At 58.9% G+C, this 57671-nt stretch carries 52 protein-coding genes (2 of these 52 cut by a window edge); 16 read left to right on the plus strand and 36 right to left on the minus strand.

All coding sequences use genetic code 11. From position 1 onward, the window contains the following. Positions 1-601, minus strand: the beginning of a protein-coding gene (locus BMX75_RS00270) for a UDP-glucose dehydrogenase family protein (RefSeq protein ID WP_092824171.1). Its footprint begins 716 nt before the window's first position; the window shows 601 of its 1317 coding nt (coding positions 1-601); the start codon lies at positions 599-601; the stop codon falls past the left edge of the window. A gap of 204 nt (positions 602-805) precedes the next feature. Here BMX75_RS00270 and BMX75_RS00275 point away from each other — a divergent pair, with 204 nt between their 5' ends. Further along, positions 806-1111 carry a hypothetical protein gene (locus BMX75_RS00275; RefSeq protein ID WP_092824173.1) on the plus strand — a complete coding sequence of 102 codons (306 nt, stop codon included), beginning with the start codon at positions 806-808 and terminating at the stop codon, positions 1109-1111. Positions 1112-1404: 293 nt separating this feature from the next. Then, complete coding sequence (locus BMX75_RS00280; protein WP_245748305.1) at positions 1405-2418, plus strand: serine hydrolase domain-containing protein; 1014 nt, start codon at positions 1405-1407, stop codon at positions 2416-2418. 5 nt (positions 2419-2423) lie between these two features. Here BMX75_RS00280 and BMX75_RS00285 read toward each other — a convergent pair whose 3' ends face one another. From BMX75_RS00285 to BMX75_RS00360, 16 genes are all read right to left on the minus strand, one after another. Further along, positions 2424-2981 carry a YqhA family protein gene (locus tag BMX75_RS00285; RefSeq protein WP_092824180.1) on the minus strand — a complete coding sequence of 186 codons (558 nt, stop codon included), beginning with the start codon at positions 2979-2981 and terminating at the stop codon, positions 2424-2426. A 28-nt stretch (positions 2982-3009) separates the two neighbouring features. Continuing rightward, positions 3010-3573, minus strand: a complete 564-nt coding sequence (locus BMX75_RS00290; RefSeq protein ID WP_245748306.1) for an exopolysaccharide biosynthesis protein — start codon at positions 3571-3573, stop codon at positions 3010-3012. A gap of 22 nt (positions 3574-3595) precedes the next feature. Then, positions 3596-4060, minus strand: a complete 465-nt coding sequence (locus tag BMX75_RS00295) for a tellurite resistance TerB family protein (RefSeq protein ID WP_092824186.1) — start codon at positions 4058-4060, stop codon at positions 3596-3598. 36 nt (positions 4061-4096) lie between these two features. After that, a complete protein-coding gene (locus BMX75_RS00300) occupies positions 4097-5101 on the minus strand; it encodes a nucleoid-associated protein (protein WP_092824189.1) in 1005 nt (334 codons plus the stop codon). A gap of 34 nt (positions 5102-5135) precedes the next feature. Beyond that, a complete protein-coding gene (locus tag BMX75_RS00305) occupies positions 5136-5897 on the minus strand; it encodes an ABC transporter permease (RefSeq protein WP_092824191.1) in 762 nt (253 codons plus the stop codon). Beyond that, positions 5894-6829 (minus strand): ABC transporter ATP-binding protein, encoded by a 936-nt coding sequence (locus BMX75_RS00310; RefSeq protein ID WP_092824194.1) that lies wholly within the window; start codon positions 6827-6829, stop codon positions 5894-5896. The genes BMX75_RS00305 and BMX75_RS00310 overlap by 4 nt, the downstream gene beginning before the upstream one ends. 89 nt (positions 6830-6918) lie before the next feature. Beyond that, positions 6919-8016: a serine hydrolase gene (locus BMX75_RS00315; protein ID WP_245748307.1), complete on the minus strand. Its 1098-nt coding sequence runs from the start codon at positions 8014-8016 to the stop codon at positions 6919-6921. Between the two features lie 27 nt (positions 8017-8043). Then, entirely contained in the window at positions 8044-9159 is a 1116-nt protein-coding gene (locus BMX75_RS00320) for an acyltransferase family protein (protein ID WP_092824199.1), read from the minus strand. Positions 9160-9371: 212 nt separating this feature from the next. Next, positions 9372-9653: a hypothetical protein gene (locus BMX75_RS00325; RefSeq protein ID WP_092824202.1), complete on the minus strand. Its 282-nt coding sequence runs from the start codon at positions 9651-9653 to the stop codon at positions 9372-9374. Between the two features lie 350 nt (positions 9654-10003). Further along, a complete protein-coding gene (locus BMX75_RS00330) occupies positions 10004-10351 on the minus strand; it encodes a hypothetical protein (protein ID WP_092824205.1) in 348 nt (115 codons plus the stop codon). A 264-nt stretch (positions 10352-10615) separates the two neighbouring features. Next, positions 10616-11386 (minus strand): SDR family NAD(P)-dependent oxidoreductase, encoded by a 771-nt coding sequence (locus BMX75_RS00335; RefSeq protein ID WP_092824209.1) that lies wholly within the window; start codon positions 11384-11386, stop codon positions 10616-10618. A 50-nt stretch (positions 11387-11436) separates the two neighbouring features. Further along, the gene (locus tag BMX75_RS00340) at positions 11437-12600 is read right to left on the minus strand and encodes a Gfo/Idh/MocA family protein (protein ID WP_092824212.1); all 1164 of its coding nucleotides are present in this window, start codon (positions 12598-12600) and stop codon (positions 11437-11439) included. Between the two features lie 21 nt (positions 12601-12621). Next, positions 12622-13677: a sugar phosphate isomerase/epimerase family protein gene (locus BMX75_RS00345; protein WP_092824215.1), complete on the minus strand. Its 1056-nt coding sequence runs from the start codon at positions 13675-13677 to the stop codon at positions 12622-12624. A 114-nt stretch (positions 13678-13791) separates the two neighbouring features. Continuing rightward, positions 13792-14757: an ABC transporter substrate-binding protein gene (locus tag BMX75_RS00350; RefSeq protein WP_092824218.1), complete on the minus strand. Its 966-nt coding sequence runs from the start codon at positions 14755-14757 to the stop codon at positions 13792-13794. Between the two features lie 76 nt (positions 14758-14833). Next, the gene (locus BMX75_RS00355; protein ID WP_245748308.1) at positions 14834-15871 is read right to left on the minus strand and encodes an ABC transporter permease; all 1038 of its coding nucleotides are present in this window, start codon (positions 15869-15871) and stop codon (positions 14834-14836) included. After that, a complete protein-coding gene (locus BMX75_RS00360; RefSeq protein WP_092824224.1) occupies positions 15864-17375 on the minus strand; it encodes a sugar ABC transporter ATP-binding protein in 1512 nt (503 codons plus the stop codon). The genes BMX75_RS00355 and BMX75_RS00360 overlap by 8 nt, the downstream gene beginning before the upstream one ends. Before the next feature lie 200 nt (positions 17376-17575). Here BMX75_RS00360 and BMX75_RS00365 point away from each other — a divergent pair, with 200 nt between their 5' ends. Next, positions 17576-18802 carry an ROK family transcriptional regulator gene (locus BMX75_RS00365; protein ID WP_092824228.1) on the plus strand — a complete coding sequence of 409 codons (1227 nt, stop codon included), beginning with the start codon at positions 17576-17578 and terminating at the stop codon, positions 18800-18802. Positions 18803-18814: 12 nt separating this feature from the next. On the opposite strand, the gene BMX75_RS00370 is transcribed toward BMX75_RS00365, so the two are convergent. The 5 genes from BMX75_RS00370 to BMX75_RS00390 form a co-directional block, all read right to left on the minus strand. Beyond that, complete coding sequence (locus BMX75_RS00370; RefSeq protein ID WP_092824231.1) at positions 18815-20560, minus strand: IlvD/Edd family dehydratase; 1746 nt, start codon at positions 20558-20560, stop codon at positions 18815-18817. Between the two features lie 64 nt (positions 20561-20624). Beyond that, a complete protein-coding gene (gene araH / locus BMX75_RS00375; protein ID WP_092824235.1) occupies positions 20625-21635 on the minus strand; it encodes an L-arabinose ABC transporter permease AraH in 1011 nt (336 codons plus the stop codon). A gap of 82 nt (positions 21636-21717) precedes the next feature. Beyond that, entirely contained in the window at positions 21718-23211 is a 1494-nt protein-coding gene (gene araG / locus BMX75_RS00380; RefSeq protein ID WP_092824238.1) for an L-arabinose ABC transporter ATP-binding protein AraG, read from the minus strand. A gap of 26 nt (positions 23212-23237) precedes the next feature. Beyond that, a complete protein-coding gene (locus BMX75_RS00385; protein WP_092824240.1) occupies positions 23238-24245 on the minus strand; it encodes an arabinose ABC transporter substrate-binding protein in 1008 nt (335 codons plus the stop codon). A gap of 89 nt (positions 24246-24334) precedes the next feature. After that, on the minus strand, positions 24335-25561 hold the full coding sequence (locus tag BMX75_RS00390) for an aldose epimerase family protein (RefSeq protein WP_245748309.1): 1227 nt from the start codon (positions 25559-25561) through the stop codon (positions 24335-24337). 150 nt (positions 25562-25711) lie between these two features. On the opposite strand from BMX75_RS00390, the gene BMX75_RS00395 reads away from it, so the two are divergent. The 3 genes from BMX75_RS00395 (at position 25712) to BMX75_RS00405 (ending at position 29400) form a co-directional block, all read left to right on the plus strand. Beyond that, positions 25712-26653, plus strand: coding sequence for a LysR substrate-binding domain-containing protein (locus tag BMX75_RS00395; RefSeq protein WP_092824242.1), 942 nt, complete (start codon positions 25712-25714; stop codon positions 26651-26653). Positions 26654-26807: 154 nt separating this feature from the next. Then, a complete protein-coding gene (araD1, locus tag BMX75_RS00400) occupies positions 26808-27794 on the plus strand; it encodes an AraD1 family protein (RefSeq protein WP_092824244.1) in 987 nt (328 codons plus the stop codon). Between the two features lie 31 nt (positions 27795-27825). Next, a complete protein-coding gene (locus BMX75_RS00405; protein WP_092824246.1) occupies positions 27826-29400 on the plus strand; it encodes an aldehyde dehydrogenase (NADP(+)) in 1575 nt (524 codons plus the stop codon). A gap of 19 nt (positions 29401-29419) precedes the next feature. Here BMX75_RS00405 and BMX75_RS00410 read toward each other — a convergent pair whose 3' ends face one another. The 4 genes from BMX75_RS00410 to BMX75_RS00425 are packed head-to-tail and all read right to left on the minus strand — an operon-like array spanning position 29420 to position 33987. After that, entirely contained in the window at positions 29420-30346 is a 927-nt protein-coding gene (locus tag BMX75_RS00410) for a Gfo/Idh/MocA family protein (RefSeq protein WP_092824248.1), read from the minus strand. 48 nt (positions 30347-30394) lie between these two features. Beyond that, complete coding sequence (locus BMX75_RS00415) at positions 30395-31165, minus strand: FadR/GntR family transcriptional regulator (RefSeq protein ID WP_092824250.1); 771 nt, start codon at positions 31163-31165, stop codon at positions 30395-30397. 31 nt (positions 31166-31196) lie between these two features. Further along, positions 31197-32138 (minus strand): DMT family transporter, encoded by a 942-nt coding sequence (locus BMX75_RS00420; RefSeq protein ID WP_092824252.1) that lies wholly within the window; start codon positions 32136-32138, stop codon positions 31197-31199. A gap of 46 nt (positions 32139-32184) precedes the next feature. Next, a complete protein-coding gene (locus BMX75_RS00425; RefSeq protein ID WP_092824254.1) occupies positions 32185-33987 on the minus strand; it encodes an IlvD/Edd family dehydratase in 1803 nt (600 codons plus the stop codon). A 248-nt stretch (positions 33988-34235) separates the two neighbouring features. Between BMX75_RS00425 and BMX75_RS00430 the strand changes: the two genes are divergently transcribed. From BMX75_RS00430 to BMX75_RS00450, 5 genes are all read left to right on the plus strand, one after another. Then, positions 34236-35312 (plus strand): TRAP transporter substrate-binding protein, encoded by a 1077-nt coding sequence (locus BMX75_RS00430; RefSeq protein WP_092824256.1) that lies wholly within the window; start codon positions 34236-34238, stop codon positions 35310-35312. An 83-nt stretch (positions 35313-35395) separates the two neighbouring features. Beyond that, the gene (locus tag BMX75_RS00435; protein WP_092824258.1) at positions 35396-35989 is read left to right on the plus strand and encodes a TRAP transporter small permease; all 594 of its coding nucleotides are present in this window, start codon (positions 35396-35398) and stop codon (positions 35987-35989) included. A gap of 3 nt (positions 35990-35992) precedes the next feature. After that, positions 35993-37276: a TRAP transporter large permease gene (locus tag BMX75_RS00440; protein ID WP_092824260.1), complete on the plus strand. Its 1284-nt coding sequence runs from the start codon at positions 35993-35995 to the stop codon at positions 37274-37276. Between the two features lie 26 nt (positions 37277-37302). After that, positions 37303-38463, plus strand: a complete 1161-nt coding sequence (locus tag BMX75_RS00445) for a fumarylacetoacetate hydrolase family protein (protein ID WP_092824262.1) — start codon at positions 37303-37305, stop codon at positions 38461-38463. 26 nt (positions 38464-38489) lie between these two features. After that, entirely contained in the window at positions 38490-39917 is a 1428-nt protein-coding gene (locus BMX75_RS00450) for an FAD-binding oxidoreductase (protein ID WP_422822040.1), read from the plus strand. Positions 39918-39950: 33 nt separating this feature from the next. Here the strand turns inward: BMX75_RS00450 and hpaI are convergent, their stop codons facing one another. The 7 genes from hpaI to speB form a co-directional block, all read right to left on the minus strand. Then, positions 39951-40718 carry a 4-hydroxy-2-oxoheptanedioate aldolase gene (hpaI, locus tag BMX75_RS00455; protein ID WP_092824264.1) on the minus strand — a complete coding sequence of 256 codons (768 nt, stop codon included), beginning with the start codon at positions 40716-40718 and terminating at the stop codon, positions 39951-39953. A 96-nt stretch (positions 40719-40814) separates the two neighbouring features. After that, positions 40815-42308, minus strand: coding sequence for an aldehyde dehydrogenase family protein (locus tag BMX75_RS00460; protein WP_245748310.1), 1494 nt, complete (start codon positions 42306-42308; stop codon positions 40815-40817). 13 nt (positions 42309-42321) lie between these two features. Further along, on the minus strand, positions 42322-43056 hold the full coding sequence (locus tag BMX75_RS00465) for an MBL fold metallo-hydrolase (protein ID WP_092824268.1): 735 nt from the start codon (positions 43054-43056) through the stop codon (positions 42322-42324). Further along, positions 43053-44363: a purine-cytosine permease family protein gene (locus tag BMX75_RS00470; protein WP_092824270.1), complete on the minus strand. Its 1311-nt coding sequence runs from the start codon at positions 44361-44363 to the stop codon at positions 43053-43055. Before BMX75_RS00470 ends, BMX75_RS00465 begins: the two co-directional genes overlap by 4 nt. After that, positions 44353-46023: a 5-guanidino-2-oxopentanoate decarboxylase gene (locus tag BMX75_RS00475; RefSeq protein WP_092824272.1), complete on the minus strand. Its 1671-nt coding sequence runs from the start codon at positions 46021-46023 to the stop codon at positions 44353-44355. The genes BMX75_RS00470 and BMX75_RS00475 overlap by 11 nt, the downstream gene beginning before the upstream one ends. Before the next feature lie 10 nt (positions 46024-46033). Further along, on the minus strand, positions 46034-47413 hold the full coding sequence (locus tag BMX75_RS00480; RefSeq protein WP_092824274.1) for a YjiH family protein: 1380 nt from the start codon (positions 47411-47413) through the stop codon (positions 46034-46036). A 132-nt stretch (positions 47414-47545) separates the two neighbouring features. Further along, on the minus strand, positions 47546-48496 hold the full coding sequence (gene speB, locus BMX75_RS00485; RefSeq protein WP_092824276.1) for an agmatinase: 951 nt from the start codon (positions 48494-48496) through the stop codon (positions 47546-47548). A 224-nt stretch (positions 48497-48720) separates the two neighbouring features. Here speB and BMX75_RS00490 point away from each other — a divergent pair, with 224 nt between their 5' ends. The 5 genes from BMX75_RS00490 to BMX75_RS00510 all read left to right on the plus strand — a co-directional run bounded on the left by BMX75_RS00490 (position 48721) and on the right by BMX75_RS00510 (position 54493). Next, positions 48721-50139, plus strand: a complete 1419-nt coding sequence (locus tag BMX75_RS00490; RefSeq protein ID WP_092824278.1) for a sigma-54 interaction domain-containing protein — start codon at positions 48721-48723, stop codon at positions 50137-50139. A gap of 100 nt (positions 50140-50239) precedes the next feature. After that, positions 50240-51397: an ABC transporter ATP-binding protein gene (locus BMX75_RS00495; RefSeq protein WP_092824280.1), complete on the plus strand. Its 1158-nt coding sequence runs from the start codon at positions 50240-50242 to the stop codon at positions 51395-51397. A 10-nt stretch (positions 51398-51407) separates the two neighbouring features. Continuing rightward, entirely contained in the window at positions 51408-52691 is a 1284-nt protein-coding gene (locus tag BMX75_RS00500; protein ID WP_092824282.1) for an ABC transporter substrate-binding protein, read from the plus strand. A 78-nt stretch (positions 52692-52769) separates the two neighbouring features. Further along, entirely contained in the window at positions 52770-53654 is an 885-nt protein-coding gene (locus tag BMX75_RS00505) for a carbohydrate ABC transporter permease (RefSeq protein ID WP_092824284.1), read from the plus strand. Next, on the plus strand, positions 53651-54493 hold the full coding sequence (locus BMX75_RS00510) for a carbohydrate ABC transporter permease (RefSeq protein WP_092824286.1): 843 nt from the start codon (positions 53651-53653) through the stop codon (positions 54491-54493). The genes BMX75_RS00505 and BMX75_RS00510 overlap by 4 nt, the downstream gene beginning before the upstream one ends. A 100-nt stretch (positions 54494-54593) precedes the next feature. Here the strand turns inward: BMX75_RS00510 and BMX75_RS00515 are convergent, their stop codons facing one another. The 3 genes in view from BMX75_RS00515 to BMX75_RS00525 are tightly spaced (each overlapping or abutting the next) and all read right to left on the minus strand, a layout consistent with a single transcriptional unit that may run on beyond the window. Continuing rightward, positions 54594-56018, minus strand: a complete 1425-nt coding sequence (locus tag BMX75_RS00515) for a glycosyltransferase family 2 protein (protein WP_092824288.1) — start codon at positions 56016-56018, stop codon at positions 54594-54596. Beyond that, positions 56018-57151, minus strand: a complete 1134-nt coding sequence (locus BMX75_RS00520) for a HEAT repeat domain-containing protein (protein WP_092824290.1) — start codon at positions 57149-57151, stop codon at positions 56018-56020. Before BMX75_RS00520 ends, BMX75_RS00515 begins: the two co-directional genes overlap by 1 nt. After that, a protein-coding gene (locus BMX75_RS00525) for a YaiO family outer membrane beta-barrel protein (RefSeq protein WP_092824292.1) crosses the window boundary here: on the minus strand, positions 57141-57671 show its 3' portion. Its footprint extends 270 nt past the window's final position; the window shows 531 of its 801 coding nt (coding positions 271-801); the start codon falls outside the window, past its right edge; its stop codon occupies positions 57141-57143. Before BMX75_RS00525 ends, BMX75_RS00520 begins: the two co-directional genes overlap by 11 nt.

Below are 57671 nucleotides of genomic sequence, written 5' to 3' on the forward strand. Positions count from 1 at the left end.
TGAACATCAGTTTTTCGTGGTTACGGTTATAGGGCGCGTAGCATTCGTGCATGCGCTCTTTTACCCGCTCACTTTCAGTGCCGACAATAATCCGCGCGCCGCGAGTGAAGTCCTCGATCGCCGCGCCTTCTTTCATGAATTCAGGGTTGGAGCATACATCAAAGGGCAGATCGGCTCCGCGGGCGGCGAGGGTTTGGCTGATTGCCGCCTGCACCTTTTCAGCGGTCCCCACCGGCACGGTGGATTTGTCGATCACCAGCTTGTAATCGTCCATGTGCTGACCAATGGTGCGCGCGACATCCAGCACGTAGCGGAGATCGGCGCTACCGTCTTCATCCGGCGGGGTGCCTACGGCGATGAATATGAGCTCGCCATCGCGCACGGCTCGTTCGGCGCTGGTGGTGAAGATGAGTCGCCCGGCGTCGACATTATGCGCCACGATATTGCTGAGGCCCGGCTCGAAGATGGGCACTTCACCGGCATTCAACTGGGCGATCCGCTCGGCGTTGACGTCCATGCAGGTGACTTGATGGCCGACATCCGCCAGACAGGCGCCTGCGACTAATCCTACGTAACCGGTTCCAAAAACACTGATATGCATGCCGTGTTAACTCACTCATCAATACGGGTGACGGAATTTATGGCGAGCTTATCACGTCGCCTGGACTTTGATGACGGGGCGCGGCAGGAAAAACATGAACTAGACGTTGGTCTAATATCGACTTTCGTTTATAATGCACTGCAATACACGTCCCCACTCACTTTCCCACCATGCAGTTGCCGCCATGCGGCTTAGGAGAAGGGAATGCAAAGCGACATGTCCACTGAGCGTCATATTCAGCGCAGCTTACGTCAGTGTTTGGCCGTCGTGGCCGAGCTGCTTTACGACAACGGGCATGTGCTGGAAACCATCACCCTGGCCCAGCGCGGCCTTAGCAACAAAGAATTGCAGTTGCTCAGCCAGAACGCGCCTGGCTGGACCACCTGCCAGAAGGTGTTGGAAACCAGCCAGGCAGCGACCCGCAACGAACAAGGACGGCTTGTACTAACCCCCATGGGGCGCGAATTGATGTTTGATATGTTCGGGGAAGGCGCAGCGGACTGCGCCTGAACGAGCCCTGAAACTAAAAGCGATTGATTAGCGGATACCGAGAAAAGACAGGATAAACAGCACGACCACCACCAGTCCGATGATGTAGATAATATTTCTCATAAATGCACTCCTTGCGAATTGCGTGGTTAAAAAGCAATCTGTTGCTGGCCTGTTCAGACTAGCAGGCCTTCCCGGGTTTTGCGTATTCAGGCGGTTGGCTACCCCTTATTTAGCTGGTAGGACGGGAACCCTTGTATAACAGCGGGTTCAAACAGAAACCTGATTGCCGAGGTTTCGCCATGCGCTTGTTGATGTCCGCCGTTTTTTTCGCTGCCACGTTTTTACCCTCCGCCCTTAATGCCCAACCAACGTCTCCCCAACCGCCCAGCGCCGATGCGCTCAGCAGCCTGAGCGAAAACGCCCGTGGTTATTCACGCTTGCACAGCATTGTGGTAGCCCACCAGGGCGAGATCATTCACGAGCACCACCAGGGCGGCCCTGGCGTTGATGCGCCCGCGAACATCAAGTCACTCTCGAAAACCGTGCTGGCGGCGCTGACGGGGGCTGCTATCGAGGAAGGTATTGTCGAATCCACCGATCAGTCGCTGGTGTCGCTGCTCGACCATCGCGTGCCTGATGCGGCGGCCCCGGAAGTTGCTGATATCACCGTGAGCCATTTGTTGTCGTTGCAGGCGGGGCTTGAGCGCACGTCTGGTCAGAATTACGCCGCCTGGGTAGCCAGCCCCAACTGGGTGGCAGATGCACTGACACGACCGTTCGTCGACCGGCCCGGCGGGCGCATGCTGTATTCCACTGGCTCCAGTCATCTGTTGTCTGCCGCGCTGACGTACTCAAGCGGCGAGTCAACCTACGCATTGGCCCAACGGTTGCTGGCGGAGCCGCTGAATATTGTCGTTCCCCCCTGGCTGCGGGACCCCCAGGGGATCTACTTCGGCGGTAACGATATGCAGCTCTCGCCCCGGGCGCTGGTAGCAATCGGTGAGCTGTATCGCAACGGCGGTGCCGTCGTTGATGGCAACGGCAACGAACAGCGTGTACTGCCGGAAGGCTGGGTCGAGCGCTCGTGGACGCCGCGGGGCACCTCGCGCTGGACGGGCGACGGTTACGGCTATGGCTGGTTTATCACCCAGTTGGGCGGCGAAGACGTCTATTACGGCCGCGGCTTCGGCGGTCAGGCGCTGTTTGTGGTCCCCGAGCGGGCGTTAACCATCGTCATGACCGCTGATCCAACGCCACCCTCGCCAGGCGGGCAGTTTCAGGAACGCCTGAATGCCATGGTGGCGGATCTATTAACGCACGGGTAAGCCGACTATTCCTTTTTATGGCCCAGGCTCATCAGGTAGAGCGCAGCGGCCAGGGCGAGTACTGAAAGCGCCAGGTAGATCGCCTCCAGCGGGGTGGCGAAGCGGATATCCACCACCGCACGGAAGAATTCGATAATCACCGCCAGCACAACGACCCGGGCGATTTTATCCTTTAGCTGGTCAAGCGAGGCGACGTTAAAGGGGTGCTGGGGAGAGTGCTCTTCGGCCTGATCAATACGCGAGACAAAAAGCCGGTAAATGCCCAACCCGAATATCATCAGCACGATGGCAATGAGGTAGATATCCACGGCGATAATGATATCGGGCACCAGGCCCTCATGAATATCGACGCTGCTGTCCACAAAATAATAGTGCAGCGTGCGCATCACGACCTTGAAGATATCGACTGTGCCCACCGCAAACAGCATGACCGCACCGATCAGGCTGGGTACCACGGCCAGCATGACCAGAAACCGTGAATTCCATAGTGCGGTTTCGATTCGTCGCTCCCAGCGGCCTTGCTGTTCAGGCGGCTTGGGGGGCGTCGGTGGCGTATCGGTCATGGTCGATTCCTTGTTGTTAGCGCAGAAATTAAAGCAGGCCTACGAGAATAAGTGTGCAGGTGAGACCAAACAGCGTAAATCCCAGCACCAATGCAGCCCCATCCCGCGCGACTAACCCGAGGCCCAGCAAGGACAGCGCCAGCCCGGCGCCGTTGGCAGAAAAGGGGATGAATTCCATAGGCGGCATGGCCAGGGCAATCATCAGGCACACAACGGCGGTCACGCGGATGCCAATATAGCCGGTTAACCACGGCAGGCGAACCCGCAGCAGCCCATCGATCCAGCGGGCAGGCTTCTTCAGGTGGTAAATGCCTTTATCGAACTTATTCCGTGAAATAGAGCGTTTGAGCATCCAGCCGGGCAACCAGAAGGTTTCCCGCCCGACCAGGAGCTGTACGGAGACCATCAGCACCAGCAGCGCCATCAAGGTGGGCATACCGGGAATATCGCCAATGATCGGTGCCAGCGTGATCAGCCCCGTCACCAATAACAGGGGACCAAAGGAGCGCCGCCCAACGGCATGCACCACATCGTCAACGCTGACTCGCTGAGCGTCCTGCTCCATGCGCTCCAACGACGCAATTAGATCCATTAAAGTCGAGCCCTTGCGGGGATCATCCATTCTGGTTAATACGCTCTTCGGTTAATAGCTTGGTGCGAATAAAATCGCTGTGGCTGACGTGGAGCAGATCCGCCAGGCGACGAATACGGTGTTCTTCCAGGGCATCCACACTGCCGTCGGCCCAGGCCAGCTGCCACATCAGGGCCACCAGCTCGCAGCGCTGGTCATAGCCGTAGTGATCCTTGATCAGGCTGACAAACTGGTAGTGGTCGACCGCGTCTTCCACTTCGTCCCGCGCCATTGCCATCAGCTCGTCAACATCGGCTTCACTGAGTTGGTAGCGCTGAAGCAGCATTTCCCGCAGTGCTGTTAGCTCGGCGTCGCTTGTATCGTAGTCGGCCCGGGCGATTTCAAACAGCAACGCGGCCGAGGCCAGTTCGAGCGTGAGGGTCTGGTTATCGCGCTGCTCGGGTTGCGCAAGCGTGCGCTGAAAAAACGCTTGGATAGTGTCCAGCATGGGGTTCTCCTCCGCCCGCAAGACGCTGCGGGCGCCTTACGACTGCTTGGTCAGTTGCTCTTTTAACTGTTTGGGCACCTGCTTGATGATCAGCCGGTCCTGGGTGGCATCGTATTCAATGCTTGAGCCGAGCAGGTGCGAGTCAAAACTGATCGAGACGCCGCCCGCACGCCCGGTAAAGCGCCGGAATTGATTGATCGTGCGCTTGTCCGGGGGAATTTCCGGCGACAGGCCGTAATCGGCATTGCGAATATGCTCGTAGAAGGCCTTGGGCTGTTTTTCATCGACCAGCGCTGAGAGTTCGTCGAGCGTCATGGGTTCCCCACGGCTCATCTGATCGTTGGCGTAATCCACCAGGGTGTCGGTTTTTTCCCGGCTGGCCTCATCGTCTAAATCCTCCTTCTCGACGTAGTCGCTGAAGGCTTTGAGCAGTGTGCGGGTCTCTGCAGGCGCGTCTATGCCTTCCTCCATCCCCAGCAACGCCGCCATCCCCTCGCCCAGCTTCTTGCCGCCGCGGTCTTTCAAGAAGGACACATACTGGGCATCCGGCGAATCGCTCTGCCATTGGCTGAGGTTGATCCTGGCGGCCAGCGTCAGTTGACGGGTGTTCAACTGGGCGGCGGGCACCGCCTGGTGCGAATCATCGATGCCAATGCCCTCACGCTGGTGGGCAAGCCCCATGAAAAGCGTCTCGGTGTCGCCCTGGCGCTGGTGACTGATCACTAAGTAACCACTTACTGACAGCTGCTCTTGAAGCTTACTGACGAGCCGCTCAGCAAGCGCAGTGGCAAGCTCGGTAAAGGGCTGCTCACCGGCAAGGTAGTCTTTCAGCCACACCGATAACGGCCCGGCGTGCTCGCCCTCTTCAGCAAACCGCCCCCAGCCTTTGGGCTTGGTGTTGTAGGTGTCGTTGAGCGCGCTGACCAGGCTTTCCATGACCGGCTCGGCGCTGTCGGCCTCAACCGGGGCGGCGGTCAGCGTCAGGCGCTCGCCGTCAAGCGTCGGGTCCAGGCGGTGAACGATACTGTGCAGAAGTGGCATAAGACGTGTGATGCTCCCTTGCTAGGGTTTAAGGCTAGGGTTTAAGACGGTAGCCGGTGCGGAAAATCCAGCCGATGGTGGCCAAGCAGGCCGCCAGGAACAGGCAGATCATTATCACGCTGGCCGCCAGGCTGACATCGCTGATGCCGTAAAAGCTCCAGCGAAAGCCACTGACCAGATACACCACCGGGTTGAGCAGCGTGACGCCCTGCCAGAACGGCGGCAACATGTCGATGGAATAGAAACTGCCGCCCAGGAAGGTCAGCGGGGTAATCACCAGCAGCGGCACCAGCTGCAGCCGGTCAAAGCCTTCGGCCCAGATGCCGATGATAAAGCCCAGCAGGCTGAAGGTAACCGCGGTCAGCACCAGAAAGGTCAGCATCCAGAAGGGATGCGCGACTTGCAGGGGTACAAAAAACCCGGAGGTGGCAAGAATGATCAGCCCCAACAGAATCGATTTGGACGCCGCCGCCCCCACGTAGCCCATGACAATCTCCAGGTACGAGATGGGTGCCGAGAGCAGCTCGTAAATGCTGCCGGAAAACTTGGGAAAGAAGATCCCGAACGAGGCATTCGATACGCTCTGGGTCAGCAGCATCAGCATGATCAGGCCCGGCACGATAAAGGCGCCGTAGCTGATGCCATCAATCTCGCTGATGCGCGAGCCAATCGCCGCCCCAAAGACGACGAAGTAGAGCGATGTCGAAATCACCGGCGAGACAATACTTTGCAGCAGGGTGCGCCGGGTACGCGCCATTTCGGCCATGTAGATGGCGCGAACAGGATAGAGATTCATGCGCGCTCCTTAACCAGATCAACGAAAATATCTTCCAGCGAGCTTTGCCGGGTGTGCAGGTCCTTGAAGGTGATGCCTTCGCGTTCAAGGTCGGTGAGCAGCGCGGGAATACCGTGGCCATCCTCTTCCTGGTGGCCGTCGTAGGTATACACCAGCTCATGGCCTTCGGCCGACAGGCTGAGTTCGGGGCGATCAAGGGCGGATGGCAGGATTTCCAGCGGCTCGTTGAGGTAAAGCGTCAGCTGCTTGCTGCCCAGCTTGCTCATCAGGGCGTGCTTGTCCTCGACCAGCACGATTTCGCCATTGTTGATCACGCCGATGCGGTCGGCCATTTCCTCGGCTTCTTCGATGTAATGGGTGGTCAGAATGATGGTCACGCCGTTATCGCGCAGCTCGCGCACCACCTGCCACATTTCGCGGCGCAACTCGACGTCGACACCGGCTGTCGGCTCGTCGAGGAACAGGATGCGCGGCTCATGGGACAGCGCCTTGGCGATCAGCACGCGGCGTTTCATGCCGCCGGACAGCGTGATCAGACGGTTGTTGCGCTTGTCCCACAACGCCAGCGATTTGAGCACGCTTTCTATATGCGCCGGGTTAGGCGCCTTGCCGAACAGGCCACGGCTGAAGCTGACCGTGTTCCAGACGGTTTCAAACGCCTCGTTGGTGAGCTCCTGGGGGACCAGGCCAATGCGCTCCCGGGCCTGGCGGTAGTCGGCAACGTTGTCGAAGCCGTCCACCAGTACCTGGCCTTCGCTGGGGTTGACCAGACCGCACACCACACTGATCAGCGTGGTTTTGCCCGCCCCATTGGGCCCCAGCAGGGCAAAGATTTCACCGCGCTGAATCTGTAAATCGACACGGCTGAGCGCTTGAAAGCCGCCCCGGTAGGTTTTATTCAGACCTCGGATTTCGATAATGGCATCGTTCAAGGCAGGCTCCTGACAAAGCGGCCGATGTGGGCCGCTGATGGCGAATGGCGCGGGCGCTAGTTTAGCACGGGCAGTAAACGAACGGCTGGCTACCAGGGTGTTCCCAATGCGCCGCTGTGTCGCAGGGCTAATCCGACGCCTGCCAGCGCACGCTCGTGTTCACTGACCGCGTCTGGCCCCTGGGTGCAGGCAACCACGGCCCAGGCGGCATGGGGCATATCGTCACGCTCTACCACCCCGGCATCGCAGCTGCGCCGGTCCTGGGTCCCTGTCTTGTGGGCAAAGCTCACCGCCTCACCCAACCCTTGTTTTAACCGTTCTTCCCCGGAGCTGGTATTGGCCATCAGGGCAAGCACCTCATCGCGAGGCGTGCCCTCGAGGTCGGGCATGGCGCCAAGGTAGAGTGTTGCCAGTATGTCGCCAAAGGCGCGCAAGGTGCCGACGTTTTCGCCGCTGGCGTGGTAGGCGTCAAAGGCATGATGGTAGTCAGGCTGTTTGAGGGCCTGAGGCTCTACGCCAAGTCGCTGCGCCAGGGCGCGAGGGCGCTGACTCACGGGTGACTGACGGAGGCTTATAAAATCCATGCCACCCAGCTTACGCGCCCCGGGATGGAGTTCACCGTAGACGCCCTGGCGCACCTCCACCAGCTTGGAGATCGGCCCAAGCGCCGCGGGGTCGCCACCGTTGGCCGCCACCATGGCCTGGGCACGCTGGTTGACATTATCCAGACCAACGCGGTCTATCAGCATATCCGTGGCGGTGTTATCGCTCACGGTAATCATCTGCTCCAGCAAGTAGCCCACCGAGATGGGCGTGCCAGGGTCGTGCCAGTTGGTGGGCCCTGCGCCATCGACAAAATCACTTTGTTCAAGCGTCAACCGCTCGCTGGTCGATATCCGCTCACCCAAGACTTCCGCCGCGACCGGCACCTTGATCAGCGACGCGAGGTACCAGGGCTGATCAGCCTGCCAGCTGTAGGCCTCACCGCTGTAAAGGTCTTGCACATAGAGGCCGATATCACCGGCGAAGCGTTCCTCTATCGCGCTCATTCGCGCGTCGAGGTCGCTTTGCCAGGCGCTGCGTTTGTCCACCTCATGGTACCAATGCGCGTCGTACGCTTCCGTTTGTACGGGCAGTGCAAACAGCAGCGCTACCGCCACCAGTCCTTGCTGTATCCAGTGTTGCAAACCATTAACTCCCGGTTTTCTTCGCATTTAACGATGCCGGGCCATCCAGCGGGTCGACCAAATCCACGCCGCCGCGCCAAGAATCAACAGCCCGCCGACACCAAGCGCCTGTGGATAGCTGTAGTCGCCCTTGCCTTCCAGCAGGAAGCGCAGCACCAGAAAAATCATCACGATATGGAAAATAAATGCCTTGAGCGCATCTGAGCCGACCAGGGTAAGCGGCTTAAGCGCCCTGGCCGCCTTGTCACCGCCCGCCAGGGCCAGCGCGAATATCACCAGTGCACCGCCCAGGCTAAACAGCATAAAGGCTACGCCAGGGGGATGTTTACCCTCGTTATTGGCGACCGCCAACATGGCAGCGTAAACGTCACCACCGGCCAGCGCCAGGCCATAAAACCCGGCGATCATGAGCGCCCCCAGACCCAGCGAGATGAGCGTGAGGCGACGTTTCAGCAATGGATCGCCCGAACAGCGCAGTAGCGCTTCGCCCAATAGCAGTCCTAGCAGAATCAGCGGCGCCCGACTGATCTGGCCCCAGGCATAGTGATCGTCATGGTCCACCAGCAGTGCCTTGAGGATCTCATTGCCACCGAACGAAACCCCTTGCAGCCAGGCGGCCAGGGAAGTGAGTAGCGCGATGACGGCCAGGCGACCCCACAGCGGTGCGCGTGCCCACAGCGGCAGGATCAACGGCACCCAGAGCAGGGCGATGGCATAGAAACCGAGAATTTCCACCCAGATACCAAAGCGTCCGTAAAGCAGCGCATCAACGATCTCGCTTGGCGTGTTGAACGGCAGCATTTCAATGATCAACAGCGCCTTGTACCAGAACCAGACCTCCACCGCGCGCAGCCAAAGCTTGAGGCGGCGTTTGGGCCAGTCCTCGCGGTTAACATGGGAAAGAAACGCCACGGCCAGGGCAACGCCAAACACCAGGATGAACAGCGATGAGGAAAACTTGGTGAGGAAGTGAATCGGCACCATGCCCCAGTCGGGCACGTTGCGGATGCCTACCAACCCGCTGACGGAATGGCTGACAATCATCAACCCGATCGCAATACCGCGGGCTAAGTCAATCGCCTCAATGCGGCTTTCCGCTTTGGGCAGATGGGGCGTTTCGTTCCAGGCAATCGCCATCGGCATGTCCCTATTTCCTGTGCTGATCCTGTTCAGTCAATAAGTTAATACCGCATTTAGAATCGATTATGAACCCAGTGCTTGCTTGCAGGTTCAACGCTCTCGATGGCAGTGCACTCAGGGCAACGACTCACCGCACACGCGAAATGCCCCACCAGGGGCGGGGCACTTGAAACTAAACATTGAATTTGAGGCGTTAGACAACTGGCGTAAAGGGATTACCAGTCGGCATCTTCTTCAGCATCGTCTTCTTCCGTTGTTTCCCAATCTTCCTGCTCTTCTTCCTCTTCCTCATAAGTGGTAGTGCCTTGACCTTCCGTTTCAGAATCGAAGGAGTTCATTGAGCCTTTGTCTTCCTCCTGGATCGCTTCTTCCTGCTCCTGCGTTCCGATGTTTGGTTCGTCCTCTTCATGCATGTCTGCAAAAGCTAACGGGCTGGCCATCAGACCGAAAGAAACGCCGAGGATGCCTAGCTTCTTGAGAGATTCCGTTTTCATCATGATACTGCCTCCTATTTGGCTTCACTTTCTGATAAGAACGTCAAGCCTTCCTGCCTGTCCGTTCTTACTCAGGTATCTGCAGCCAACATGCCAGAACCTCAAGTTAAAAAAATAACACATAAAAATCAAAAAGATGTAAAATAATCCATCATGCCAATAGCGGCCGATTCCACGTCTGAAACGGCTTGATGGCTGTTTAACGCTGGCACATGCGCCCGACGGTCTCGGCCGTCATGACCGACAAAAGGATTAAAGCTTAGTGCATGAAGCAAAATGCCCCGCATAAGCGGGGCATTTGAGTCTTGGATGAGCAATTAAACGTCATCAAGACATTACATCCATTGTCTAGATTAATCTTCGTCTAGATCAGACTGCTCTTGAGTACCCACATTTGGATCATCAAGATCGTGTCCATCATCAACTTCTGGCGAACTCATTGAGTCGCTTTCCTCATCAAGGTCAGACTGTTGCGTAGTACCGACTTTGGGTTCGTCATTATCAAGAATATCAGTCGCATTCTGGTCTTCAGCTACAGCAGCGTCCATGGAATCTTGGCTGCCATCTAGATCAGCCTGTTCCTGAGTTCCCGTGTTTGGCTCATCTTCTTCATGCATATCTGCAAAAGCAAGAGGGCTAGACATCAACGCGAATGATACACCAAGAATACCTAACTTTTTGAAGCATTCCTTCTTCATCATGAGACCATCTCCTATCTGGCTTTAACTTTTCGTCAAGGGCATGCTGCACCCCTTAACTCTACAAAACTTATACCAGTACCTGTAAAAATATCAGTCAAGTAACGTTTATCCATGTACGATGTTTCTTTAAAACTGTACAAGTCGAAATAGTTCTACCGAGGATGTATAGCAAACCACAAGGTAGTCGCTCAAAAGAGACTATCCATGCCTTTCTTAACGGAGATGGCGCATACGCCAGACCTTTTGACGCCATCGACGACCTCTTTAAGCCCATCCGGCATCTACTGTCAGCTCCTGACCAGTGATGGCGTCGCTTTCAGCGCTGGCTAAAAACAGCGCGGTGGGCGCAATATGCTGGGGTTCAAGCCGTAGTTTGAGGCACTGGCGGGCTTGAAGAGCGGCTTCGTCATCGGGGCCAATCCATTTCTCTAGCTGCCTTTCAGTCATCACCGCGCCTGGCACCAGCGTATTGACGCGGATATTATGCTCCCCCAGATCCCGAGCCAGGCTGCGTGTCAAGCCGTGAACCGCTGCTTTGGCAGTAACGTAAAGAGGCAGACCACCGAGCGCCATCTGCACACTCACCGAGCCGAAGTTAATGATCGAACCGCCACCGATTTGCATCATCTGCTCCGCAGCCGCCTGGGCGGCAAAGAACATTGGTCGCAGGTTTAGCGACATGCGCTCATCCCAGTAGGCAACATCGACTTCCTGCCAGGAATGGCGATCGTCGTTGGCTGCATTGTTTACCAGTGTATGGATCGGCCCTACCTTTTGGCCGGTCTCGTTGATCACCTGCTTGAGGCTTGCCACATCGCGGATATCGCAGTGGTGGTAGCGCGGTGCCGCGCCAGTCTCAAGGCGGAGTTCATCAACCAGCGCCTCGCTGGCGGCGTCGTCGATGTCGACAAACACCACCTGCGCACCCTGATGATGAAACGCGCGGGTAAGCGAAGCCCCGATACCGCTGCCGCCCCCGGTAATAAAGACCACCCGCTGCTCCAGGCTCGCATAACGCGCTGATTGTTGGTTCATATCGATTCCTACGCCGCTTTATTGTTTTTCAAGAGCCCCATCTGCCTCGACTAAACATCCACCCACTGCCCGCCAGCAGCGGACGAGGCCAGCGCGCGGGTGATAAACCTCAGGCCGTCAACGCCGTCGGCCACACCCGGCGTGGGCGCGGCCAGCGCATCAAGGTTTCCACCATTTTGGCGGGCACGAATTTGCACGGCGAAATCGCTGTAGAGCTGGGCAAAGGCTTCGAGATAGCCTTCCGGATGCCCCGGTGGGATGCGTGCCGCCGCCTGGGCAGCTTCACACAAGCCTGGGCCGTTGCGGGTCAATATCCGCGGAGGCTCTCCCAACGGCGAATGCACGAGCTGATTGGGATTTTCCTGGCGCCACTCCAGGCCACCCTGACTGCCGTAAACGCGCAGCTGCAGGCCATTTTCATTCCCCGCCGCAACTTGGCTCGACCACAACATGCCCCGTGCGCCGCCCTTGAAACGCAACAGCATATGCACGTTGTCATCCAGCGCTCGGCCGTCCACAAAAGTGTGCATATCGGCGGCGAGTGACTGAAGCGCCAGCCCGGTCACATAGCGCGCCAGGTGGTAGGCGTGGGTGCCGATATCGCCCAAGCAGCCCGCCGGGCCGCTGCGCTTGGGGTCGGTGCGCCACTCGGCCTGCTTCACACCACTCTCTTCCAGTCGGGTGGAAAGCCAGTCCTGCGGGTACTCCACCTGGACGACGCGAAGGTCACCCAGCTCGCCGTTAGCCACCATTTCTCGCGCCTGGCGCACAAGCGAGTAGCCGGAGTAGTTATGGGTCAAGCCGAAAAACAGCCCGGAGCGTTCCACCAACTCGGCGAGGGTTTGCGCCTCTTCCAGGGTGATCGTCATCGGCTTGTCGCAGATCACGTGAAACCCCGCTTCAAGAAAGGTGCGCGCCACGTCGAAGTGCATGTGGTTGGGGGTCACGATGGCGACCACGTCGATGGCATCCGACCGCTTGCGCTCCGCCTCAGCCATGGTTTGGTAGTCGGGGTAAGCGCGATCTTCGGCGACGTGTAATTCCGCCGCGGCGGCCCGGCTGCGCTCAGGGTCAGAAGCAAAGGCCCCGGCCACCAGCTCGTAATGGTCATCCAGCCGGGCGGCAATGCGGTGCACCCCGCCGATAAAGGCCCCCTGGCCACCGCCGACCATGCCCAGGCGCAGCCGACGTGTCGTGTCGTGTTGATCGCTCATGTCGTATTGCCTCCCTTTTAGTTAATTGAGACCCAAAATGCGGCGATTGGCAGCCTCGTCGGAGCCACCGTCAGCAAAGTCATCGAATGCTCGCTCGGTGACCTCGATAATGTGGTCGCGAATAAAGGTCGCGCCTTCCCGGGCGCCGACTTCCGGGTGCTTCAGGCAGCACTCCCACTCCAGCACCGCCCAGCCGTGGTAGTCGTTGGCCGCCATCCACGAGAAGATCGACTTGAAATCGATTTGGCCATCACCCAGGGAGCGGAAGCGGCCCGCGCGCTCAGTCCACGACTGATAGCCGGAATAAACGCCCTGTTTGGGGCTGGGGTTAAACTCGGCGTCCTTAACGTGAAACATCTGAATATGGTCGCGATACACATCCAGAAAGCCGCGGTAGTCGAGCTGCTGCAGGATCAGGTGGCTGGGGTCGTAGAGGATATGGCAGCGGGGGTGGTGGCCGACCCGCTCAAGAAACATCTCGAAGGTGATACCATCGTGGAGATCCTCGCCAGGGTGAATTTCGTAGCAGAGATTGACCCCGGCTTCGTCAAAGGCGTCCAGAATGGGACGCCAGCGTTTGGCCAATTCGTCAAACGCGGTTTCGACGAGCCCCGCCGGGCGCTGAGGCCAGGGGTAGATAAACGGCCATGCCAGAGACCCGGAAAAGGTGCCATGGTCGGTGAGCCCGAGGTTTTGCGAGGCCTTGGCAGCCAGCTTGAGCTGATCCACCGCCCATTCCTGCCGTGCCTTGGGGTTACCGCGTACCTCGGGCACCGCAAAGCCATCGAACATCTCATCGTAAACCGGGTGCACGGCCACCAGCTGGCCCTGCAAGTGGGTAGAGAGCTCGGTGAGCACCAGGCCGTGTTCAGCCAGGGTGCCCTTGATCTCGTCGCAATAGGTGCGGCTCTCGGCGGCGCGTTTCAAATCGATCATGCGTGCATCCCAACTGGGAATCTGCACGCCCTTATAACCTAATCCCGCCGCCCAGGCGGCAATGCTATCGAGGCTGTTAAATGGGGCTTCGTCACCGGCGAACTGGGCGAGAAAGAGCGCTGGCCCTTTGATTGTTTTCATAGGACTCTCTCACTATCGTTTCGATTAAGTGCGTGGGTAGGCGCGGGCTGGAGTGGTGCTTTTTATCCGCGCCTATCTATCAGTACGCGTTATCAGTACGCGATCAGACCGTGTTTAGAACGGAGAGTCAGGGAAGTAGTACTGCTCGGCGTTCTCCTGGGTGATCAGCGGGGAGCCAAGAATATATTCGCCCACCACCGGGCCATTGGAGACAAAGTGCTGCACGGTCAGATCCATTGCCGTGGCGATCATACCGGGCGGATAAAGCACATCGACGGGCACTAATTCATCGCCGTCCATGACACGCTTGATAATGTCCTTCATGCCCGCGCCGCCAACAATAAACAGCTCGTCTTCACGATCCGCCTGGCGCACCGCTTCGATGACGCCGAGGGCGATATCGTCATCCTGGGCCCAGACGGCGTCGATATTGTCGAAACGCGACAGGTAGTCCTGCATGACCTCGAAGCCATCGTCGCGGTTCCAGTTAGCGTGCTGCATATCGAGAATATTGACCTCGGAGCCTTCGATGGCCTCTTGGAAACCCTGAACCCGCTCATCGTCAATCACTGTGGGAATACCGCGCAGCACCACAATGTCGCCTTCGCCATCCAGGCGTTCACGGATATACTCGCCAGAAACGCGGCCTAACTCATGGTTGTTGCCCGCCACGTAGAGATCTTCGATACCCTCTTCGGTCAAGCCACGATCCACCACCGTCACGAAAACCCCCGACTCTTTAACACGCCGCACCGGATCAGTCAGCGGGCCAGATTCAAACGGCAGCACCACCAGCGCGTCGATATTGCGCAGCGATACCAGGTCTTCCAGATCATTGGCCTGCTCGCCTGCCGTGCCCGCGGTGGAGATGGTGATCTCAATATCGGGATAGAGTGCCTCAAGGCGTTTTTTGGCCTCTTCAGCATGGTAATTGACCCCGCCCGTCCAGCCGTGGGTGGCGGCGGGAATGGATACACCGATGGTGACTTCCTGGGCAACGGCGGCGCCGGAAAACCCTATTGTTGTAGTGAGTGCTGCTGTAGCGACGCAGGCCGCCACGGCTGTTTTGATGGTTCGCATAGTGATGCTCCTTTCGTGTTTGTACTTGTTAGGCTGCGAGCTGCTATGGGTTTATGTTGCGCTGGCTTTGAGCGCCTTACGGTGCTGCCTTCCTCCACGAGGCACGCTGCAGATAGACCGCCACAATGATGATGATCCCCTGCACCGTACCGTTGAGATAGTTGGAAATGGCGTCGGTCAAGTTGAGAATATTGCCGATCATGGTGAGCATGATGGCGCCTACCACCGTGCCCCAGATGCGCCCGTGGCCGCCCTTGAGCATGGTGCCACCGATGATCACAGCGGCAATTGCCTCTAACTCCCAGAGCACCCCGGTAGCCCCTGATGCAGAGCCCAGCCGAGGCACATAAATAATCGTCGCCAAGGCCACGCACACGCCTTGCAGCATGTAGGTCATGGTTTTGATGCGATCCACGTGGATGGCGCTGTATTCGGCAACTTTTTCATTGGAGCCGATGGCAAAGCAGTAGCGCCCGAAGCGGGTGTAGTTGAGCAGGATGTAACCAATAATCGCGACCGCCAGAAATACCCAGACCGGAATGGTGATGCCCAGAAAGCTGCCGTAATAGACCGGGCGGTAGATATCGCGCACTGCCCAATCCAGGGTCAGGGTGCCGCCATCGGCGAGGTAAGTGACCAGCGAGCGGTAAATCCCCATGGTGCCAAGGGTGACGATAAAGGCTTCGATTTTGCCTTTGGTGGTCACCATGCCGTTGATAAAACCAGCGCACAGCCCGAGTAGCAGTGAGGCACCCACGCCCAGCAGCACGGTGGTGACACCGGCACCGAACTGCTCGACCAGACTGTTCATCAGAATGATCATTACCCCGGCAATAAAGGCGGCCATCGCCCCGACCGAGAGATCCAGTCCGCCCGCGGTAATCACAAAGGTGGCGCCGATGGCGATAATGCCGATAAAGGCGCTGCGGGTGAGCATGTTCGAGAGATTATCCAGTCCCAGAAAAGCAGGATTAATCAGCACCCCCAGCAGCGCCAGGGCGAGCAGCGCGACGAAAGGCCCCCAGGTTTTAAGGTCTATTTTAAGGGCTATGGAGAAGCCCTTTTTCTGAGTGGTTGGGTTAGCTGCTTTATTCGTTGATTTGTTATTAGCCATAACGCTGCTCATCGACCCCTACTCCCTTAATACCGGATGCGTACTGCATGATTTCGTGCTCATTAATCTGCTCGCCTTCAAGCACCCCGGTGAGCACGCCTGCGCACATCACCGCCACTCGGTGGGAAAGCCCGATCAACTCGCCCATCTCTGAGGAGATCAGGATGACCGAGCAGCCCGCTTCAGTGAGCTCGCGAATGAAGTGATAGATCTGGTGCTTGGTGCCCACATCGATGCCCCGGGTCGGTTCGTTGATAATCACGATTTCAGGGTCGATGGACATCACCTTGGCGAGCAGCAACTTCTGCTGATTGCCACCAGAAAGCTCGGCGGCGGTGCGCGTCGCCGTGCGCAAGCGAATATCGAAACGCTGGATGGCTTGCTGGAAGGCTTGCTCTTCAAGGCGGCGGTCAATCAGCGGGTGACAGTGAGCACGTAGATTGAGCAGCGTAACGTTGGAGCGCAGATCCATATTGAGCACCAGGCCTTTGCCTTTGCGGTCCTCCGTCAGATAGGCAATCCGCTGGTGCACCGCATCGCGCAAATTTTTCAACACGACCGGCTGGCCGTTGCGCAACACTTGGCCAGCACTTTTACCGCGCAGGCCCAGCACCGCTTCGAGCAGCGCGGTGCGACCGGCGCCCACCACACCCCCGAAACCAAGCACCTCGCCACGCCGCAGCGTAAAGCTGGCCTGTTTAACCGCGCCGGGCACCACCATATCCCGCGCTTCCAGCACCACCGGCGCATCAGTCGGAATATCCGTACGCGGCGGATACATCTCCGTTATTTCCCGACCCACCATCAGCCGTGCCAGCTCTTCCTTGCGGCGCCCGGCCATCGGCCCACTATCCACCAGGTGACCATCTCGCAGCACCGTCACATGGTCGGCGATCTGCTCGATTTCACGCAGCTTGTGGGAGATATACAGAACCGCCACGCCCCGCTGGCGCAAGCGGCCGATGAGGGCGAATAGCACCGACACTTCGTTTTCGGTCAGGGTGGCGGTGGGCTCATCCATGATCAGCACGCGTACATCGCGGGTGATGGCCTTGGCGATTTCCACCATTTGCTGATCAGAGGTGCTTAAGTCTTTCACTCGCGCGCGTGGATCAACGTCAGTTTCAAGTTCGGCCAGCACCTCTTTACTGCGCTCTCGCATGGTGCGGCGATCCAGCAGCAACCCACGCCGCAATTCGCGCCCCAAAAAGATGTTCTCCTCAACGCTGAGCTGTTCCGCCAGCGCCAGTTCCTGGTGGATCATTACTATTCCGTCGGCCTCAGCCTCGCCGCTTGAGCGGTAATGCTGGTGTTGGCCATCGACTGACACCTCGCCCGAGGTAGGACGAAGATAACCGGCCAGGATTTTGACCAGCGTCGACTTACCGGCACCGTTCTCGCCCAGCAGGGCGTGCACTTCCCCCGCCTGTAGGTCGAGGTCAATGTCGAATAACACCTGGTTTTCGCCGAAAGAGCGACAGATTTGCCGCGCCGATAAGAGCATGAGCCACCTGTTTATTGCTGTTGTTGTTATGCGTGCAGGTATCGCCAATATTGATTTTTATAGCGTGCTGCCCTATTTACTTTAGGTACTAAAATAAATAACTGCATATGCAACTTAGGTCGCATTTTGGCCATCAGGCGAACACGCCAGGATGAGAACGTGAACCGACCTTCCCGTCCTGCTTAACAATGGCGATATTTATGGCCCTACCGTCCACTGATACAAGCCGCCACGATAATACCCTGGCGGTGATTCGAACCTTGCGCGACCGAGGGCCAGCCGCGCGTGTCGACCTGGGCACACTGAACGGGATTAGCTCCGCTACCGTGACCTCGATCAGTGCCGAGCTGCTCCAGCAAGGCTTGATTACGGAAAGACCGCCCGAAGCACCCCGCCCCAACGGCCGTGGACGGCCAAAGACCCTGATAGAACTCGCCCCCAATGCCGCCTGCGTGGTGTGCGTCAAGTTATCGATCAATGAAATCCAGTTGGTAGTGGGTGACTTTGCGGGTCAGGTCCGCCACAGCGAGCACCATACGGTGTCAACCTTGACGCTTAACGCCGACGATCTGGAAGCACTGCTGGAAGACAAGATCAGCGCTCTTTGCACTCGACAGTTGACGGGGTTTCAGCGCTTGGCGGGGATCTGTTTGGCAGTACAGGGGGTGGTGTCGTCGCAAAGCGGTACGATCATCTGGTCACCCGCTTTAAGCTTTCGTAACGCCCCGATATCGGCGCGATTGGCGAAGCGTTTTCACTGCAGCGTGCTGCTCGAGAATGATGCCAACTGTATCGCCAGCTTGCTGGCGGCCCAGCCCGCCTATGCCGACTGCCCCAACCTGGTGGTGATTATGCTGGGCTACGGTATCGGCATGTCGGTGTTGATTAGCGGCGTGCCCTTTCTGGGTGCCAATGGCTCCGCGGCCGAATTTGGGCATAGCAAATACCAGCCCGACGGCGCACTGTGCGCCTGCGGGCGACGCGGCTGTATCGAAGCCTACGCCAGCGACTACGCGCTCTACCGCGCCGCCGCTGACCCTTTAGAATTACCCGTCGGCGACAGCGCGCACCCTTCCGAGCAGCAGATGCAGGCACTGACCCAACTGGCATTACACGGTAACCCGGTCGCCAAGCGCATCTATGCAGAAGCAGGCCGTGCGCTGGGGGTCGGTATCGCCAATGTGCTGGCGCTGTTCAACCCCGACCTGGTACTGATTACCGGTTCCGGCGTGCGCGGCTTTGACGCCATGCAAACCGCCATGCATGGCGCCATTGATAACGCCCTGGTGGCCGAACTGAGGGGCACCACACGCATCGAAAGCTGCGCCTGGGATCGCGACATGACCTGCATGGGCGGCATCGCCATAGCGCTGAACGCTACCGATAGCCAGACGCTGCTTGACAGCCAAACCGCCCGTGAAGCCTAAGCGGTTTGGCAATCAGTGCGAATGACGCGGCACATCAGAGCCTCGGCAGCCGACCAGAAAGTCGAAATCACAGCCTTCGTCCGCTTGCAGCACACGCTCGATGTACAGCTGGCGGTAGCCTCCCTGGCTGGCAATCAGTGTCGAGGCGGCGGTGGGGTCGCTCTCGGCCAGGCGTGAGGCCAGCGCTTCGTCGCTGATATCCAGGTGCAGTCGGCCGCTTGCGCAGTCGAGCTCGATCCAGTCGCCGTTGCGTACCGCGGCCAGCGGGCCGCCCGCGGCGGCTTCCGGGGCCACGTGCAACACCACGGTGCCGTAGGCGGTGCCGCTCATGCGCGCATCGGAGATACGCACCATGTCGGTAATCCCCTGGGCGAGGATCTTGGGCGGCAGGCCCATATTGCCCACCTCGGCCATGCCGTGATAACCGCGGGGACCGCAGTGCTTCATGACTAGAATGTCGTTGGCTTCCACGTCCAGGTCCGGGTCGTTGATGCGCGCCTTGTAGTCGTCAAAGTCCTCGAAGACCACCGCGCGGCCGCGGTGCTGCATGAGTTCGGCTTTCGCCGCCGAGGGTTTGAGCACCGCGCCGTTGGGAGCCAGGTTGCCGCGCACCACGCAGATACCGCCATCCGCGGTGAGCGGGTTGTCCAGCGGGCGGATCACCTCGTCGTTGTAGTGCGGCGCGTCTTTGACGTTCTCCCAAAGGGTCTTGCCGTTAACGGTGAGCGCGTCCTTGAAGGGTAGCCGGTCGGCCTCGCCCAGGCGTCTAAGCACCGCAGGCAGGCCACCGGCGTAGTAGAACTCTTCCATCAGAAAACGCCCGGAGGGCTGCAGATCGACCACCGTGGGCGTGCCGCGCCCGACCCGGCTCCAGTCGTCCAGGGTGAGATCCACACCGATGCGCCCGGCAATCGCCTTGAGGTGAATCACCGCGTTGGTGGAGCCGCCGATGGCCGCATTGGTGCGGATGGCGTTATCGAAGGCTTCCTTGGTGAGGATTTTGGAGAGCTTGAGGTCTTCATTGACCATCTCGACAATCCGGTTGCCGGAGAGGTGCGCGAGTACATAGCGGCGGGAATCGACTGCCGGAATCGCCGCGTTATGCGGCAACGAGGTACCCAATGACTCCGCCATGCAGGCCATGGTGGAGGCAGTCCCCATGGTGTTGCAGGTCCCCGCCGAGCGGGACATGCCCGCCTCCGCGGCCATGAAGTCGTGCATCGATATCTCACCCGCCTTGACCTGCTCGGAGAGCTGCCAGACTACGGTGCCGGAGCCGATATCCTTCCCCTTGTGCTTGCCGTTGAGCATCGGCCCGCCGGTGACCACAATGGTGGGGATATCGCAGCTTGCCGCCCCCATCAAAAGCGCCGGGGTGGTCTTGTCGCAACCCACCAGCAGCACGACGGCATCGATGGGGTTGCCGCGAATGGCTTCTTCCACGTCCATGCTGGCCAGGTTGCGGGTGAACATGGCCGTAGGGCGCAGGTTGGACTCACCGTTGGAGAACACCGGAAACTCCACCGGGTAGCCGCCCGCTTCCAGAACCCCCTGCTTGACGTGGTCCGCCAGCTTGCGGAAATGCGCGTTGCAGGGCGTCAGCTCCGACCAGGTATTGCAGATCCCGATAACCGGTTTGCCCTGGAACTCATGGTCAGGAATGCCCTGGTTTTTCATCCAACTGCGGTACATGAAGCCGTTCTTGTCGGCGGTGCCGAACCACTGGGCAGAGCGTAGGGGCGGCTTGCGATCAGACATGGGAGACTCTCCGTAAAAATCGGGGAAGAAGGTTGTATAGCAAAGAGGAATAGGAAAGTTAGCGTCAGGCCCGCTGACGACGCGTCTGTTTCCAACGGTCGAACATCACCGCCAGCAGCAGAATCGCACCGCGCACCAGGTACTGGTAGAAGGTCGGCACGTTGAGCAGTCCCATGGCGTTCTGCACGCAACCCATGATCAGCACCCCGACTAGCACGCCGGTGATCGTCGCGACACCACCGGATAGCGCCACGCCGCCCAGCACACAGGCAGAAATCACCGCCAGTTCCAGCCCCATGGAGGTATTCGGATCGCCAAGCCCCATGCGTGACGCCAGCAACACACCCACCACGCCGGCAACCACGCCCTGCAAACCGAAGACAATAATCTTCAGACGGCGAACGTTGACCCCAGCCAGCGCGGCGGCTTCAGCGTTACCGCCGGTGGCCAGCACGTTGCGCCCGAAGGCCGTCAAGTTGAGTATCACGCCAAAGATCACAAAGCAGGCCAGCATGGTCCATACCGGCAGGGTCAGGCCCAGGAACGAGGCGCTGCCCAGGTCAAAGAAGCTCGGCACGGTAATCATCACGGCATCGCCCCCGGAGGTGATGTAGGCCAGGCCCCGCACAAACTCCATCGCCGCCAGAGTGGCAATCAGTGAGTTAATGCCGAACTTGGCGATCACCAGCCCGTTGAAGGCCCCTACCGCACCACCGGCGACAATGCCGCCCATCACGCCGATAAATACGCTACCGGTGTTGGTCGTCACCACCGCTGCCACCACCCCGGCAAAGGCCACCGTGGAAGCCACCGAAAGGTCCACCTCGCCCAGCGCCAATACCAGCATCATGGTGGTGGCCAAACTGCCGATCAGGGTGATCGAAAGCAGCAGCCCGACCATGTTGCGGCCGGTGAGAAAATCGGGAATAAGAACGGCTAGTGCTATGAACAGCAGCAAGAAAATGGCAATCAGCCCGGAAGTGTCCAGCAGCGTGCGTAGCGGCTTGATAAGCCCCTGGCGCCCCGCCGGACGGGCAGGTGCATTCTCACCTTGGGTTACGTTGTCGGTTGTCATGGTGTTTGTCCTGAGCTTGTGTTTTGAAGCGCTTGAGTCCTGAAAAACATCTGCTCTGAAATGTGTGGTCTAAAAATAGACGTCAGGCAGGCAGTGCCAGACCCAGAAGCCGTTCGGGGGTGGCTGATTCGCGTGGCACCACTTCCACCAGCTCGCCGTCACGCATCACGGCAATGCGGTCACAAATGGAGCTGACTTCCGCCAGGTCACTGGAAATCACCACCACGCTTTTGCCCTCCTCGGCCAGGTCGTAAAGCAGCGAATAAATGTCTCGGCGAGCGCCCACATCAATACCCCGCGTCGGCTCGTCCATCACAAACAGGTCGATCTCTTCGGCCAGCCAGCGAGCCAGAATCACCTTCTGCTGATTGCCCCCCGACAGTTTGCCGATAGGCGAACGCGGGCCCGGGGTCTTGACGCTGAGCTGCTGGATATACGACTCGGCGTTGCGCCGCTCACGCCCGGGGTGGCGGAAGAGCCCCCAGCGTTTGAAAAAACGCCGACAGCTGATATTGAGGTTGTCGGCAACGCTTGCCACCGGGAAGATGCCCTGTGATTTGCGATCTTCCGGGCACATGGCAATGCCAGCACGAATCGCCTCGCCAGGGCTCTTGAAACGCCGCGACTCGCCGTTAAAGGTGACACTACCGGCCTTGGGGGATTCAACGCCGCACACCAGACGCAGCAGCTCGCTGCGACCGGCGCCCACCAGGCCAAACAGCCCGAATACTTCACCGCGCTTGACGGAAAAGCTTACCGGCGCCCTGAGACCGCGCCCTTCGATACCCTCGACGCTCAAGATCACGTCACCCTGTTCCCGGGGGCGATAGCCATACACGTCATCGATATCGCGTCCCACCATTTCACTCACCAGCAGATCGTGATTGAGCGTCGACATATCCTCATGGGTCCGAATATGCTGACCGTCGCGGAAGATGGTGACCGCATCGCACATCTCGAACACCTCCTCCATGCGATGAGTCACGTAGAGCACGACGCGCCCTTCGTCGCGCAGTCGTTGGACGATGCGCTTGAGTTGGCGGGTTTCCTGGATAGAGAGACTGCTGGTCGGCTCATCAAAGGCGATCACCTTGGCGTCGCGCAGCAACGCACGACCAATCTCGATCATTTGCTGCTGGCCGATGGAAAGCTCGCGTACCTTGGTCGAGGGATGAATCTCCCCTTCGCCCAGGTCGGCCAGGATCGCCATGGCTTTTTCCTTCAACTGACGGCGGTTCACGAACCCCTGCCGCGTGGGCAGTTGGCCGAGCAGCAGGTTCTCGGCCACCGACATGTTGGGAGACAGCGTCAATTCCTGATAGATGATGGCGATGCCTTCGCGCAACGCCTCCCGCGTGTTGCTGAAGACGTGACGCTGGCCATTGATCCACAGCGCGCCTTCGGTCACGTGGTTAACGCCACTCAGCACCTTGAGCAGAGTCGATTTACCCGCGCCGTTTTCACCCATCAACGCATGCACCTGGCCGGCGTGAGCGTCAAAGCTCACGCCATCCAGCGCACGCACGCCGGGAAAAACGACACTGATACCATCGAAACGTAAATAAGCATCAGACATGCGTAAGCACTCCAGCAGACAATCTGTTACAGCCCTAGCTCTTCGCGAACTTCCTGCCAGTTATCGCGGGTCATCAAGGTGCCGGAGGTCTCGGTGTTGGCCGGTGGTTCCTGGTCTTCGGTAATCCAGCGATAAATATCTTCGGCGGTCTGGCGGCCGTGCATGGTGGAGCTCACCGCTACGGTGCCGTGAAAGCCGGTGGGGTTCTGACGGGAGAATTCGGCAAAGGCGGCACCGGAACCGTTGATCCCAACCCCGATAACGTCCTCGGCGGCCATGCCGTACTGTTCGGTCGCCCTGACCCCACCAAGCACGCTCTCCTCATTGAGGGCATAGATTACCCAGTGCTCGTAATCGCCATGCTGAGCGAGCACCGGCGAAGCGGCGGAGAAAGCGCTGGAGGTGTCGCTGTTCTGCTGGGGGGCGTCAAAGATATTGCCTTCGGAGAAACCCGATTCCAGCAGCGCCTCGGTGGCACCATCGGTGCGTTCAACGGCGGTGGGCAGTTCGTTATTGGTAATACGCAGCGCGGCAACCTCTTCAGGGTTCCAGCCGCGGGCTTCCATTTCGTCGGCAATCGCATTGCCTACCTGCTGACCGATCTTGTAGCCGGACATCCCCAGATGCGGGACACCTTCCATGGGCTCCCCGCTGGCGGTGACAAACTGATCATCGACGGTGATCACTTTCATACCGTACTGCTCGGCACGGTTCATGATGGCTGGCCCCAGACGCACATCCGGCGGGCAGATGACAAACCCTTCCGCGCCCTGGGAATTGAGGTTATCAATGGCGCTAAGCACTGCCTGGCCATCTTCGCCGCCCAGCCGTACCACGTCGAAGCCGAGTTCTTCACCCACCTCGGTGGCTGCCCGCTGTTCATTGATAAACCACGCCTGTTCCGGTTTCTTGACGATGAAGCCGATCTTCACCTCGTCATCCTGCGCCTGCGCAGTGCCCAGAGACGCCAACATAACGGCGCTACCGAGGGCTAAGCGGGTAAAGGTCGTGGTCAGGTTTGTTGTTAATCGCATGGTCGTACTCCTGATGTGTTGGCGAATCTTGTTGTTGATTGTGATGATGGCTATTGATGTCTCGGCTTGCCGGGGCAAACCACGACAGGTTACGAATCAAACGCCTCCTGGGCAGAAAAGCGATATACCGTGCGTGAGCGATAGGTCTCGCCGGGCTCCAGGACCGTGCTGGGAAACGCCTCCTGGTTGGGAGAATCGGGATAATGCTGGGTTTCCAGGGCAAAGCCGGAACGGTGTCCGTAAGGCTCGCCCCGCTTGCCGGTCAGGCTGCCGTCGAGAAAATTACCCGAATAGAACTGGATGCCTGGCTCCGTGGTTTCGATTTCCACCATGCGTCCGCTTTGCGGCTCCCATACCTTGGCAGCCAAGACAAGCTCATCCGACGCTGCGTTGTCGCGATCCAGCACGAAGTTGTGGTCATAGCCACCGCCAAAACCCAACTGCTCGTTGTCCTGATCAATCCGCTCACCGATCGGCGTCGGCTGGGTAAAGTCGAACGGTGTGCCGTCTACCGAGCGGATTTCGCCGGTGGGAATCAGGTTGTCGTTGACCGGTGTAAATTCAGAAGCGTTGATCAGCAAATGGTGATCGAGAACGGTGTCGCTGCCTTCGCCCTTCAGGTTGAAGTAGCTGTGCTGGGTCAGGTTGACCGGCGTGACTTTATCAGTGGTGGCGCGATAATCCACCATCAGCTCATCGTTATCGGTCAGGGTGTAGGTGACTTGCGTCTCCAGCCTCCCCGGATAGCCCTCTTCGCCATCCTCGCTGATATAGCGCAGCGCAAGCCCCGTGCCCGACGCGTTATCGAACGGCTCGGCCTGCCACAAGACCTTATCGAAGCCCTGATCGCCGCCGTGTAGATGATTGTTGCCATCATTGGTGGCCAGTGAGTAGGTCTCGCCATCGAGCGAAAACTGACCACCCGCTATGCGGTTGCCGTAGCGCCCGATGATGGCACCGAAATAGGGATTGGCCTGGCGGTATTGGTCGGAAAGATAGGCCTCAAGCGAGTCGAAACCCAGCGCGATATCATCGAACTCACCGTCTACATCGGGCGTCTTCAATGACAGGATGATGCCACCGTAGTTGGTGACCTGAAGTTCGATGCCGTTGGCATTGGTCAACCGGTAGACATCGACCTGGCGGCCGTCGGGTAAGTGTCCAAATACCGATTTATCAATGCTGCGTTCCGCGCCATTTCCAGCGGTGGTTTCTTCGCCTTGTGCCTGGGTGGCGCCAAGCAATAGCATCGTGATACCGGCACTCAATAACAGGCTGGGCCTTGCGCTGACCCCATGAGCGTACATGAGAGGCATGAGACTGCTCCTTGCGTTTTTGTTATTAGGGCGACGTTAGCGTCGCCTGTACAAGCGTTACAGTAGACACCTCCGCCATAACCAACCAATATACGAACATGGCAACTTTGATATGCTTATTGCTATCAATAACAACAAAAGGCTTATTCCATGGGCGTTCTCAGCGAGAACTGGTTTTTGGACGTGCGACTAAAGTTGCGCCATCTGCAGCTATTTTTAGCGCTCGACGAGCAGCGTAACCTTCACCGTGCGGCCGCTCAGTTACATATGAGCCAGCCCGCCGCCTCCAAGTTACTCAGCGACCTGGAAACCAACCTGGGCACTCGTTTATTCGACCGCCACCCTCGCGGACTGACGCCTAACTGGTACGGCGAGATAATGATTCGCCACGCGCACAGCATGTTATCGACACTGCGCCAAACGGGTGAGGAGTTGAATGCCCTAGGTGAAGGCAATGCAGGTACGGTGGCCGTCGGCACGGTAATGGCCCCGGCGGTGACGCTACTGACCAGCGCCATCGAGCGAGTACACAGAGACCGGCCGGGACTCAAGATCAGTGTTGATGTGGATGTCAGCAAGGCCCTGGTGCCACGCTTGCTTGAGGGCGAACTGGACTTCGCGATTACGCGGATTCCGGCGGGCTTTGACGTGGAGCGCTTTGTATTTGAAGAGATTGGCGAAGAAGAACTGTGTTTTGTCTGCCGCCAAAATCACCCGTTAGCCGATAAAACCACACTTAGCCTGTGCGACATGGCGGACTACCCGTGGTCGCTACAGCCCATTGGGGCGCTGATGCGTCAGCGGGTCGACAGCCTGTTTTTGCATCATCAGGTAACGCCGCCGCGCCAAATCGTCGATACTGCGGATTTAATGGTGTCCCTCGCGCTGGTCGATAAATCCGACACCATCACAGTGACCACCCGCGAGGCCGCCAACCTGCTATGCAACCCGCAACGCTTCCATCTGCTGCCCTTCAGCGAGACGCTCAGCGTTCAACCCTATGGGCTGGTGAGTTTGCGCCACCAGCGGCTCTCCCCCGGCGCCGCCACCTTGATGAGCGCCCTGCGTGACATTATTGCGCAAGGCCGCTAACCCGCTAAGGCCATCACCACCCACAGGCACCAAGCAACCATACAAAAGTTTATGTTGAACAATTTACACCAATGTTCAACATTAGGTAGCTTGTGGGCTTGTCTAAACACTTTGATCACCACGTTTTCCATAACAATTATCTCTAGGAACCCCCATGCGACTGATTCAGTTTGACCATCAGGACCAGGTTCGCGCCGCGCTGGTCGAGAGCGAAGAGCAGGTCAGACTGCTCGATTGCGACACCTACACCCTGGCCAGCCGGGCGATTAGCGCCGGTAAGCCGCTCAGCGAGATGGTGACGGAAGCGCTGACCGACACTCGCCTTGATTACCAGGCGCTGGTCGACGATAAGCGCCTGCTGCCACCGCTGACGCATAGCGACCCGGCGCACTGCCTGGTGACCGGCACTGGCCTTACCCACCTGGGCAGTGCCGATACCCGCTCGGCGATGCACGCCAAAGCGCAAGCGGCTGAAGAGGATATGACCGACTCCATGCGCATGTTCAAGCTGGGCGTGGAAGGCGGCAAACCCGACGCAGGCCAGCTTGGTGCCCAGCCGGAGTGGTTCTACAAGGGCGACGGCCAGTGCGTGGTGGCCCCGGAAGCAGCAATCCCCTCCCCCGCCTTTGCTGAAGATGCAGGCGAGGAGCCCGAGCTGGCAGGCCTTTATGTGATCGGCAATGATGGCCAACCCTGGCGCGTCGGCTATGCTTTGGGTAACGAGTTCTCTGACCACGTCACCGAGCGCTTCAACTACCTGTGGCTGGCCCACTCCAAGCTACGCGCCTGCAGTTTTGGGCCCGAGCTGTTGATTGGCGAGCTGCCCGCGCACTTGGAGGGTACCAGCCGTATCCAGCGCAGTGGCGAAACGGTGTGGGAGAAGCCCTTTCTAACCGGCGAGGCCAACATGGCCCATAGCCTGGCCAACCTGGAGTATCACCACTTTAAATACCCGGGTTTCCGCCGCCCCGGCGATGTGCATGTGCACTTTTTTGGCACCGCAACACTTAGCTTCGCCGACGGCATCAAGGTGCGCGAAGGCGATCGCTTCGAGATCAATATCCATGAATTTGGCCGCGCCCTGCGCAACCCGCTACGGGTTGAAGCAGACACACCGGCCATCAGCGTGAAACCGCTTTAACACCTGAATTTTTACACCAACAGGAGGTTGTATGACTCTGGAAGGCAAACTACTTATTGGCCAGCAGGCCATCAGCGGTAATCAGGCGGACATTCAAGCCGTCAACCCTGCCACCGGCAAGACCCTGGACCCCGTCTACCACGGCGGCGGCAAGGCGGAAGTGGAGCAGGCGTGTGAACTTGCCGAAGCGGCGTACGCCACTTACCGCGAAACCTCGCTTGAAGACCGGGCCGTGTTCCTCGAAACCATCGCCAGCGAGATCGAGGCAATCGGCGAAGAACTGACCGAGCGTGGTGTCGCCGAAACCGGCCTCCCCGAAGCACGCCTGCAGGGCGAACGTGGCCGTACCTGCGGCCAGCTTCGCTTGTTCGCCAGCGTGGTACGGGCCGGCGAGTGGCTCGATGTGCGCATTGACCCCGCCCTGCCCGATCGCGAACCGATGCCGCGTGTCGACCTGCGCCAGCGGCATATTGGCCTTGGCCCGGTAGCGGTATTTGGCGCCAGCAACTTCCCGCTGGCTTTCAGCGTTGCCGGTGGCGATACCGCTTCAGCACTGGCCGCAGGCTGCCCGGTGGTGGTCAAGGGCCATTCCGCCCACCCCGGCACTTCCGAGCTGGTGGGTCGCGCCATTCAGCGCGCCGTTGCCAAGTGCAACCTGCCTGAAGGCGTCTTTTCGCTGCTGTTCGGTTCCGGCAAGGAGATTGGTCAGGCACTGGTCGCCGACCCGCGCATTCAGGCGGTGGGCTTCACCGGCTCACGCAGTGGCGGTACGGCATTGATGGCCACCGCCCAGGCGCGCCCGCAGCCGATCCCGGTCTACGCCGAGATGAGCTCCATCAACCCGGTGTTCCTGCTGCCGGAAGCGCTCAAGGCACGTGGCAAAGCCATCGCCGAAGGCTTCGTCGGTTCCCTCAACATGGGCGCCGGTCAGTTCTGCACCAACCCTGGCCTGGTGATCGGGGTGAAGGGTGCTGATCTTGATGCCTTCATCGATACCGCTGGTGAAGGCGTCAAAGGTAGTGCCGCCCAGACCATGCTCACACCGGGCGTTCATGGTGCCTACAACGATGGCATTGGTGCCCTGGCTAACCACCCCAACGTTCGCAACGTCGCCCGTGGTCAGGCCGGTGAAGGCCCGAATGCTTGCCAAAGCGGGCTATTTGTCGCTAGTGCGACCGACTTCCTAGGGGATGAGGCTTTGCAAGCCGAAGTATTCGGTGCCAGCTCGCTGGTCATTGAGTGCGCCAACGTCGACGAAATGCAGCGGGTTGCTTCCCAGGTCGAAGGCCAGCTCACCATTACGCTACACATGGATGACGGCGACCTGGCCACCGCCAAGCAACTGCTGCCCACCCTGGAGCGCAAGGCGGGGCGGATTCTGGCCAACGGCTGGCCAACCGGGGTGGAAGTATGCCACGCCATGGTGCACGGCGGCCCTTATCCGGCGACGTCGGACTCCCGCACCACCTCGGTAGGCAGCGCGGCGATTTTCCGCTTCCTGCGCCCGGTGTGCTACCAGGCGTTGCCGGAAGGGTTACTGCCCGAGGCGCTCCGTGACGGCAATCCCTATGGCGTCTCACGCCTGGTCGATGGCAAGCGTGAATGAACGAGCGTCACTTGAGACGTTACTCGATAAAGGCGTCGGTGGTTTCACGATGACCATATAGAAACGCATCGGCGACCTGGCGCAGCGGGGCAACATCCACCTCGCTGCGTTTTTTTGCGATCAACTCGCCAAACCGCGCGTAGAGACCTTGATATTCGCGCTCTTCAGCGTCGATGAGGACGTCGCCGTCAATCACTAGACGGCAGCCGCCCTGAGTAAGGCTCAGGCGGCTTCCATCACTGTCGATATGCATATCCCAGGTGGGCGGGCCGGGCTGACGAAAGTCAAAATCAGCCTCAATCGCCGCGCCTTCTGGATCGGTGAAGGAGAGCTCCGCTGCAATGGGGGTTTGCGCATTACTGGGTACCTGCAGCCACGCTTTTTGCAGGAAAAATGGCTGCGGCAAAATAGCGGTGGCAATCGACAGCGCGTTAATACCCGGGTCAAATACGCCCATGCCACCGACCTCCCATATCCACGCCTGGCCTGGGTGCCATACCCGTACGTCTTCCTTCCATTCGATCTCTACCCGCTGCACATGACGCTCACTCAACCACTGCCGGGCATGAGCCACGCCGGGGGCAAACCGCGAATGCCAGGCGGCAAACAGGCTAACGCCCTGCCGGGCAGCGGTGGCGATCAGGTCCTCCACTTCGCTTAGCGTTGCCCCTGGCGGCTTTTCCAGCAGCACGTGCTTGCCGCGCAAGAGCGCCGCCCGCGCCTGGGAGTAGCGCAGGTGGGTTGGCGTGCAGATCGCCACGGCGTCGATATCCGGATGGGCATCAAGCATCGCTTCCAGGCCTTGATAGCCAGGTAAATCCGGCAGTGACGCATAAGGATCCGCCGTGGCGACAAGCTGGCAGTTCGGGGTGGCGGCTATCGCCGGCAAGTGCTGATCGCGGACGATCTTGCCCACGCCAACCAGGCCAAGGGTGAAGTCGGACATACGCTTACCTCAATTGAAAACGCTCACTCTATAACAGCGATCGGGGAGTCAGTGTGCCGTATGGAGCAGTTCAACAGTGCGCCCTAATGAGCTGGCGCTATGTTCAAGCCCCAGCGCCTCTGCGGTCCCCGCCAACACCGCTTGGGAAGCTAAAAAAGCCTCCCGGGGTCGGCGCAATCGAATGCTCTCCATGAGATATCGATGGCGCTCCAGGCTCTCTTCAGGGTCGGAGGCACTCTCGTTGGACATGGATATCAGAATATAAATGGAGGGGCGCAGAATATGCGAAAGCTGCGCCCAGACAATATTGTGGGTCGCCTTGAAGATCGCTTCGTGAAAGGCGATATCGCATTCGCTATGCAACCGTCGCTCTTCTTCGCAAGTCGCATTGCGCAGGTTCTGCCCCAGGCCTTCGAAGGCTTCCTCGATGGCGACCAGATCCCGCGCCTTGGCACGCTTGGCGGCGGTCATCGCCACATAGGGTTCAACGTCCAGACGAAAGGCGAGGATTTCGCGCTGAATATCCGGGTTGGGCGCCGCATAGCGGGTCAACCAGTCGGTCACCTGGGCATCGAGAATATGCCACTCCGAGTATTCACGTACCTTGGAACCATGGCCGGAGATACGCTCGATAATGCCCGCATCCACCAACTGACGCAGGTCGCTGCGTACCGCTGAGCGATTGATCGCGAAGCGTTCGCATAAATCCAGCTCACGGGGGACAAAATCGCCAGGATGATAACGTCCTCCAAAAATCTCCTCGGCGAGATATTCGGCGATACTGGGGCGAGCGGCGGGTTTCCTTAAAGATGAAGTCAATGCGGTAGGCCCCTGTTTCAATTCCTGTCAATTATAACGTATTTGAACGGTCGACTGTCACTGAAATGGCATCAAGCCCGGCTCGCTGCCTCAGTTCCAGCCGCCGTTCATAGAGGCCTTTAGCGCTCAATGTCCCCAGTACCAGAACGCCGCCAACCATAGCCATCGGCGCTGGCTGTTCGGCCAGAATCCACCAGGCCAGCAGCGTGCCTATCACCACTTCCAGAAGTAACAGCAAACCGACTTCAGCGGACGGGAGATACAGCGGCCCGCGCTGCAGCAGCGTCACACCGCAAGGCACAATAATCAGACAAAGCAGGATCACCACGGCTAGCTGGTTGGTGGCTGGCAGGGCCGGTTCGCTCCCCGCCAGCCAAAACAGCCCGGCAATGCTACCCACGACAATACCGTTAAACACCAGCATGGGGCTCATATCCACCCCTGGGCGCGTCCGGCAGAGGGTGAAGTTGATCGCCAGAGTTGTCGCCGCCATCAGGGCGAACGAGTTACCCAACCAGGAGCCAGCGCCCGCGTCATCGAGGGCGATCATGGCGATACCCAGCATGCAAACAACGATGGCTGACCAGGTGCGTCTGGGCAGGCGCTCCTTAAGGATGATCCAGGAGAGTACCGCCGCCATTAACGGTGAACTGGCCAGTATCATCAGTACGTTGCCCGCTTTCGTGTACTGGTTGCCCAACACGAACCCGCAGGTGGTCAGGCTGAACAATAGCGCCACGGCGATGCCCGTCCAGCCACAGCGACGGTAGGCTGCCAGGGTACCTCGCCCGTAGCGCAGCAGGGCGATCAGCAGAAACCCCAGCCCTGAAAGAAAGCCACGCCACATCAGAATTTCTGCATCGGGCAGGTCGGCCACTTTGATCAGCAGAGCGTCCGGCGCCATGATGATCGCGCCACCCGCGGTCAACAGCAGGCCCTGCTGACGATGCGACAAGGTACTCAAATGACTCATTCTGGTGCTTGCCCTTTTAGTGCTAACGCCTTTAGTAACCGCCCCTCTAATGATTATCCCTGGGCGGATGCTGGCGGGCCACATCGCGATACTTGCTTGCTGACTCCAGCGTCATACCGCGATCCAGCGGCTCCACCATGCTGCGCTGGATCTCTTGCCAGGGCGTCTGGTGGCCGGGGTAGCGATAGCCCCCCTGCTGGGCCAAGCGCTCGCGGCGCGCTTCCAGTTCACCGGCATCAATCAACAGCTTCACTTCGCCGCGCTTGAGGTCGACCCGCAGCCGGTCGCCGCTTTCCAGCAGCGCCAAGCCGCCGCCGGTAGCCGCTTCCGGTGAGGCATTGAGAATCGATGGCGAACCGGAAGTGCCCGACTGGCGACCATCGCCGAGGCATGGCAGGGACTCGATACCTTGTTTGATCAGCGCTTCCGGCGGCTGCATATTGACCACTTCGGCACCACCGGGGTGGCCGACGGGACCTGCGCCACGCATCACCAGAATGGTGCGCGCGTCGATGTTGAGCGCCGGATCATCAATACGCGCGTGATAATCCTCGGAGCCATCGAATACCACCACCTTGCCTTCAAAGGCATCGGGGTCGTTGGGGTCATTCAGGAAGCGTTCGCGGAAATCCCGGGAGATCACGCTGGTCTTCATCAACGCCGAGTCGAATAGATTGCCCTTGAGATTGAGGAAGCCCGCATGCTCGACAAGCGGGTCGGCATAGCGACAAATCACATCGGCGTCACGGGTTTCACGGCCTTCCAGATTATCGCCAATGGAGCGGCCATTGACCGTCAGCGCATCGCCGTGCAGCTTACCGGCGGTATTTAGCTCATGGAGGATCGCCGGAACGCCCCCGGCACGGTGGAACTCTTCGCACAGGAAGGCACCCGCCGGCATGACGTTGGCCAGCAGTGGAATCTCATGGCCTAGCCGCTGCCAATCATCGTTATCCAGTTCAATGCCCGCATGACGGGCAATGGCATTAATGTGCACCGGCGCGTTTGAAGAACCGCCCAACGCCGAACACGCCACGATGGCGTTCTCAAACGCTTCCCGGGTCAGGATATCCAGCGGCCTGACATCCTCCCAGACCATATCGACGATTCGCGTGCCGGTATCGTAAGACACCATGGCACGCTCCTTGTAAGGCGCAGGAATGACTGCAGAGCCTGGCAGGCTCATGCCCAGCACCTCAGCCATGGAGTTCATGGTGGAGGCGGTGCCCATGGTGTTGCAGTGACCAATTGAAGGCGCCGAGTCGCTGGCCCGGGAAAGAAACTCGGCGTAGTCGATATCCCCCGCCGCCAGGCGCTTGCGAAGCTCCCAGATAATCGTGCCCGAACCGACCCGCTCGGCACCGCGCCAGCCATTCAGCATCGGCCCGCCGGACAGAACAATGGCCGGAATATTCACCGTCGCCGCCGCCATCAATGCAGCCGGCGTGGTTTTATCGCAGCCGGTGGTCAATACCACGCCATCTAATGGGTAGCCATGCAACACTTCCACGATGCCTAAGTAGGCGAGGTTACGATCCAGCGCCGCAGTAGGCCTGCGCACGTTTTCGTGGATAGGGTGCATGGGGAATTCAAACGGCACGCCGCCTGCGGCGCGAATACCGTCTTTGACTCGCTTTACCAGCTCAATGTGATGGCGGTTGCACGGGGTCAAGTCGGAGCCCGACTGACAAATACCGATAATCGGCTTGCCGCTGGTCAACTCATCCAGCGTAATGCCGTAATTGAGATAGCGCTCGATGCACAGCGCCGTGGTGCCGGGATGATCAGGATTGTCGAACCAGTAGCGTGACCGCAACTGCTCAGGGGCTATGCGTTGAAAGTTGGCCATGGTGCCGCTCCACGCCTAGAGTGAATATAGAGGTTAGTAGGCAAGGTACGCTTTCTTCACCTCAAGGTCGACACATACAAAAGTATATGTTGAACATACAACCAAAACGTTAGACATTGACATAGGCATGGCGGCGCTTACCTGTCAAAGGCAACGCCGCTGACACACAACTACAATAGACACCACGCTGCAGTTCGCTTGCAAAATCCCTTCGGTGAAGTGGTCTGCAGCACGCCAGGAGAGTGACAATGCATAATCTATGGAAACGCACCCTGTTAATGACCGGCGCCACGCTGCTCAGCTCAGGCATGGCTTACGCGCAAACGCCTGACCTTTCAGACCCGCCCGAGATTGATGGCGACATGGTGGGTGACCACGGCAGCGTTACCTTACGCATGGGGCTTGGCTTGGCCGAAAGCTCGCCCCAGTACATCTCCAGCCAGTATTTCGCCGATATTCTTGAGCAGCGTAGCGACGGCCGAATTACGGTTAACGTCTTCCCCAACAGCCAGCTCGGTGACGACGTGCAGATGATGGAAATGCTGCAAACCGGCACGCTGGATATGACCTATCCCTCTTCATCACCTGCAACGAGCTACGTCGAGGAACTGGCGGTATTTGACCTGCCCTTCTTGCTACCGACCCGGGAAGCGGCTATCGAGGCCATGCGCAGCGAAGCTGCCCAGGAGATGCTCGATGCCTTTGACGGCACCGGCATCAAAGCCCTCGCGTTCTCTGAAAATGGCTTCCGCCAGCTCTCCAACAGTGCACGGGAAGTCTCCTCGCCAGAGGATGTCGCAGGCCTGGACGTTCGCGGTTTGGCCATTCGCACCATGGAAAATCCGGTGCATCTGGATATCTGGGAAACGCTGGGTGCCAACCCCACGCCCATGGCCTTTGGGGAGCTGTTCTCGGCCATGGAACAGGGGGTAGTTGACGGCCAGGAAAACCCCTGGAGCACTATCCTGACCTCCAACTTCCACGAAGTTCAGGAATTCGGGTCAGAAACCCGCCACGTCTACACACCTTTCATCAAGATGATCTCCGAACGCACTTGGGACAATTTAGATCCTGAGTATCAAGCGCTTATTCAAGAAGCCGCGCTGAAAGCAGCCGATTACGAAATCCAGCTTTCCGCCGAGTACGACGACTGGTCGCGTAATCAGCTTGAAGAACGCGGCATGAAGATCACCCGCCTTGATGACGAGCAGATTGCCGCCTTCCAGGAAGCGGTACAGCCCGTTTATGAAGAGTGGGCCCCCCGCATCGGCGAAGATCTGGTGGAGGAGTTCCAGCAGATCGCCGAATCGTCAATGACGGAATAAGCGTCGCGTTACTGTCACGTTGTTAGCCAAGACAAGGGGCCATGGCCCCTTGTCTTGTCGTTATTCGCCTCTGCGGAGAGCTTATGGACTTCCCCGATACGCAAATTCCAGATACGGCGGCCTTTCTCGACGACCCACAGCGCCAACCGTTGGAAATCGATCCCGAACAGCGCCAGGGTCCTGCGCTGTTTCGCTGGCTGACGCTGGCCATGGAACACGTGATTGCGGCATTGCTGTTAGCGTTAATCGTCTCGGTATCGGTCAATGTGGTGGGTCGCGCCGTATTCAACAATTCCGTGCCCTGGGCCGACGAGCTGGCCCGCATGCTGTTCATCTGGCTTATTTTCCTCGGCGCGGCGGCGGCCTTTGCACGCTTTGAACACATCGCCGTGGATATCCTGGTTCGTCGGCTACAGCCGCGCGCCGCCCATATGTTGTACCTACTCCAGCACATCATTATTACTGTCTTGATGGGTGTCATCATCTGGGGTGGCTTTCTGGTGATGTCGCGCGCATCCGGTAAAACGGCCATCCTGAATGTGCCCTGGAATCTGGTTAACGTCTCATTCGTGCTTTGCGCATGCTTTATTGGTGCAGTGTCAATCTGGCGCGCCTGGAAGAGCATCCAGCAAATACGTTCCCCCAGCGCAACGCCGAATGCCGATGGAGGCTGCTAAACCATGCTATGGATTTTTCTCGGCATCCTGTTTGTTTCGCTAGCTCTGGGCCTGCCGATTGCATTTGGCTTGGGCATCGCCGCCGTAGTGATGGCGGTACTCTCTGATATTCCGCTCTCGATTCTGATCGAGCAGTCGATTCGAGGCGTGAACAGTTTTCCCCTGCTGGCCATTCCGTTCTTTATCATGGTCGGTGAAGTCATGAGCAACGGCGGCATCGCCCGTCGCCTCATGGAGCTGGCCGGCGCACTGGTAGGCTTCGTGCGCGGCGGCCTGGGACAGGTGGCCATTACCGGCTCGATGTTCTTCGGCGGCATTAGCGGTTCTGCCGTAGCCGACACCGCCGCGACAGGCGCGATGATGATTCCTTCGATGAAGCAACAGGGTTATAGCGGCCCACAAGCGACTGCGATCAACACCGTCTCGTCGGTGATCGGTATTATCATTCCACCATCGATTCCGCTGATTCTGTATGGCATTGTCACCGAGACGTCGATCAGCCGCCTGTTCATCGCTGGCATTGTGCCGGGGATACTGATCGGTTTCGGGCTCATGACGACCACCTTTATCATGGCCACCATCGGCCATGCTGGGCAGACCCGTAAATTCCGGCTGGATGTTTTATGGCAGGCGTTCAAAGCCGCATGGCTGGCATTGGCTCTGCCAGTGCTCGTCATCGGCGGTATCATCGGCGGTATCTTCACCGCCACCGAGGCGGCCGTTGCCGCGCTGCTTTACTCGCTTTTCATCTCGCTGGTGGTCTACCGCGAATTCAAGATTACAGCGCTCTGGGGCATGCTGATCCGCACTGCCCGCCTGACCGGCATGGTCCTGCTATTGCTGGCCTTCGCCACGGTTATTGCCTGGTTTTTAACCATCAATATGGTGCCACAAACGTTGGTCACCCAGGTGCAGGCAATCACTCAGGACCCCTTACTGCTGTTGTTGATCGTTGCCGGTTTGCTGCTACTGGTGGGCTTTGTCATGGATCTGACCCCTGCAATGGTCATCATGGCGCCGATGCTCACTCCCATTGTCGAGTCCGTTGGCATCGACCCGGTGTACTTCGGCGTACTGATGGCCTTCATCCTTGGCATCGGCCTTTTGACCCCCCCGGTGGGCACCTGCCTTTACGTCGGATGCGGTGTCGGCAAGGTCTCCATGGAGCAGCTCGTCAAGGCCATGCTGCCCTACTATGCCACCCTGCTGGTGGTGCTGGTCATCCTGATTGCTTTCCCCGGCATTGTAACCTGGCTGCCTGACATCACCGCCGTGCGCGGTAACTGATAACTGAGTCTCTATATGGATAAGACATGCAAACGATGATAAGTCCCCATGAACTACTGCCGACTGACCTGGACAAAGCCTTGTTAGTTGGCCGTGTATGGCAGGAAGGTTCACGCCCTGGGCCCGCACTGGTCGCGGTGCGCGATAGCCAGGTAATCGATATTACCCAGTTGGGCCCGACCATGTCCGACCTGTTGGAACGTGACGACTTACTGGACGTCGTGCGTAAAGCGGAAGGGCCGAGCCTGGGTAGCCTTGACACGCTACTCACCAACTCCCAACAGTCACCGCCACAGGCGCCCTATCTGCTCGCCCCCTGCGACGTGCAGGCCGTCAAGGCCTGCGGCGTGACCTTTGCGGTCAGCCTGCTGGAACGGGTGATCGAGGAGCAGGCGGGCGGCGATTCGGCCAGGGCGGCCGAGTTGCGCAGCGACTTACAGGCACTCATAGGCAAGGATCTTTCCAAGATCAAGCCAGGTTCCGAGGAGGCGATGTCGCTTAAGAAAGCGCTCCAGGAGCGTGGCGGCTGGTCGCAATACATGGAAGTCGGCATCGGGCCCGATGCCGAGGTGTTTACCAAAGCGCAGCCGCTGTCCTCGGTGGGCTTTGGCACGACGGTAGGCCTGCACCCGGCCTCCCAGTGGAATAACCCCGAGCCGGAAATTGTCCTGGCCGTGGATAGCCGCGGCCAGGTGCGCGGCGCCACCCTGGGTAACGACGTCAACCTGCGTGACGTCGAAGGCCGCAGCGCCCTGCTGCTCGGCAAGGCGAAAGATAATAACGCCTCCTGCTCACTGGGGCCGTTCATTCGCCTGTTTGACGACCACTTCGATATCGACAGCGTGCGCAATTGCCAGGTATCGCTGCGTATCGAGGGTGAGGACGACGACTTCCTGCTCCAGGGCGAAAGCGATATGCGCGAAATCAGCCGCGACCCGCTGGACCTGGTCAGCCAGACCATCGGCGACCATCACCAATACCCCGATGGCTTCATGCTGTTTCTGGGCACCATGTTTTCGCCGATTCAGGACCGCGACGGTGAAGGTCAGGGCTTTACCCATCACCTTGGCGACCGCGTCACCATCGCCACTCCGGACCTGGGCGCCCTGGTCAACCCGGTGGGCAGAAGCGACCAGTTGCCACCCTGGACCTATGGCATTCGCGAACTGATGCGTCATCTGGCCTAACATCCCTATCATCAAAGAGTCGACAGATGGCAATGACGAACGACGACTTTCTTGACGAACTCAAAGCCCTGCTTGGCGACAGCGGTGTATTACGTCACCCCAACGATATAGCACGCTATGTCAGCGATTGGGCGGGGGACACGCTTGGCACACCGCTTGCCGTTGCCCGCCCGGCGAATACCGAGCAGGTCGCCGAGGTGGTCAAGCGCTGCTATGAACACGACATTGCGATGACGCCCCAGGGCGGCCATAGCGGTCTGGTGGCGGGCGCCCTACCTGACGCAAACGACCAGGAACTGGTCATCAGCCTGGAGCGCTTGAATAGCGTACGCGCCCTCGACCCGGTTAACTTCACGATTACCGTGGATGCGGGCTGTATTCTGGAGAACGTCAAGCAGGCCGCCTTTGAGCACGACTGCGACTTCCCGCTCTCGCTAGGAGCCCAGGGCAGCTGCCAGATCGGCGGCAATATCGCCACCAATGCCGGCGGGCTCAATGTGCTGCGCTACGGCATGATGCGCGAGCTGGTACTGGGGCTGGAAGTGGTACTCCCCGACGGGCGCCTTTGGGATGGCCTTAATGCCCTGCACAAGGACAACCGCGGCTACGATCTTCAGCAGCTGTTTCTGGGCAGTGAAGGCACCCTGGGCATCGTCACCGGCGCCGTCCTCAAGCTCGCGCCGCGACCAACCCAGAGCCGTACCGCGCTGCTGGGCCTGCCCTCCGTTCAGGCAGTGATTGACCTGTACGGTCTGGCGCGCCGCGACTGCTGCGACTTGCTGACCGCCTTCGAGTTGATACCCCGCCGCTGTATCGAGCTGGCCATGGAAGCGACCCCCGAGCTGCGCGACCCGATGGACAGCGCCTACCCCTGGTACGTATTGATGGAAGTCGCCGCCACGGGGCCGGTGGATCTCGGCTCAATGCTGGAACAGCTGCTCGAAAACGGCATGGAACGCGAGCTGGTGCTGGATGGCGCCCTGGCGTCCAGCGACACCCAGTCCGCCCAGCTATGGCAGTTCCGCGAGAGTATGCTGGAAGGCCAACGGCGGCGCGGCGAGCATCTGCGCACCGATATCTCGGTGCCCATCTCGGCAATTTCGGACTTCGTCGCCCGCGCCAGTGACGAGGTCATGGCGGCGTCACCCGAGTGCGAGATCATTGCCTACGGGCACGTGGGCGACGGCAATCTGCATTTCAATATCCTGCCACCTGCGTCCATGGCGGACAGCGACAAGAAAGCCCACCTGCATGAGCTGGAGAATCGGCTGTTTGACGTGCTCGACGACTTCCACGGCAGCATTAGCGCTGAACACGGCATTGGCCGTACCAAGCAGGCGCCTTATCTGGCAGGGCTTTCACCGGTCGAGCGGGAACTGGTCAGCGGCATTAAAGCGCTGTTCGATCCCAAAGGGCTGATGAACCTCGGAAGAATTTTGCCGGCCAGGGAGTAAGCCACAGCGCGGCATGTATTAGGTTTTGGTTCATCACTCTCTGAAACGCGCCGCCAGATCGCGTAGCGCATTGGCGTAAAGCAGCGTATCAATCCCCACGCCCACAAAGGTGCAGCCCGCCGCGATATAGCCGCGGGCAGCCTGCTCATCCACCGTCACAATACCCGCTACTTTTCCTGCGGCGCGTATCCTGGCGATGGCATCGTTTACCGCCGCTGTCACCTCCGGGTGGCTGGCGTTGCCAAGGTGGCCCATCGAGGCCGATAAATCCGCCGGACCAATAAACACGCCGTCCACACCATCCACTGCCGCAATCGCCTCCAGATTCGCAAGCGCCTGGGGGCTTTCCACTTGCACCATCAGACAGATTTCGTCATCAGCGCGGGAGAGGTAATCATCCACCTGCCCCCAGCGCGAGGCCCGCGCCAGTACATGGCCCACTCCGCGAATGCCACGGGGCGGGTAACGCGTAGCGGCCACCAGCTCAGCGGCCTGCTCGGCCGTTTCGACCATGGGTATCAGCAGGTTCTGCACGCCGATATCCAGATAGCGCTTGATCAACACCGCGTCGCCAGTAGGCGGGCGCACGACGGGATGGCTGTCATAAGCCGCCAGCACCTGCAGTTGGGCAAGCAGGCTCGACAGCTCATTGGGCGTATGCTCGGCATCCAGCAGCAGCCAGTCAAAGCCTGCCGTCGCGGCAATTTCTGCTGCATAGGCACTCGCCAACCCCAGCCAGATCCCTGTTTGAGGCTGGCCTGCCTGTAGCTGTCGCTTAAAGGCATTGGACGACATCTTCATATGGGCTCCTTGGGAGGGGCGCTACTCGGATTAAACCAGCGCATTTCACCCAGCTAAGCGCCCAATAGCCAGCGATGCAAGGCGTAAAGACAACGTCTAGCCTGCCGCAGGCCCCACCACATGTTTCACTTCGAGATAAGCACTTAGCCCCCAAGGGCCGAGTTCGCGGCCGATGCCGCTGCGTTTGAAGCCGCCCCAGCCGGTTTCGGGGAGCACTAGCTGCTCGCTGTTGTACCAGATGCTACCGGCTTTGAGCTGGCGGCCGATGCGCTTGGCGCGCTCGGGGTCGCCGCTGATGACGGTGGCCGCCAGCCCAAAGTCGCTGTCGTTGGCAAGTTGGATGGCTTCGGCTTCGTTTGCCACGCTACGTGCACAGAGCACAGGGCCAAAAATTTCTTCTTTCCACAGGCGGCTATCCACCGGCACATCGCGGTAGAGGGTTGGTGCCAGGAAGTAGCCCTTCGCTGGCAGCGTGCGGTGCCGCCCGTCGCGCACTGCCTTCAGGCCTTCCTGTTCGGCCAGATTCAGATAGCCATGAACCGCGTCGCGCTGCCTGGCGCTGGTCATCGGGCCCAGGTCGGTACCTTCCGCCAGCGGATCACCCAGCGTCAGCGCATCCATGCGCTCGGCAAGGGCAGCGTAGAGTGCTTCCGCTATATCCTCGTGCACCAATAAACGCGAGGTCGCGGAACAGATTTGCCCGGCGTTGAAGTAGATACCCGCCATCACCCAGTCGGCGGCCTGAGCGGGGTCAGCGTCTTCCATCACTAAAATGGGGGATTTCCCGCCCAGTTCCAGCGATACGTTGGCAGAGCGGTTGGCTGCGGCTTTCATCACCGCCTCGCCCACCTGATTACTGCCTGTAAAGGATATTTTATCCACGCCGAGATGGCGGGCCAGCGGCGCGCCGATGCCTTCGCCGTCGCCATTGAGAATATTAAGCACGCCCGCAGGCAGACCGATCTCAAGGGCAATCTCTGCCTGCACCCGCTCGGGGAGCGGCGTGACTTCCGAGGGTTTGAGCACGGCGGTACAGCCCGCAGCCAACGCGGGGGCCAGCTTCCAGGCGCTGGTTACCAGCGGGAAATTCCACGGGGCAATCAGCCCTGCTACGCCGACCGGGTCATGGTAGCAGCGCGCCTCAACGCCCTCCATTTCGACACTGACCAACTCCCCCTGGCGGGCATCCAGCGCCCTGGCCTGCCCGGCGTAATAGCGATAGCAGGCAATGGCGTCGTCAAGATCGATCCCCGCTTCCGCCAGCGGTTTACCGTTATTGGTCGCCGAAAGCGTGAGGAGCGAATCCCGGCGGGCTTCCAGCCCATCGGCGAACTTTTCCAGGAACGCCGCTCGTGCGGCACCGCCGAGCGCCTGCCAGCCGGGCTGTGCCTGCCGGGCGGCGTCGACGGCAGCATCGACATCCGCCGCATCCCCCGCGGTCACCTGGGCAATGAATTCTTCGCGGTAAGGGTTCATCACGTCGAGCAGACGGGTTCCTTGGGAGGCAACCCACTGGTTGTTGATGAACTGGTGATCGAGAATCTGGCTATCTGGCAGCGAAGCGTGTTCCGCGCTTGAAGACGTAGACACCGTGGTGACTCCTTTAAAGGTCGTGTTGGCGAAGCCAATCATCGATAAGTTGCTTGAGATGCTGGCCGCTAAAACTGGGGAAGTGTCCGCCGTGTACCGTGCTGACCGGCAGCTCTCTAAGCCGTCGCATGCTGGCGGCATAGTCGGTGAGATCGCTGTGCCACAGGTCTTCAATCAACGGACCATCGTAAATCAGATCGCCCGAGATCAGTGTTTGGGTGGCCGCTTCCCACAAAGCGATACCGCCAGGGGAGTGCCCCGGCGTGTGGATCACTTCCCACTGGCGGTTACCCAAATCCAATATCTCGCCATCCTCTAATGGGCACACCATCTGCGGCGCAGTAATGCGGTAGCGTTCGTGGCAATAGGGCTCGGGCGGTAGCGCCTCGAACATATCGTCGCTGAGGAACTGCGCTGCCAGAGTACGCGCGTTATCCGGGGAGGTCAGAATGTCTGCCTCAGCCCGATGCACATGACAGCAGTCGAATTCGTGGGCCGCGCCGATATGGTCAAAATGGGTATGGCTGGCCACCGCCAAGATGTCACGCTGGCTAAGCAACGCAACGTGTTGGCGCAGCGGTATGGCACCCAGGCCAAAATCCACCACCATGCCGCGCTCGCGGCCCTGAACATGCCAGATATTGCAGCGATAAAACGGCTTGATCCACGGCTCGTCGATCAGGTTAATACCGTCCGCCTTGGCGGCGGTACGGTACCACTGCTGCTCGTTAATGCGCATTAAGCTCATGCCGTTGCTCGCCTTGTGATGGCCACTTTACTGACAACGTAATAAAGCGCGCCGGTAATCACAAACACGGGTAGCGAGGCCCCAAAGTCCAGCGGTGCCACCCAGTTCCAGTAGTAGGCCAACAGCGCCCCGACCGCATAGCTGCCCAACGCTAGCCAGTTAAATGCAGGCAGGCTATCGGCCTGTTGAATCAGCTGAGCCGAGGTGTAGCGCTGGTGACCCAGCAGGAAGTAGTCGACGATCATCAGTGAAAAGGCGGGAATAAAGACGCTGCCAATGATTAGTAGAAACGTCTGGAACTGATCGAGAATACCGGGGATCAGGGCACCGATCACGGACACGACGCCAATGATGAACGCTGGCTTCCAGAACGGCACCTTGGGCCGCACGCTCATGAACGAAAGCGTCGCGCTGTAGACACACATGACGTTCGTCGTCAGTACCGAAAAGAAAATCACCAGCGCCGCCGGCAGCCCAAACCCGAAACCGCTCAGCAGGGCCGTGGGATCGTAGGTCTGCTCCATGCCTTCGGCGATGGATAGCGCCGAGACCGTGGCACCAAGCCCCATGGCAATCAGGGTGGCCGTCACATAGCCGCCCCAGGTACCGACAACCGCTGCCTTCAATGTACGGCAGTGGCGATTATAGTCAGCCGCGAGCGGTATCCAGGAAAAAGCGGTGGCCACGACGATATCGAAAATCACACCACCGCCCAGCACGCCTTCCGGCTCCAGTTGGGTAATGCTCGGCAGGTCGTAATGGCGATTGAGCGCAAACAGTACCACTGCCGATAGCCCGACCATCAACAGCGCTGCGATTTTCTCGACCTTTTCGATACCCAAGTGTCCGCGAAGCGCGATAAGCACCACCAGCGACTCACACAGCACCGTAAACAGCGCCACATTGGAGTATCCCGTCAGGCTTTCAACCGCGTAGTCGAGGCTCATGCCCGCCAAGAGCGCCTGGATCCAGCTCCACGCAATCAGCGCCAGCAGGTTCACCCAGGCAGGAAAGTTGGCACCTTTTCTACCGAAGGTACCCCGCGCCAGCACCATGGTCGTCATCCCGGTGCGCTGCCCCATGACCCCAATCAGCACCAGCGGAATAATGCCGATCGCCGAGCCTACCGCGATCAGCAACATGGCATGCTGAAAGGTTAAGTCCGGCACCAAAAACATACCGGTTAGAATCGTGGTGACGACGACGTTAGCCCCCAGCCACAGCGCGAAGGTGCCAGGCAGCCCGAGGCTATGCTCTACATCGTCAGCCGACAGCGTATCCTGGCCCAATACATGATTACTTTTCATTGTTATCTCCTGTTTCAATCAGGTTTTTTTGCCATGCTGCGGCGTCTATTTCGATCAACACTGGTCGGTGGGGATCGCGTTTAGTCAAGGCTCGAGAAAGCTCAGATGGGCTCCCCACCATGACACCTGAACAGCCGAACCCTTCGGCCAGGGTGAGGAAGTTGGGTGCCTGGATATCCACGCCCAAGCGCGCCACGCCATTGGCATCCATATAGCGACGAATCTCTTCATAGCCTGCGTTGTGCCAGAGCACGATGACGATTGGCAGACGCTCTTCCACGGCCGTTGCCAGCTCGGAGAGGGTAAACATCACCCCGCCATCGCCTACCAAAGCCACCACCGGTAGATCGGGGCGACCCAACTGGGCACCCAGCGCCGCCGGTAGCCCATAGCCCAAGGTGCCGTAGCCCGTTGAGGCGTTGAAATAACGCCGTGGCGCGGGCTGGCTCACCAGGTGATTACCGGCATACACCGGCGCGGTGGAATCGCCCACCAGAATGGCGTCAGGCAGGTGCTCGGCAAGCGTTGTATAAAGCGGCACAAAATCGCTAAAGGCGGGGTCCTTGACCAGGTTCAAGGCGCTTAACGCCGAGGCGGTTCGTTTAGCTCCCTGGCGTTGCAATGAATCGGGAAAGTGACCAAGCAACAACTCAAGGCTACGCCCAGCGTCCCCCACCAGCCCTAGCGTGACGCGCTGGTTGCGCACCAGCTGTTCAGGGTCGAGATCGATACGGATCAGCGTGCCATTGAGGAGAAACCCACCGTCGAACACTACGTCGTAGTCGGTCTCACCAAGCTCGGTACCCACCGCCAGAATCACATCGGCGTTGGCCGCCAGCTCGCGTACCGCAGGCAACGCGACGTTCGCGCCTAAATCCAGCGGGTGTTCACGGCCCAACAGACCTTTGGCGTTGATGGTCGTGACCGTGGGCGCATCGAGCTGTTCTACCAATGCCCGCGCTGCTTTGGGCGCCGATACGCAACCACCGCCCAGTAGCACCAAGGGCTGCTTCGCCGCCTTTAACAGCCGAGCGGCCTCGGCAAGCCCGTCTGGGTCGGGCGCGGCCCTGTAAAGCGTGGGCGCCTGCCAGGAAGACGGTGCGTCTACCGGCGCGTTGAAGAGGTCGATGGGGATTTCAATGTGCACCGGACCAGGCCGCGCACCGTTGAAGATTGCAAAAGCACGGGCCAGCACCTCGGGCAGCGTGTTGGCATCCAGCAGCGTATGGCTGAAGCGAGCCACACCGCTGATCATCTGCTGCTGGCTGGGCAGCTCGTGGAGCCGCCCCTGGCCCATACCCAGGGTATCGCGACGGTTCACGCTTGAGATCACCAGCATGGGAATGGAGTCCGCCAGGGCCTGGCCCATGGCGGTGGCCATATTGGTCATCCCCGGCCCGGTGATAATCAGGCAGACCCCTGGCTTGCCGCTTGCCCGGGCATAGCCGTCGGCCATAAACCCTGCGCCCTGTTCATGGCGCGGGGTAATATGCTGCACATCGCTGCCTTCCAGCCCGCGATACAGCTCCACGGTGTGCACGCCGGGAATGCCGAACAGTGTGCTGACACCGTAGGTATCGCGCAGCAAACGGATCAGTAGCTCCGCGCAGGTCAGGGTTGCTGGACTGGTTGACTGATTGCTCGTTACGTTAGCGTTCATTGTAGGCCCCTTAGAAGAAAAACGTATGGGCCATAAAGGCGATGATCGGCAGCGTGATGGCTGTCCGCAGCAGGAAAATCGCCACCAGTTCCCATAGCTTGATGGGGATCTTCGACTTGAGCAGCAGCGCGCCGATTTCCGACATGTAGATCAACTGAGTGAGCGACAGGCAGGCAATCACGAAGCGGGTCAGTTCGCTTTCGATATTGGTCGCCAGTACCGCTGGCAGGAACATATCGGCAAAGCCGACCAGCGTCGCAGGCGCCGCCGCTTCTGCCTCGGGAATCCGCAGCAGCTCCAGCACCGGCACCATCGGGTAGGAAAGCCAGGTGAACAGCGGGGTAAACTCAGCAAGGATCAGCGCGACCGTGCCGATGGCAAACACCAGGGGCAGCAGTGCGAGGAAGATATCCATGACGTTAAGCAACGCCAGCTTCGCCAGTTCCCTGGGCCCCGGCGCACCGGCGGCACGGCGCGTGGCTTGCAGCAGGCTGTAGCGCAACAGGCCTATTTTAGCGGTGGGTTTTTCGCTGATCTGACACCCCACCGGCTCATAGTAATCATTGGCTTTGCGGGACAGCGGCGGCAAGCGCGGCACAATCACCGCAGCAATTAACCCCGAAACCACCACCGTGAAATAAAACTGCACAAACAGGTGGTTGATATCCACGAAGCTGGTCACGAGCAGCGCAAAGGCAATCGAGACCACCGAAAAGTTGGAGGCAATCACCGAGGCCTCGCGGCCGTTATAGTAGCCCTGCTCGTACTGCTGGGTGGTAATCAGCACGCCGACGGTACCCGACCCCATCCACGACGCGGTGGCATCGATGGCGCTGCGTCCCGGCAGATTAAAGATCACCCGGAACGGCTTGCGCACCAGGCTGCCGATAAACTCCATAAAGCCGAATTCCACCAGAAACGGCAGCAGCAGCGCAGCAAAGAAGAAGAAGGTCAGCAGCACCGGCGCCAGGTCGTTGAGCATCACCCCACCGGTAAACGATGCGGTGACGAATTCGGGGCCTACCTGAAAAAACGTCATCAAGGCAAAGAGCGCGCCCAGGATGCGCATACCCAACCATACCGGCCCGACGTGAAACATTTCGTTCAGTACGCCCGATTCCGCCCAGGAAGGATTCACCAGTTTGGCATAAAGCGTGGCCACGACCGAGAAGCACAGTACCACCGTGGCGATAGCAGGCAAGGTCGTTCCCAGCAGGGTTTGCAATCCATCGGCCATCAGGCCCATGCCGATGTTAATGGTGTCGCCCACTTGAAAGGGCACCAAGAACAACAGCACCCCGATCAAGGAGGGAATTAAGAATTTGATGAGATGACGCCGTTGGATCGGTTCATCGGCGCTTGGCTCGTCTAGCTGCACATGCGAGGACATGGGTTCACCTGTATTGAAGGTTTATTGGAGGTGAGCTGGCGATTTCTGAAGCGGCGGCCTGCACCGCTTATTACCTTGTCTATTTATTTAATGCGCCTTGTTAAACCGGCGCTTTTTAATGCCATCATCTGATTAACTGCCGCGTTTTACGCCCGGCAGTACACAGAGCATTTCATACAACAATGTGGCCCCCATTAGCGCGGTGTTGCCGCTGGGGTCGTAGGGTGGCGACACTTCCACCAGATCGCCGCCGACAATGTTCAGGCCTGCCGCACCACGAACGATTTCCAGGCCCTGGGAAGACGTCAGGCCGCCCATTTCCACCGTGCCCGTACCGGGGGCAACCGAGGGGTCCAGGGCGTCGATATCAAAGCTGATGTACACCGGGATATCGCCCATCTGCTCGCGTACTTCCTTCATCAACGGCGCCAGCGAGCGGTACCAGCAATCCTCCGCCTGAACGACACGAAAGCCCTGATCTCGACACCAGTCGAAATCTTCCGCCGCGTATCCCGTCCCCCGCAGGCCAATCTGCACGACCTTGTTGGCGGCCAGCAGCCCCTCTTCCTGGGCACGACGAAACGGCGTGCCATGGGCAATCGGCTCGCCAAACATGTGCTCGTTCACATCGGCGTGGGCATCGACGTGGATCAGCCCTACCGGGCCATGCTTCTTGGCAATGGAACGCAGTACCGGCAGAGTGAGCGTATGTTCGCCGCCAAGGGTCAGCGGAATACAGTCATGCTTGAGCACCTCGTCGTAAAACGCGGTAATGATGTCGACGCTTTTTGGCAGGTGAAACGTATTGATGGGGACATCGCCAATGTCCGCCACCTGCAGGCTTTCGAAGGGCGCTGCGCGGGTCGCCATGTTATAGGGGCGCAGCATGCGCGACTCATCGCGAATCTGGCGCGGACCTAGCCGCGTGCCGGGGCGGTTCGAGGTGCCAATATCCATGGGAATGCCGATAAAGGCCGCGTCCAACCCCTGAGCCGTTTCCTGCGTGGGCAGGCGCATCATGGTCGCGGGGCCGGCAAAGCGCGGCATGCTGTTGCCGCCCAGCGGCTGATTAAAGTCCGACATACTCATCTCCAGCTTGTTATTGGTTGCGCCATATCCGGCCTGACTACTGCTCACTACTGCTGAATACTGCTGAATACTGCAGGTACCGTGCCAACTTCCATCTCGCGCTTAAGCCGCCATTGAGCGCCGTTAAAAAGCTCTTTCGATGCAAAAATGCATTGAAAATAGGGCCACTTGATTCAAGAATGCATTATCGATTCATAAACGCATCAAAGGAGCCCCTGGTGAGCGACATCGATAGCTGCGTCCTGCAAACCATCGTGGAAACAGCCAACGACCATTTCTTCATCGTTGGTGGCGACGGCCGCGTGCTGGATATCAGCCCAGGCGCCGAAGCGGTTTACGGGTTATCACGGGAGGAACTGCTTGCCAGCAGCGTTCAACAGCTACAGGCCGCTGGGGTACTGAAGCCGTCGATTACGCTGGAAGTGATGCGCACGCGCCAACCTGCGCAGCTTATGCAGGTCACCGGGACAGGCCGACGCGTCATTGCTGAAGCCTACCCCGTGTTTGTGGAGGGCAGGCTCGAGCGCGTCATCAGCCGCTCCCGGGATCTTACCGACCTGCAACTGCTGCAAGATGAATACGCCCTGCTGCAAAAACGCTTCAGCGAACACTTGAAGCGCAGCCATGCCGCCCCCGATGCCGAAGAACAGGCGCTGGATGACGCCCTGGATGACCTCCAGGTCAGAAGCAACGTCATGCGGGAAATTGCCCTGCTGCTCAAGCGCGTGGCGCCCTCGGATGCCAATGTGCTGATGCTGGGCGAGTCCGGCGTGGGGAAAACCGCCTTCGCCAAACAATTGCACCGCTGGAGCCAGCGCTGTGACGGCCCCTTTATCGACGTCAACTGCTCGGCCATCCCCGAGAACCTCTTCGAGTCGGAGATGTTCGGCTACCAGCCCGGCGCTTTCAGCGGCGCCGCGCGGCAGGGCAAAGCGGGCCTATTGGAGCAGGCCGAAGGCGGCACGCTGTTTCTGGATGAGATCGGCGAGCTGCCGCTATTGATGCAGACCAAACTGCTCAAGGTGATCCAGGATGGCAGCCTGACTCGCCTGGGCGATACCCGCCCAAGGCGGGTGAATTTCCGTTTGGTGGTCGCCACCAACCAGGACCTGGCCAAGCAGGTCGAAGCCGGGCACTTTCGGCTGGACCTTTACTACCGTCTTAATGTCATCCCCGTCACCCTGCCCCCGCTTCGAGACCGCCGCGAGGATATTCCCGACTTGGTAGAGGCCTGCCTGAACCGGCTGAACCAGCGCTACGGGCGGCAGAAAATCCTGGGCAATCAGGTATGGTCGACGCTGATGGGCAGTGAATGGCCGGGCAACGTGCGTGAGCTGGAGAACTGGCTGGAAAGAGCCTGGCTTTCAAGCCCCACCGATCAAATCGAAACGCCGGCCGTTCATTCCCAAGCGGAACACCCCGCCACGAATCCGGCAGACGCTTCGCCTACTTCCAACACAATACCCATCCAGCCCCACGAGACACTCAAGCAGTATCTCGCGCGGCTGGAGCGGGAAACCTTTGAAGAATTAAGTGCCACGCTGCCCAGCACCTACGCCATCGCCGAGCGGCTGGGCATCAGCCAATCAAGCGTCGTACGCAGACTCCAGCGTTATGGGCTTAAAGTCACTCGGTAACTATTTCGCTTGACACAGGATTGCTATATAAGTGTCATGCAAGTGCAACACCTTCAACACAAGCTGGATCAATAACAACCAACAGCCGGTGATGAGTGTTATGGACCAATCGCGTATCCGCCTGGAACGCGTTACCAAACGATGGGACGCGTCACCCGCCGTCGATGGTATTTCCTTCGACGTCACCCCTGGGCAATTTGTCATTCTGCTCGGCCCCTCGGGCTGCGGTAAATCAACCACCTTGCGCATGATCGCAGGCCTGGAAGAGGCCAGCGACGGGCGTATCCATATCGGCGATCGTGACGTCACGCGCCTGCCGCCGGGGGATCGCGGGCTGAGCATGGTGTTCCAGTCCTACGCGCTGTTTCCGCACTTGAGTGTAGCCGACAACATCGTGTTTGGCCTGCGCAGCCGCAAGGTACCCAAAGCCGAGCAGCGCGAGCGGCTGGCCAAGGTCGCCGAACTGGTTGATCTCACCGACCACCTGAACCGCAAACCCGCCCAGCTTTCCGGCGGCCAGCGCCAGCGGGTGGCGCTGGCCCGCTCGGTGATCTCCGAACACCCCATCTGCCTGATGGACGAGCCGCTTTCCAACCTGGATGCCCGGCTGCGCAGCGATATGCGTCGGGAAATCAAGGCGTTGCAAAGCCGCCTGAACATGACGGTGATCTACGTCACCCATGACCAGGTCGAGGCCATGAGCATGGGGGACCGCGTGATTCTGATGCAGCACGGCCAGATCGTGCAGGACGGCACCCCCGACGAGCTTTACAACCGCCCGGCCAGCGCCTTCGCCGCCAGCTTTATCGGCAGCCCTGCCATGAACCTGCTGCCACTGGTGGCTGGCGAACACGGCGCTGTGATTGATAGCGAATCCGACATGCCGGTTGCCCCACTGGAAGCGGCCAACGGTCAGCTGGGCATCCGCCCTGAAGATATCGAGCTACGCCCTGCATCAGCCTCCGGCGTACCGGCAAAGGTGCTCAGCGACGAATACCTGGGGGCCGACACCATCGCCCACCTGGTGGTCGGCCGACATACCCTGCGGATCCGGCTGCGCGGCCGCCATGCGATTACCGGCCAGCACTGCCGGATCGGCTGGCCTGCGTCCGCCGCTCACCTGTTCGGAGCCGACGGCCTGCGTCGTGACGACCTGACCGCTTACTCACTGATGCCCACTGCTCCGCCGGAAAGCGAATTACCCATTGGTTCATCGCAAGCCGAATTGCGCCACTTCCCGCTCCAATCCCAACGTTGAGGTGTTCCCCATGCGTGCCCGTATCCCCTTTGCTCTTTCTGCCCTAACCGCTGGTCTGCTAGGCGCCGGTCAGGCCGCTGCCAACGACCCGGTCGAATTGACCATGTACTACCCGGTCGCCGTCGGTGGTGCGTTAACCGATGTGGTCGATGGCTTGGTAGAAGATTTCGAAAATGAGCATCCTGATATCGACGTCGAAGCCATCTATGCCGGCAACTACGACGACACCCGCGTGAGGGCGATGTCGGCGATGGAAGCGGGTGATACGCCGCAGCTGTCGGTGATGTTCTCCATCGACCTCTACGAACTGCTGGAGCAAGATGCCATCGTAGCCTTCGACGACCTTGTCGAAAGCGACGCAGAACGCGAATGGCTCGACAGCTTCTACCCCGGGCTGATGGAAAACGGCCGACTGGATGGTAAGACCTACGGCATTCCCTTCCAGCGCTCCACCATCGTGCTGTTCTGGAACAAGGACGCCTTTGAAGCCGCCGGACTCGACCCTGAGACGCCCCCCGAAAACTGGGAACAGATGGCCGAAATGGCCGCCACTGTGCGCGAGGCTTCCGATGGCGACCAGTGGGGCGTCATGGTGCCCTCCACCGGTTATCCCTACTGGATGTTCCAGGCCTTCGCCTTCCAGAACGGCCACCGGCTGATGAGCGAGGACGGTACCGAGGTCTATTTTGATGACCCTGCCGCCATTGAAGCGCTTGAATACTGGGTATCGCTGGCCGATGAGCACGATGCCATGCCTGACGACACCATTGAATGGGGCACGCTGCGCCAGAACTTTATCGAAGAATCCACCGCGATGATGTGGCACACCACCGGCAACCTGAGCGCCGTGCGTAGCGACGCCGATTTTGATTTCGGCGTCGCCATGCTGCCCATGAAAACCCAGCGCGGCAGCCCCACCGGCGGTGGCAACTTCTACGTCTTCAAGGATACGACGGAAGAAGAGCAGCGCGCGGCCATGACCTTCATCCGCTGGATGACCGCCCCGGAACGCGCCGCTGCCTGGTCGATCGAGACCGGCTATATGGGCGTCAGCCCCGCTGCCTACGAGACCGAGGCGCTGCGCGATTATGTTGAAGACTTCGCGCCCGCCGCCGTCGCCCGGGATCAGCTGGAGCACAGCACGGCGGAGCTCTCCACCTACCAGGGTGGCCGCGTGCGCCGCGCCCTGGACAACGCCGTGCAAGCCGCCCTGACCGGACAGATGACGCCCGAAGAAGCACTCACTCAGGCACAGCAAGAGGCCGAGGGCGTGCTACGTCGCTACGCCCGCTAAGGCGCACCACAATAAAACATAACGCTTCCATGTTCGCCGGGGGGTAACCCCGGCTTTTCCGACTCGCGGTGATCCGCCATGACCCTGACCGCCCACGGTAAATTACAGCTGTACGGCGCGCTGCTGTTACTTCCCGCTGCCGTACTCCTGGCTGCCTTTGCCTACTTGCCTACCATCATGACCGTCATCAACAGTCTTTTTCTTCCCGGCTTTCGCGGTGAGCCCGCGGAATTTGTCGGGGTCGAGAACTATCAGGTGCTGTTCGACGACCCAACGTTCTGGAAGGTAGCGCGTAACAACCTGCTCTATGCGCTGGGCACCATTCCCACTTCCATCGCGCTGGCGCTGGGCATGGCGCTGTTCGTCAACGGCAAACTGCCCGGGCGCGGCTTTGTGCGCATGGCCTACTTTACCCCGACCATCCTGCCCATGATCGCTGCCGCCAATATCTGGATGTTTTTTTACGCGCCCCAGATCGGCCTGTTCAATAGCCTGCTGGAAGCATTAGGATTTTCCGGCGTTAACTGGCTGGGCAACCCAAGCGTCGCCCTCGGCTCGGTGATCGTCATGTCGGTGTGGAAGGAAGCGGGCTTTTTCATGATTTTCTACCTGGCCGCGCTGCAGAGCATTCCGCCGGAACTCAAGGAGGCCGCCGACCTGGAAGGGACCGGCCGCTGGAGCTTCTTCTGGCGAGTTACCTTTCCGCTGCTGATGCCCACCACGCTCTTTGTCTTGATCAATGCGCTGATCAACGCGGTACGCGTGGTGGATCATCTGTTTATCCTGACCAAGGGCGGGCCGAATAACGCCACCAACCTGCTGCTTTACTACGTTTACGAGAATGCCTTCTCGTTCTTCGACCGCACCACAGCGGCGACCATCACGGTGGTCATTCTGCTGGTGCTGGCCGTGGTGGCCACGCTGAAGTTCACGATTCTTGATCGCAGGACGCACTACCAATGAACACCACAACAACCACTGTGCCCCGCTCACGTCACGTCTCGGTTCCCTCACTCGACACCATGGCGGCATGGCTGTTGGCGATTATCTGGGTGTTTCCGTTGCTTTACGCCTTTTGGGCGGCGTTTCACCCCAGCGAGTTCATGGTGAGTTTTGAGCTCTTCGCCCCGCTCACGCTGGAAAACTTTGCCGATGCCTGGACGCAGGCGCCCTTCGCCCGCTACTACCTGAATACCTTCGCGCTGGTGACTGGCGTGGTGTTCGCCCAGTTTGTGGTCTGCACCCTGGCGGCGTTTGCCTTCGCCCGTTTTCCGGTGCCGGGCAAAAACGTGCTGTTCATGCTGGTGCTGATTCAGCTCTTTGTGTTTCCCGAAGTGCTGATCGTCGAGAACTACCGCATCGCCAGCGGGCTGGGATTGATCGACACCATCACCGGGATCGGCCTGCCCTACGTGGCCAGCGCCTTCGGGATTTTCCTGCTGCGCCAGACGTTCAAGACCATCCCCCGGGAGCTTGAGGACGCCGCGCGTATCGAAGGCTGCAACTGGCTGGAAATTTTGTGGAAAGTCTATGTACCGCTGGCCAAGCCCACCTACCTTGCCTATGGCCTGGTGTCCATCAGCCACCACTGGAACAACTTCCTGTGGCCGCTGGTGGTGACCAACTCGGTAGAGAGCCGTCCGTTGACCGTCGGCCTGGGGGTCTTCTCGGCACCGGAAACCGGGGTCAACTGGGCCACCGTCAGCGCCGCTACGCTGCTAAGCATTGCCCCGCTGCTGGTCGCTTTCCTGCTGTTCCAGCGCCAGTTCGTGCAGTCGTTTTTACGGGCGGGGATTCGATAAGTGTCCATATTCAAGCCATGCATCAATACACGCATACCTGGCAGAGCTAGTGGAACCTTGCCACGTTAATGGTGGGGCGCAGCGGGGTTGTAGAGATAAGTTAATGCTGCCCCCACTGGCCGCTACGTTTCATTGCGCCCCACTGGTGTTTCCGGCGAGAAAACCATTGCCATAAACCCCGGCAACGCCAGAGAGTATTTAACTGGCGATAACCGAAGTTCTCTATTATCGCAACAAAAAAAAGCCGCCACATGTCTCTTTTTTTGGTGTATACCCGGAATGATAGCGTTTCCAGTAAAAGGCCATTCACCGAAAGCAGTATCCCCATACCAATCGCCACCAGCATAAAGACAGTTAACGCAACAGGAGAGATAACGCCCAGACTGAAACCGACCAACATAAAAAGATAGCCCCCCAGTTCAATCATCGGTCCAAGCCACTCAAATAGTGCCATAAAGGGCCATGCCAACCATCCTGGCGCGCCACCTCGCCTCGTTACCGCCAGCTTGGTATGGCGCGACAGGCTTTCGGCTAAACCACGTTGCCAGCGGCTACGCTGCTTACCCAAGGTTGCAATATCTTCAGGTGCTTCAGTCCAACAGATAGGGTCTGGCAAATAATGAATACGATAAGGAAGGCGCTTTTCACGATGATAGCGGTGCAGCCTTACCACGAGTTCCATATCTTCCCCTACCGTTGTGGTACTGTAGCCACCCACATCCATGACGCGTTCACGGTTAAACAAGCCAAAGGCGCCTGAAATAATCAATACTGCATTCAGCGGCGACCATCCTAAACGGCCAAATAAAAAAGCGCGCAAATACTCCACAATTTGAAAACGCGCGAGTAGACTGCGCGGGATTCCTGCCTCAAGTAAAAATCCACTCTGTACTTTTGATCCATTAGCAATACGTACCGTACCACCAGCGGCGACTGTTCTCTCATCCTCTAGAAAGGGCTGCACTACCCGTAACAAACTATCTCGCTGCAAAATTGAATCGGCATCTACTGCACAAAAAAGCGCATGTCTGGCAACGTTAATACCCGCATTTAGCGCATCCGCCTTGCCTCCATTTACTTTATCAATCACTTTTAGATGATTATGTCGACGCGAACGATAAACGCCTATCACCTCTTGGTGGGGAACACTTCGATGAAGAGGCTCAGGATACTCCTCTAGCTCAAATGCCTCTTTCATGACGGCTAGCGTATTATCTTTAGAACCATCATTAATGACGATAACCTCAAACTCAGGATACTGAATCTGCATCAGCGATAAGAGCGAGGTTCGAATCGTGGCTTCTTCGTTAAAGGCAGGAACCAAGATAGAAACTGCCGGTTCTATGCCCAAATAAGGGGCCGTGTCTCCAAACTCCGCGCGCTGACGCATATAGCGCCGCAGGCTTATCATAGACAGTATGTTCAGCGTTAGATATCCGCCATTCAGCAGCAAAAAATAACCAATAAAACCAACCTGCCCCCACCATACCCAATCAACAGTGAGTATTTTTTGCCAGCTTTCCATTAGCGTTTCTCCGCTATTGCGCGACGCAGTGCATCACGTCCGTAACGATCCAACAGACCTTGGTAGAGAGCATCAAGGCGTGGTGTATCGATATCTGGAAGTGCAACCAATGCGTCGGCTGCCGCTTGACGGACCCACCAATTAGGGTCACTGAGCATACGCATGAATCGAGTTTCATCTTCAATCGTTGCCTGTCGCTGGAGCGCAACAACAGCCTCGCTCCTTACCTGTGGCAACGGGTGGTCAAGCGCCTTCACCACTAACTCATGGTCTTGAGAGTCGTGCAACTCGCCCAGACAGCGTAGCGATGCACATAAGGCGTCTCTCTGCTCGTTACTCAGATCCGCAGCAACCGAGGTTTGACGCAGACTATACCTTGCCCATTCTGCTGCCTGAGAAGGCACTATCCACTCCAGCAGAGCCACAATGCGCGGCGGAGATGCTTGCTTTAACGCAGCGAGCAGAGGCGGCCCTGCCGCTTCCCGACCTGCCTGCTTACAAAGTAATTTAAAGCGGAAATATGCCCAATCACTCCGCTCAATGTAGAGGGGGATTAAAAGCTGCATGGCATGGCCGGGGTTCATTGCCACCAGGGCTTCTGCAGCTGCAAGACTTTCAATCGGATTTGATGACGCCACCCGAGGTGTAACAGATCGCCAATAACTCTCGTCGCCCAAGTGGCGTAGGCAGGTTAGCGCTATCAGTCGTCGGTGTACCTTTCTGCTACCCAGCAGGCCCGACACGAAGTTATCCATGGCCAAATGATTAAAAAGCGTATTCAGCCTGTCTTTCGTACTACCTCGTAGATGTCGCTGATAGTTTGCCCACATGAGCAATAGCCAGAGTTTCTCTTCCAAGCGCTGACGAGGCAACGAAGGCAATTCAACTTGCTCGCCCATGCTCCAGGCTATAAGCACGGGCCGCCATAAACGTGTGAAGGCGGCCCGTCTTCGCTCACGCCGTACCGCAAGCTCGGAAAGTACCAACACATTCAGCATGCCTAACAGCGTTAAGGCGGCTAGAGCGATAGCACTATAAACAGCCAACCGGAGGGCAGGGTCACTTGGCAAGGTGGTCAACTGACGCAGGGCCGCTATCAACAGCTCAACGAGCGTGTATAGTTCAGAAGGCACGGCGTATGCCTATTTGCGCGCCATATCGATTATAAATATCCCCTTGGCTAACCCAGCCCAAGTCCCAGGACAACGCCCAATCTGCATCAAGCCAGTGCCTACCGCGCAGCCCGAACCCTGAAACGGAGGCCGTGAACACCCTTCCATCAGGCAGTCCTTCTTCTTCTCGCCCGGTATTCGCACGTATACCGACAAAGCTTGTGTCATTGTAATAGCGATCAAGCGCCAACATATGCCCAATTGGCGATCCCGCTCCTTCAACATCGCTGATGTTCAATGTATACGCACCACGCCAGTTGCCCCAATAACGCTCTCCCCCTAGCGCTAGGCGATCGACCTGAGAATTATCGTACTCGGTACGGCGCAGACTGGCGCTGCCTATCCAGCCTTCAGGTAATAAACGTTGCACGCGAAGATCAACGTACCCCTTTGGTAAAAAGCTGTCGTCAAAGGTTTTCCCCGCTTCTGGCTGTATTACCCAATTTTCTCCTACGGGTATCGCAACGCCAGCTTCAACCCC

The organism is Vreelandella subterranea (assembly GCF_900111305.1).
Taxonomy (GTDB): domain Bacteria; phylum Pseudomonadota; class Gammaproteobacteria; order Pseudomonadales; family Halomonadaceae; genus Vreelandella; species Vreelandella subterranea.

Excerpts from the sequence above, each read along its gene's own strand:
- BMX75_RS00305 (WP_092824191.1), bottom strand. The coding sequence starts at position 5,897 with ATGAATCTCTATCCTGTTCGCGCCATCTACATGGCCGAAATGGCGCGT.
- BMX75_RS00475 (WP_092824272.1), bottom strand. The coding sequence starts at position 46,023 with ATGAACGCTAACGTAACGAGCAATCAGTCAACCAGTCCAGCAACCCTG.
- BMX75_RS00405 (WP_092824246.1), top strand. The coding sequence starts at position 27,826 with ATGACTCTGGAAGGCAAACTACTTATTGGCCAGCAGGCCATCAGCGGT.
- BMX75_RS00390 (WP_245748309.1), bottom strand. The coding sequence starts at position 25,561 with ATGCCTCTCATGTACGCTCATGGGGTCAGCGCAAGGCCCAGCCTGTTA.
- BMX75_RS00370 (WP_092824231.1), bottom strand. The coding sequence starts at position 20,560 with ATGTCTGATCGCAAGCCGCCCCTACGCTCTGCCCAGTGGTTCGGCACC.
- BMX75_RS00420 (WP_092824252.1), bottom strand. The coding sequence starts at position 32,138 with ATGAGTCATTTGAGTACCTTGTCGCATCGTCAGCAGGGCCTGCTGTTG.
- BMX75_RS00510 (WP_092824286.1), top strand. The coding sequence starts at position 53,651 with ATGAACACCACAACAACCACTGTGCCCCGCTCACGTCACGTCTCGGTT.
- BMX75_RS00335 (WP_092824209.1), bottom strand. The coding sequence starts at position 11,386 with ATGAACCAACAATCAGCGCGTTATGCGAGCCTGGAGCAGCGGGTGGTC.
- BMX75_RS00290 (WP_245748306.1), bottom strand. The coding sequence starts at position 3,573 with ATGGATCTAATTGCGTCGTTGGAGCGCATGGAGCAGGACGCTCAGCGA.
- BMX75_RS00395 (WP_092824242.1), top strand. The coding sequence starts at position 25,712 with ATGGGCGTTCTCAGCGAGAACTGGTTTTTGGACGTGCGACTAAAGTTG.
- BMX75_RS00445 (WP_092824262.1), top strand. The coding sequence starts at position 37,303 with ATGCAAACGATGATAAGTCCCCATGAACTACTGCCGACTGACCTGGAC.
- BMX75_RS00295 (WP_092824186.1), bottom strand. The coding sequence starts at position 4,060 with ATGCTGGACACTATCCAAGCGTTTTTTCAGCGCACGCTTGCGCAACCC.
- BMX75_RS00320 (WP_092824199.1), bottom strand. The coding sequence starts at position 9,159 with ATGCCGATGGCGATTGCCTGGAACGAAACGCCCCATCTGCCCAAAGCG.
- BMX75_RS00465 (WP_092824268.1), bottom strand. The coding sequence starts at position 43,056 with ATGAGCTTAATGCGCATTAACGAGCAGCAGTGGTACCGTACCGCCGCC.
- BMX75_RS00480 (WP_092824274.1), bottom strand. The coding sequence starts at position 47,413 with ATGTCCTCGCATGTGCAGCTAGACGAGCCAAGCGCCGATGAACCGATC.
- BMX75_RS00325 (WP_092824202.1), bottom strand. The coding sequence starts at position 9,653 with ATGATGAAAACGGAATCTCTCAAGAAGCTAGGCATCCTCGGCGTTTCT.
- BMX75_RS00330 (WP_092824205.1), bottom strand. The coding sequence starts at position 10,351 with ATGATGAAGAAGGAATGCTTCAAAAAGTTAGGTATTCTTGGTGTATCA.
- BMX75_RS00360 (WP_092824224.1), bottom strand. The coding sequence starts at position 17,375 with ATGCTCTTATCGGCGCGGCAAATCTGTCGCTCTTTCGGCGAAAACCAG.
- BMX75_RS00470 (WP_092824270.1), bottom strand. The coding sequence starts at position 44,363 with ATGAAAAGTAATCATGTATTGGGCCAGGATACGCTGTCGGCTGACGAT.
- BMX75_RS00505 (WP_092824284.1), top strand. The coding sequence starts at position 52,770 with ATGACCCTGACCGCCCACGGTAAATTACAGCTGTACGGCGCGCTGCTG.
- BMX75_RS00495 (WP_092824280.1), top strand. The coding sequence starts at position 50,240 with ATGGACCAATCGCGTATCCGCCTGGAACGCGTTACCAAACGATGGGAC.
- BMX75_RS00425 (WP_092824254.1), bottom strand. The coding sequence starts at position 33,987 with ATGGCCAACTTTCAACGCATAGCCCCTGAGCAGTTGCGGTCACGCTAC.
- BMX75_RS00285 (WP_092824180.1), bottom strand. The coding sequence starts at position 2,981 with ATGACCGATACGCCACCGACGCCCCCCAAGCCGCCTGAACAGCAAGGC.
- BMX75_RS00385 (WP_092824240.1), bottom strand. The coding sequence starts at position 24,245 with ATGCGATTAACAACAAACCTGACCACGACCTTTACCCGCTTAGCCCTC.
- BMX75_RS00355 (WP_245748308.1), bottom strand. The coding sequence starts at position 15,871 with ATGGCTAATAACAAATCAACGAATAAAGCAGCTAACCCAACCACTCAG.
- araD1 (WP_092824244.1), top strand. The coding sequence starts at position 26,808 with ATGCGACTGATTCAGTTTGACCATCAGGACCAGGTTCGCGCCGCGCTG.
- BMX75_RS00365 (WP_092824228.1), top strand. The coding sequence starts at position 17,576 with ATGGCCCTACCGTCCACTGATACAAGCCGCCACGATAATACCCTGGCG.
- BMX75_RS00430 (WP_092824256.1), top strand. The coding sequence starts at position 34,236 with ATGCATAATCTATGGAAACGCACCCTGTTAATGACCGGCGCCACGCTG.
- BMX75_RS00275 (WP_092824173.1), top strand. The coding sequence starts at position 806 with ATGCAAAGCGACATGTCCACTGAGCGTCATATTCAGCGCAGCTTACGT.
- BMX75_RS00515 (WP_092824288.1), bottom strand. The coding sequence starts at position 56,018 with ATGGAAAGCTGGCAAAAAATACTCACTGTTGATTGGGTATGGTGGGGG.
- BMX75_RS00340 (WP_092824212.1), bottom strand. The coding sequence starts at position 12,600 with ATGAGCGATCAACACGACACGACACGTCGGCTGCGCCTGGGCATGGTC.
- BMX75_RS00280 (WP_245748305.1), top strand. The coding sequence starts at position 1,405 with ATGTCCGCCGTTTTTTTCGCTGCCACGTTTTTACCCTCCGCCCTTAAT.
- BMX75_RS00300 (WP_092824189.1), bottom strand. The coding sequence starts at position 5,101 with ATGCCACTTCTGCACAGTATCGTTCACCGCCTGGACCCGACGCTTGAC.
- araG (WP_092824238.1), bottom strand. The coding sequence starts at position 23,211 with ATGTCTGATGCTTATTTACGTTTCGATGGTATCAGTGTCGTTTTTCCC.
- BMX75_RS00500 (WP_092824282.1), top strand. The coding sequence starts at position 51,408 with ATGCGTGCCCGTATCCCCTTTGCTCTTTCTGCCCTAACCGCTGGTCTG.
- hpaI (WP_092824264.1), bottom strand. The coding sequence starts at position 40,718 with ATGAAGATGTCGTCCAATGCCTTTAAGCGACAGCTACAGGCAGGCCAG.
- araH (WP_092824235.1), bottom strand. The coding sequence starts at position 21,635 with ATGACAACCGACAACGTAACCCAAGGTGAGAATGCACCTGCCCGTCCG.
- BMX75_RS00410 (WP_092824248.1), bottom strand. The coding sequence starts at position 30,346 with ATGTCCGACTTCACCCTTGGCCTGGTTGGCGTGGGCAAGATCGTCCGC.
- BMX75_RS00440 (WP_092824260.1), top strand. The coding sequence starts at position 35,993 with ATGCTATGGATTTTTCTCGGCATCCTGTTTGTTTCGCTAGCTCTGGGC.
- BMX75_RS00435 (WP_092824258.1), top strand. The coding sequence starts at position 35,396 with ATGGACTTCCCCGATACGCAAATTCCAGATACGGCGGCCTTTCTCGAC.
- BMX75_RS00345 (WP_092824215.1), bottom strand. The coding sequence starts at position 13,677 with ATGAAAACAATCAAAGGGCCAGCGCTCTTTCTCGCCCAGTTCGCCGGT.
- BMX75_RS00350 (WP_092824218.1), bottom strand. The coding sequence starts at position 14,757 with ATGCGAACCATCAAAACAGCCGTGGCGGCCTGCGTCGCTACAGCAGCA.
- speB (WP_092824276.1), bottom strand. The coding sequence starts at position 48,496 with ATGTCGGACTTTAATCAGCCGCTGGGCGGCAACAGCATGCCGCGCTTT.
- BMX75_RS00450 (WP_422822040.1), top strand. The coding sequence starts at position 38,490 with ATGGCAATGACGAACGACGACTTTCTTGACGAACTCAAAGCCCTGCTT.